General features: G+C 48.1%; 48 protein-coding genes and 1 pseudogene (2 of these 49 cut by a window edge). 40 read left to right on the forward strand and 9 right to left on the reverse strand.

All coding sequences use genetic code 11. The features are described from left to right. From purE to D3P07_RS11940, 17 genes are all read left to right on the forward strand, one after another. Positions 1-173, forward strand: partial view of a 5-(carboxyamino)imidazole ribonucleotide mutase gene (purE, locus tag D3P07_RS11860; protein ID WP_119800432.1) — the end only. The gene continues 313 nt to the left of window position 1, outside the view; 173 of the gene's 486 nt are visible here — the last part of the coding sequence; its start codon lies off the left edge, out of view; it ends in the stop codon at positions 171-173. Then, the gene (gene purK, locus D3P07_RS11865; RefSeq protein WP_119800433.1) at positions 170-1339 is read left to right on the forward strand and encodes a 5-(carboxyamino)imidazole ribonucleotide synthase; all 1170 of its coding nucleotides are present in this window, start codon (positions 170-172) and stop codon (positions 1337-1339) included. The genes purE and purK overlap by 4 nt, the downstream gene beginning before the upstream one ends. 6 nt (positions 1340-1345) lie before the next feature. Further along, the gene (purB, locus tag D3P07_RS11870) at positions 1346-2641 is read left to right on the forward strand and encodes an adenylosuccinate lyase (protein WP_119800434.1); all 1296 of its coding nucleotides are present in this window, start codon (positions 1346-1348) and stop codon (positions 2639-2641) included. 16 nt (positions 2642-2657) lie between these two features. Then, positions 2658-3557, forward strand: a complete 900-nt coding sequence (locus D3P07_RS11875; RefSeq protein ID WP_119800435.1) for a phosphoribosylaminoimidazolesuccinocarboxamide synthase — start codon at positions 2658-2660, stop codon at positions 3555-3557. Positions 3558-4314: 757 nt separating this feature from the next. Continuing rightward, a complete protein-coding gene (gene purS, locus D3P07_RS11880; protein ID WP_182914311.1) occupies positions 4315-4560 on the forward strand; it encodes a phosphoribosylformylglycinamidine synthase subunit PurS in 246 nt (81 codons plus the stop codon). 3 nt (positions 4561-4563) lie between these two features. Then, complete coding sequence (gene purQ, locus D3P07_RS11885; protein ID WP_119800437.1) at positions 4564-5259, forward strand: phosphoribosylformylglycinamidine synthase subunit PurQ; 696 nt, start codon at positions 4564-4566, stop codon at positions 5257-5259. Next, positions 5237-7480: a phosphoribosylformylglycinamidine synthase subunit PurL gene (gene purL / locus D3P07_RS11890; RefSeq protein WP_119800438.1), complete on the forward strand. Its 2244-nt coding sequence runs from the start codon at positions 5237-5239 to the stop codon at positions 7478-7480. Before purQ ends, purL begins: the two co-directional genes overlap by 23 nt. Beyond that, a complete protein-coding gene (gene purF / locus D3P07_RS11895; RefSeq protein ID WP_119800439.1) occupies positions 7465-8946 on the forward strand; it encodes an amidophosphoribosyltransferase in 1482 nt (493 codons plus the stop codon). The genes purL and purF overlap by 16 nt, the downstream gene beginning before the upstream one ends. A gap of 250 nt (positions 8947-9196) precedes the next feature. Then, on the forward strand, positions 9197-10240 hold the full coding sequence (gene purM, locus D3P07_RS11900; RefSeq protein WP_119800440.1) for a phosphoribosylformylglycinamidine cyclo-ligase: 1044 nt from the start codon (positions 9197-9199) through the stop codon (positions 10238-10240). Further along, positions 10240-10857 carry a phosphoribosylglycinamide formyltransferase gene (gene purN / locus D3P07_RS11905; RefSeq protein WP_119800441.1) on the forward strand — a complete coding sequence of 206 codons (618 nt, stop codon included), beginning with the start codon at positions 10240-10242 and terminating at the stop codon, positions 10855-10857. The genes purM and purN overlap by 1 nt, the downstream gene beginning before the upstream one ends. Before the next feature lie 153 nt (positions 10858-11010). Beyond that, complete coding sequence (gene purH / locus D3P07_RS11910; RefSeq protein ID WP_119800442.1) at positions 11011-12558, forward strand: bifunctional phosphoribosylaminoimidazolecarboxamide formyltransferase/IMP cyclohydrolase; 1548 nt, start codon at positions 11011-11013, stop codon at positions 12556-12558. A gap of 127 nt (positions 12559-12685) precedes the next feature. Beyond that, entirely contained in the window at positions 12686-13951 is a 1266-nt protein-coding gene (gene purD, locus D3P07_RS11915) for a phosphoribosylamine--glycine ligase (RefSeq protein ID WP_119800443.1), read from the forward strand. 210 nt (positions 13952-14161) lie between these two features. Beyond that, positions 14162-15247 (forward strand): polysaccharide deacetylase family protein, encoded by a 1086-nt coding sequence (locus D3P07_RS11920; RefSeq protein ID WP_119800444.1) that lies wholly within the window; start codon positions 14162-14164, stop codon positions 15245-15247. Between the two features lie 24 nt (positions 15248-15271). Further along, positions 15272-16741, forward strand: coding sequence for a hypothetical protein (locus D3P07_RS11925; RefSeq protein ID WP_119800445.1), 1470 nt, complete (start codon positions 15272-15274; stop codon positions 16739-16741). A gap of 4 nt (positions 16742-16745) precedes the next feature. Continuing rightward, positions 16746-17564, forward strand: a complete 819-nt coding sequence (locus D3P07_RS11930; RefSeq protein ID WP_119800805.1) for a response regulator transcription factor — start codon at positions 16746-16748, stop codon at positions 17562-17564. Further along, positions 17561-18961, forward strand: coding sequence for a sensor histidine kinase (locus D3P07_RS11935; protein ID WP_119800446.1), 1401 nt, complete (start codon positions 17561-17563; stop codon positions 18959-18961). The genes D3P07_RS11930 and D3P07_RS11935 overlap by 4 nt, the downstream gene beginning before the upstream one ends. Before the next feature lie 347 nt (positions 18962-19308). Beyond that, positions 19309-20142, forward strand: coding sequence for an alpha/beta hydrolase (locus tag D3P07_RS11940; RefSeq protein ID WP_119800447.1), 834 nt, complete (start codon positions 19309-19311; stop codon positions 20140-20142). An 8-nt stretch (positions 20143-20150) separates the two neighbouring features. On the opposite strand, the gene D3P07_RS11945 is transcribed toward D3P07_RS11940, so the two are convergent. From D3P07_RS11945 to D3P07_RS11955, 3 genes are read right to left on the reverse strand one after another with little or no spacing between them, the layout of a single operon-like run. Next, on the reverse strand, positions 20151-21365 hold the full coding sequence (locus tag D3P07_RS11945; RefSeq protein ID WP_119800448.1) for a Ger(x)C family spore germination protein: 1215 nt from the start codon (positions 21363-21365) through the stop codon (positions 20151-20153). Next, a complete protein-coding gene (locus tag D3P07_RS11950) occupies positions 21362-22864 on the reverse strand; it encodes a spore germination protein (RefSeq protein ID WP_119800449.1) in 1503 nt (500 codons plus the stop codon). The genes D3P07_RS11945 and D3P07_RS11950 overlap by 4 nt, the downstream gene beginning before the upstream one ends. Further along, the gene (locus D3P07_RS11955; protein WP_119800450.1) at positions 22839-23954 is read right to left on the reverse strand and encodes an endospore germination permease; all 1116 of its coding nucleotides are present in this window, start codon (positions 23952-23954) and stop codon (positions 22839-22841) included. Before D3P07_RS11955 ends, D3P07_RS11950 begins: the two co-directional genes overlap by 26 nt. A gap of 183 nt (positions 23955-24137) precedes the next feature. Here D3P07_RS11955 and D3P07_RS11960 point away from each other — a divergent pair, with 183 nt between their 5' ends. The 3 genes from D3P07_RS11960 to D3P07_RS11970 all read left to right on the forward strand — a co-directional run bounded on the left by D3P07_RS11960 (position 24138) and on the right by D3P07_RS11970 (position 27110). Next, positions 24138-25217: a DUF3048 domain-containing protein gene (locus tag D3P07_RS11960; RefSeq protein ID WP_259391459.1), complete on the forward strand. Its 1080-nt coding sequence runs from the start codon at positions 24138-24140 to the stop codon at positions 25215-25217. A gap of 261 nt (positions 25218-25478) precedes the next feature. After that, positions 25479-26090 (forward strand): DUF47 domain-containing protein, encoded by a 612-nt coding sequence (locus D3P07_RS11965; protein ID WP_119800451.1) that lies wholly within the window; start codon positions 25479-25481, stop codon positions 26088-26090. A gap of 24 nt (positions 26091-26114) precedes the next feature. Further along, positions 26115-27110, forward strand: a complete 996-nt coding sequence (locus tag D3P07_RS11970) for an inorganic phosphate transporter (RefSeq protein WP_119800452.1) — start codon at positions 26115-26117, stop codon at positions 27108-27110. Between the two features lie 80 nt (positions 27111-27190). Here the strand turns inward: D3P07_RS11970 and D3P07_RS11975 are convergent, their stop codons facing one another. Further along, positions 27191-27754, reverse strand: coding sequence for a tyrosine protein kinase (locus D3P07_RS11975; RefSeq protein WP_119800453.1), 564 nt, complete (start codon positions 27752-27754; stop codon positions 27191-27193). Between the two features lie 229 nt (positions 27755-27983). Here D3P07_RS11975 and D3P07_RS11980 point away from each other — a divergent pair, with 229 nt between their 5' ends. Genes D3P07_RS11980 through rlmD form a run of 4 tightly spaced genes read left to right on the forward strand, consistent with a single transcriptional unit; the run spans position 27984 to position 31499 of the window. Continuing rightward, positions 27984-28274 carry a YerC/YecD family TrpR-related protein gene (locus D3P07_RS11980; protein WP_116046509.1) on the forward strand — a complete coding sequence of 97 codons (291 nt, stop codon included), beginning with the start codon at positions 27984-27986 and terminating at the stop codon, positions 28272-28274. A gap of 15 nt (positions 28275-28289) precedes the next feature. Next, complete coding sequence (locus D3P07_RS11985; protein ID WP_119800454.1) at positions 28290-29063, forward strand: sirohydrochlorin chelatase; 774 nt, start codon at positions 28290-28292, stop codon at positions 29061-29063. 30 nt (positions 29064-29093) lie between these two features. After that, complete coding sequence (locus D3P07_RS11990; RefSeq protein WP_119800455.1) at positions 29094-30002, forward strand: diacylglycerol kinase; 909 nt, start codon at positions 29094-29096, stop codon at positions 30000-30002. A 39-nt stretch (positions 30003-30041) separates the two neighbouring features. Beyond that, positions 30042-31499: a 23S rRNA (uracil(1939)-C(5))-methyltransferase RlmD gene (rlmD, locus tag D3P07_RS11995; RefSeq protein WP_119800456.1), complete on the forward strand. Its 1458-nt coding sequence runs from the start codon at positions 30042-30044 to the stop codon at positions 31497-31499. On the opposite strand, the gene D3P07_RS12000 is transcribed toward rlmD, so the two are convergent. Further along, positions 31457-31867: a Mov34/MPN/PAD-1 family protein gene (locus D3P07_RS12000; RefSeq protein ID WP_119800457.1), complete on the reverse strand. Its 411-nt coding sequence runs from the start codon at positions 31865-31867 to the stop codon at positions 31457-31459. The two genes, rlmD and D3P07_RS12000, sit on opposite strands and share 43 nt — an antisense overlap. A 227-nt stretch (positions 31868-32094) precedes the next feature. Between D3P07_RS12000 and D3P07_RS12005 the strand changes: the two genes are divergently transcribed. From D3P07_RS12005 to D3P07_RS12020, 4 genes are read left to right on the forward strand one after another with little or no spacing between them, the layout of a single operon-like run. Next, the gene (locus D3P07_RS12005) at positions 32095-34488 is read left to right on the forward strand and encodes a sensor histidine kinase (protein ID WP_119800458.1); all 2394 of its coding nucleotides are present in this window, start codon (positions 32095-32097) and stop codon (positions 34486-34488) included. Further along, on the forward strand, positions 34481-35104 hold the full coding sequence (locus tag D3P07_RS12010) for a response regulator (protein ID WP_119800459.1): 624 nt from the start codon (positions 34481-34483) through the stop codon (positions 35102-35104). Before D3P07_RS12005 ends, D3P07_RS12010 begins: the two co-directional genes overlap by 8 nt. Continuing rightward, complete coding sequence (locus D3P07_RS12015) at positions 35097-35705, forward strand: HNH endonuclease (protein ID WP_182914281.1); 609 nt, start codon at positions 35097-35099, stop codon at positions 35703-35705. Before D3P07_RS12010 ends, D3P07_RS12015 begins: the two co-directional genes overlap by 8 nt. Next, on the forward strand, positions 35698-37302 hold the full coding sequence (locus D3P07_RS12020) for an Eco57I restriction-modification methylase domain-containing protein (protein WP_119800461.1): 1605 nt from the start codon (positions 35698-35700) through the stop codon (positions 37300-37302). The genes D3P07_RS12015 and D3P07_RS12020 overlap by 8 nt, the downstream gene beginning before the upstream one ends. 1172 nt (positions 37303-38474) lie before the next feature. Here the strand turns inward: D3P07_RS12020 and D3P07_RS12030 are convergent. Beyond that, a complete protein-coding gene (locus tag D3P07_RS12030; protein ID WP_119800463.1) occupies positions 38475-38723 on the reverse strand; it encodes a helix-turn-helix domain-containing protein in 249 nt (82 codons plus the stop codon). 164 nt (positions 38724-38887) lie between these two features. On the opposite strand from D3P07_RS12030, the gene D3P07_RS12035 reads away from it, so the two are divergent. From D3P07_RS12035 to D3P07_RS12070, 7 genes and pseudogenes are all read left to right on the forward strand, one after another. After that, positions 38888-39112 (forward strand): aspartyl-phosphate phosphatase Spo0E family protein, encoded by a 225-nt coding sequence (locus D3P07_RS12035; protein ID WP_119800464.1) that lies wholly within the window; start codon positions 38888-38890, stop codon positions 39110-39112. Continuing rightward, the gene (locus D3P07_RS12040) at positions 39090-39392 is read left to right on the forward strand and encodes a hypothetical protein (RefSeq protein WP_119800465.1); all 303 of its coding nucleotides are present in this window, start codon (positions 39090-39092) and stop codon (positions 39390-39392) included. Before D3P07_RS12035 ends, D3P07_RS12040 begins: the two co-directional genes overlap by 23 nt. A 335-nt stretch (positions 39393-39727) precedes the next feature. Continuing rightward, a pseudogene (locus D3P07_RS27555) lies at positions 39728-39868 on the forward strand (23S rRNA (uracil(1939)-C(5))-methyltransferase RlmD); the annotation flags it as partial. A gap of 202 nt (positions 39869-40070) precedes the next feature. Further along, entirely contained in the window at positions 40071-40832 is a 762-nt protein-coding gene (locus D3P07_RS12050) for a hypothetical protein (protein ID WP_147384509.1), read from the forward strand. A gap of 32 nt (positions 40833-40864) precedes the next feature. Beyond that, positions 40865-42022: a hypothetical protein gene (locus D3P07_RS12055; RefSeq protein ID WP_119800467.1), complete on the forward strand. Its 1158-nt coding sequence runs from the start codon at positions 40865-40867 to the stop codon at positions 42020-42022. Between the two features lie 347 nt (positions 42023-42369). Next, positions 42370-42885 (forward strand): M78 family metallopeptidase domain-containing protein, encoded by a 516-nt coding sequence (locus D3P07_RS12060; RefSeq protein WP_119800468.1) that lies wholly within the window; start codon positions 42370-42372, stop codon positions 42883-42885. A gap of 948 nt (positions 42886-43833) precedes the next feature. Further along, positions 43834-46134 (forward strand): glycoside hydrolase family 97 N-terminal domain-containing protein, encoded by a 2301-nt coding sequence (locus D3P07_RS12070; RefSeq protein WP_119800470.1) that lies wholly within the window; start codon positions 43834-43836, stop codon positions 46132-46134. Positions 46135-46305: 171 nt separating this feature from the next. On the opposite strand, the gene D3P07_RS12075 is transcribed toward D3P07_RS12070, so the two are convergent. The 3 genes from D3P07_RS12075 to D3P07_RS12085 form a co-directional block, all read right to left on the reverse strand. Next, positions 46306-46758, reverse strand: a complete 453-nt coding sequence (locus D3P07_RS12075) for a HEAT repeat domain-containing protein (protein WP_119800471.1) — start codon at positions 46756-46758, stop codon at positions 46306-46308. A 128-nt stretch (positions 46759-46886) separates the two neighbouring features. Then, the gene (locus tag D3P07_RS12080; RefSeq protein ID WP_119800472.1) at positions 46887-48629 is read right to left on the reverse strand and encodes a sensor histidine kinase; all 1743 of its coding nucleotides are present in this window, start codon (positions 48627-48629) and stop codon (positions 46887-46889) included. Then, entirely contained in the window at positions 48626-50209 is a 1584-nt protein-coding gene (locus D3P07_RS12085; protein WP_182914282.1) for a response regulator transcription factor, read from the reverse strand. The genes D3P07_RS12080 and D3P07_RS12085 overlap by 4 nt, the downstream gene beginning before the upstream one ends. A 283-nt stretch (positions 50210-50492) precedes the next feature. Here D3P07_RS12085 and D3P07_RS12090 point away from each other — a divergent pair, with 283 nt between their 5' ends. From D3P07_RS12090 to D3P07_RS12110, 5 genes are all read left to right on the forward strand, one after another. Continuing rightward, positions 50493-51461 (forward strand): ABC transporter permease, encoded by a 969-nt coding sequence (locus D3P07_RS12090; RefSeq protein WP_119800474.1) that lies wholly within the window; start codon positions 50493-50495, stop codon positions 51459-51461. A gap of 35 nt (positions 51462-51496) precedes the next feature. Then, the gene (locus D3P07_RS12095) at positions 51497-52429 is read left to right on the forward strand and encodes a carbohydrate ABC transporter permease (RefSeq protein ID WP_119800475.1); all 933 of its coding nucleotides are present in this window, start codon (positions 51497-51499) and stop codon (positions 52427-52429) included. A gap of 146 nt (positions 52430-52575) precedes the next feature. Then, on the forward strand, positions 52576-54189 hold the full coding sequence (locus D3P07_RS12100) for an extracellular solute-binding protein (RefSeq protein WP_119800476.1): 1614 nt from the start codon (positions 52576-52578) through the stop codon (positions 54187-54189). Positions 54190-54366: 177 nt separating this feature from the next. Further along, on the forward strand, positions 54367-56466 hold the full coding sequence (locus tag D3P07_RS12105; RefSeq protein WP_119800477.1) for an alpha-galactosidase: 2100 nt from the start codon (positions 54367-54369) through the stop codon (positions 56464-56466). 30 nt (positions 56467-56496) lie between these two features. After that, positions 56497-57671, forward strand: partial view of a glycoside hydrolase family 97 N-terminal domain-containing protein gene (locus tag D3P07_RS12110; protein WP_119800478.1) — the 5' end (the start) only. The gene runs 1378 nt beyond the window's last position; only the first 1175 of its 2553 coding nucleotides appear in the window; it begins with the start codon at positions 56497-56499; its stop codon lies off the right edge, out of view.

Genomic DNA, 57671 nt, shown 5'->3' on the forward strand with positions numbered 1-57671 from the left:
TGCCGGGCGGCATTCCGGTTGCGACGGTAGCGATCGGCAATGCGGGAGGCACGAACGCCGGCTTGCTGGCGGCTCAGATGCTGGGCGCATTCGACCCGGACATTCAAGCCCGCGTCCAGGCTCGCCGGGATCGGATCAAGGCGGAAGTACTGGAAAGCAGTGAGACGTTATGACTGAAGGTACGGATAAGGCAAAAGCAATTCTACCCGGTGCGACCGTCGGCATTCTTGGCGGCGGACAACTGGGACGCATGCTGGCGAATGCGGGCAGCGCGATGGGCTACCGGTTCGTAGCGCTCGATCCGACGCCAGACTCCCCCATGGGACAAGTTGCCGACCAGATCGTAGCCGCGTATGACGATCGCGATGCAGCTCGCGAACTGGCGGCTCGCTCAGACGTTATCACCTATGAGTTCGAGAATGTAGACGCAGATGTAGCGGCTATGCTGATGTCGGAGTCATATGTGCCGCAAGGCAGCGAGCTGCTGTATACAACGCAGCATCGTCTGCGCGAGAAGCGCGCCATCGAAGCGGCAGGCGTACGCGTAGCTCCGTACAGCGAGATTCGAAGCAGCCAGGAGCTTCGCGAAGCGGTTGAGCGCTTCGGAACGCCATGCGTGCTGAAGACGGCGACCGGCGGCTATGACGGGAAAGGCCAATGGGTCATTCGCGATCTGTCGGAGACGGATGAAGCGTTCGAGACGTTGTCGAGGGCGGGCACGCAGCTGGTACTAGAGCAATTCATCGATTTTGCGATGGAAATATCGGTTATCGCGGCGCGCAGCTCGAATGGCGAAATAAAAGCTTTCCCGCCTGCGGAAAATATTCATGTGGAAAATATTCTGCATCTGTCGATTGTACCGGCGCGACTGGCGGATAGCGTGCTTTGCGAAGCGGAGCGGCTTGCGGTCCGTCTGGCAGAAGGACTTGGCGTCGTGGGCCTGATCGCAGTGGAGATGTTCGTGACGCGTGACGGCGAGCTCTATGTGAACGAGCTTGCGCCGCGCCCGCATAACAGCGGCCATTATACGATGGAAGCTTGCCGCACGTCGCAGTTCGAGCAGCATATCCGCGCGGTATGCGGCCTCCCGCTTGGCGATACAGGGCTTCTGACTCCGGTTGTGATGGTGAACGTGCTGGGCCAGCATGTCGAGCCTCTGCTTGAGAGGCTGGCTGTGAAGGATGAAGCGGCAGAGCGGCTGGATGTCGCGCCGAAGATGCATTTGTATGGAAAAAAAGACGCTGTCTACAAACGGAAAATGGGGCATGTCAATGTGCTGGCCCCGACGACGGAAGCGGCGCTTGATTGGATAAACGAAACTAAGATTTGGAAGGTGTGAGGGTTCATGTTAGATCGTTACAGCAGACCGGAAATGAGAGCCATCTGGACCGAGGAGAACAAATTCAAGGCTTGGCTGGAAGTGGAGCTATGCGCGTGTGAAGCATGGTCGGAGCTGGGCATTATTCCGAAGGAAGATGTAGAAGCGCTGCGCAAATCCGCAAGCTTCGAGATTGACCGCATCTATGAGATCGAGCAGGAGACGCGCCACGATGTGATCGCGTTCACACGTGCCGTATCGGAGACAGTGGGTCCGGAGCGCAAATGGGTTCACTACGGTCTGACATCGACCGATGTCGTCGACACGGCCACGGGCTACTTGCTTCTCCAGGCTAACGAAATTTTGCTGAAGGACATTGAACGCTTCATCTCGATTCTTCGCGAGAAGGCTATTCAATATAAAGATACCCCAATGATGGGACGTACGCATGGCGTTCATGCCGAGCCGACGACTTTTGGTCTGAAGATGGCGCTATGGTATGAAGAAATGAAACGGAACCTGGAGCGCTTCAAGCATGCTGCGAATGGCGTACAGTTCGGCAAAATGTCCGGCGCTGTCGGCACTTATGCCAACATTGATCCGTTCGTAGAGCAATTCGTATGCCAGAAGCTGGGCATTACGGCTGCGCCGATTTCCACACAGACGCTGCAGCGCGATCGCCACGCAGAATACATGGCGACGATTGCTCTGATCGCAACATCGCTCGACAAGTTCGCTACTGAAATTCGCGCTTTGCAGAAGAGCGAATTCCGCGAGGTGGAAGAGCCGTTCGCGAAGGGTCAAAAAGGATCGTCGGCTATGCCGCACAAGCGCAACCCGATCGGCGCCGAGAATATGTCCGGTCTGTCCCGCGTTATCCGCGGCCATATGTTGACTGCATACGAGAACGTGCCGCTGTGGCATGAGCGCGACATCAGCCATTCGTCGGCGGAGCGCGTCATTCTGCCGGACTCCACGATGCTGCTGAACTACATGCTGAACCGTCTGGGCAACATTATTAATAATTTGACCGTATTCCCGGAAAATATGAAGCGCAACATGAGCGCGACGTATGGCGTTCCATTCTCCGGCCGCGTACTGACGAAGCTGATCGACAAAGGCTTCAGCCGCGAGCAGGCATACGACACAGTTCAGCCGCGTGCGATGCAGGCTTGGGAGGAGCAGCGCCAGTTCCGCTCCATTATAGAAGAAACGACTGAGATTACATCGGTGCTTAGCGCCGAAGAGATTGACGATTGCTTTAACCCGGCATGGCATCTGAAGCATGTCGATACGATATTCGCACGTTTGGGCTTGAACTAAGGGGGAGTTGGCGTTCATGGCTGTTCAATCGCAAGCTTTGTCCACCGCTGTGGATTATGTGAAAGCTCCGCTTGTCTACAAAGGCAAGGTACGCGAGCTGTACGATTTGGGAGAGCACTTCCTGATCGTGGTAACGGACCGCATCTCGGCATTCGATTATGTGCTGGAGCCGGCGGTGCCGGATAAGGGCAATGTGCTTAACCGCCTGTCCGCTTTCTGGTTCGACGTCACGAAGGAGATGCAGCCGAATCATGTCGTGCATACGGATGTAGCGCTGCTAGGAGACGTCATTACCGAGCCGGAGCTGCTGAAGAACCGGATTATGGTGACGCGTAAAGCTGAGCGCATTGATATCGAATGTGTCGTGCGCGGCTACATTACGGGGGGCGGCTGGAGACAGTATGAGGCGACATCCGCGATCAATGGCATCGAGCTGCCGGAAGGCCTGCGCAAAAACGAACGTTTCCCGGAGCCGATTTTCACTCCGGCTGCCAAAAACGACGTCGGCCATGACGAGGACATCTCGTTCGAGCGTATGAGCGAGCTTGTCGGAGCCGAGCTGGCTGCAGAGCTTCGCGACCGTAGCCTGGAGCTGTACCGCTTCGCGCATGAGTATTGCAAGGAACGCGGCATCATTCTCGCGGATTGCAAATTCGAATTCGGACTTATCGATGGCAAAGTAATTCTGATTGACGAGATCTTCACGCCGGACTCCTCGCGCTTCTGGTCCGAGGGGAACTACGCGTTCGACGTGGAGATCGACAGCATGGACAAGGAGCCGGTCCGCACGTACCTGCTCGGCTCCGATTGGGACCGCAACAGCATGCCTGACCCGCTGCCGGCTACGGTCGTTATTGCGACGGCAGCCCGCTACCGCGAAATCTACCGCCGCCTGACCGGCAGCGAGCTGAAGTAGCGACCGCAGCGGGAGGAGCTGTAAGCCGAGAAACACGGCTTGCAGGTTGCGTTTGCCGCGCGAGAGGCGCTCTAAGCCGAGAAACACGGCTTGCAGGTCTCGCTAGCCGCGCGGGGGGCGCTCTAAGCCGAGAAACACGGCTTACAGGCCTCGCTAGCCGCGCGGGAGGCGCTCTAAGCCGAGAAACACGGCTTGCAGGCCTCGCTAGCCGCGCGAGAGGCGCTCTAAGCCGAGAAACACGGCTTGCAGGCCTCGCTAGCCGCGCGGGAGGCACTCTAAGCCGAGAAACGCGGCTTGCAGGCCTCGCCAGCCGCGCGGGAGACGCTCTAAGCCGAGAAACACGGCTTGCAGGCCTCGCTAGCCGCGCGAGAGGCGCTCTAAGCCGAGAAACACGGCTTGCAGGTGGTAGTTCAGTTACTTTTGGTTCAATTAAGTCGGCCAAACCGACTTAAAGGCTCCAGATGCACCGCCAACGGTCAATTAGGTCGATATAACCGACTTAATGGACTCAGAACGAGCCCCGGCGGCTAAATAAGTCGGTCCAACCGACTTAATCCATACCGAACTAGCTCAATTGCTCCAATAAGCCGCTCCAACCGACTTAACCGGTCCACGAGCCGCACTATCTAGCTTTTAAGTCGGTCCAACCGACTAAAATACCACCGACGAGCAAAGCAACGCATCAAGCTGCGATCGTCCGCAATTGTTCGCAACCCATATGAATACTTACCCAAAATTCAACCATATTCAGGAGGCAATTATGAAGGCAACCGTCTACGTCACGATCAAGGAAAACGTTTTGGACCCGCAAGGAACAGCTGTACAAGGCGCGCTTCATTCCATGGGCTTTGCAGAAGTAGGCAAAGTACGCATCGGCAAGTATCTCGAGGTTGAGTTGGACACGAACGACCGTGCTGTAGCGGAGGCGCAATTGAAAGAAATGTGCGAGAAGCTGCTGGCGAACACGGTTGTAGAAGATTACCGCTTTGAACTGGAGGGATAAGACATGAAGTTTGCCGTACTCGTATTTCCAGGCTCCAACTGTGACATTGATTGCTACAAGGCGGTAGAGTCCACGGTCGGCCAACCGGTCGATTATGTGTGGCATACTGCAACTGACTTGTCTGCCTATGATGCGATTCTAGTGCCAGGCGGTTTCTCCTATGGCGACTACCTTCGTTGCGGCGCGATCGCGCGCTTTGCGAACGTCATGAACGAAGTGAAGAAAGCAGCCGAGCAAGGCAAGTTCATTCTTGGCATCTGCAACGGATTCCAAATTCTGACCGAAGCGGGCTTGCTGCCTGGCGCCCTGATCCGCAACACGGGCTTGAAATTCCGTTGCCATGGCACGTCTCTTGAAGTGGTGAACAACACCAATCCATTTACGAACCAATTCTCGCAAGGCGAGATTATCGATATTCCTATCGCTCACGGCGAAGGCAACTACTTCTGCGACGACGAGACACTCACTGAGCTGAAAGCGAACAACCAGATTATTTTCCGCTACGCAGGCGACACGAACCCGAATGGCTCCGTCGACAACATCGCAGGCATCAGCAACAAAGCAGGCAACGTAGTCGGCATGATGCCGCATCCAGAGCGTGCAGTGGACCAACTGCTCGGCTCGGAAGACGGCAAACGGATGTTTACATCGATTTTGAATGCATGGAGGGAACAACATGGCGCAGCAGTTAACGGCTAAGGAGCCGACAGCGGAACAAATCGCGGATCAACGCATTTACACGCAATTCGGCGTGACAGACCATGAATATGAACTGATTTGCGGATTTTTGGGCCGCAAGCCGAACTACACGGAGATTGGCGTATTCAGCGTCATGTGGTCGGAGCACTGCTCCTACAAGAACTCCAAGCCGATCCTGAAAAAATTCCCAATCACCGGACCTCGCGTCCTGATGGGGCCTGGCGAAGGCGCGGGTATCGTCGACATCGGCGACAACCAAGCGGTCGTATTCAAAATCGAGTCGCATAACCATCCATCTGCGGTTGAGCCATACCAAGGCGCTGCTACTGGCGTTGGTGGTATCATTCGCGATATCTTCTCCATGGGCGCACGTCCAGTCGCATTGTTGAACAGCTTGCGCTTTGGCAACCTGAACAATGACCGCGTGAAATACCTGTTCGAAAATGTAGTCAGCGGCATCGCAGGCTACGGCAACTGTATCGGCATCCCGACGGTTGCGGGTGAGGTGATGTTCGACGAGAGTTACGAGGGCAATCCGCTCGTTAACGCGATGTGCGTAGGCTTGATCGATCATGACAAAATCCAGCGCGGCGTGGCAAAAGGCGTAGGCAACCCTGTATTCTACGTCGGACCGGCTACGGGCCGTGACGGCATTCATGGCGCGACATTCGCATCGGTCGAGTTGTCTGAAGAGTCCGAAGAGAAGCGTACAGCCGTTCAAGTCGGCGATCCATTCATGGAGAAGCTGGTTATGGAAGCAACGCTTGAGCTGATCAATTCCGGCATCGTGCTTGGCATCCAGGACATGGGCGCGGCTGGCCTCACTTGCTCCAGTGCGGAGATGGCTTCGAAAGCGGGCAACGGCCTAGAGCTATATCTGGACGAAGTGCCGCAACGCGAGACTGGCATGACGCCTTACGAGATGATGCTATCCGAATCGCAAGAGAGAATGCTGTTCGTTGTCGAACCGCAGCATGAAGAGCAAGCGAAGGAAATCTTTGATCGTTGGGGCATCATCTGTGCCAAAGTAGGCAAAGTGACGGATGACGGACGTCTTCGTTTATTCCATCAAGGCGAAGAAGTGGCAGACATGCCGGTCAAAGCGCTTGTTGACGAGTGCCCGGTATATAACAAGCCATCTGCAGAGCCTGCTTACTTCCGCGAAAGCGCATCGGTCGATACGGCTGATTTTGCGGAAATTACAGATCTGAACGGCGCTCTTGAGAAAGTATTGGCTTCCCCGACGGTAGCGAGCAAAGAGTGGGTTTACAACCAATATGATTACATGGTTCGTACGGCAACGGCTGTTCAGCCAGGCTCCGACGCAGCTGTCGTAACGATTGACGGCACGCGCAAGGCGCTGGCAATGACAACGGACTGCAACGGACGTTACGTATATCTTGATCCGGAGATGGGCGGACGTATTGCCGTTGCGGAAGCGGCGCGCAATATCGTTTGCTCCGGCGCAGAGCCGCTCGCGGTTACAGACAACCTGAACTTCGGCAGCCCGGAGAAGCCGGAAGTATTCTGGCAGCTGGAGAAATCCGCTGACGGCATGTCCGAGGCTTGCGTGGTGCTGGATACGCCGGTTATCGGCGGCAATGTCAGCTTGTATAACGAAAATGCGAAAGGCGCAATCTACCCGACGCCGGTTATCGGCATGGTAGGCCTTGTGCATGATCATGACCATATTACGACGCAAAAATTCAAGGCCGAAGGCGATGTAATCATCCTGGTCGGCGAAACAAAGGCGGAGTTCGGCGGCAGCGAGCTGCAATACGTGCTCAATGGCGCAGCTTCCGGCAGACCGCCAGTGATTGATCTGGCTGTCGAGAAAAACGTACAAGGTGCAGTTCTTGGCGCTATCCAAAAGGGTCTGGTCGCTTCTGCACATGACTTGTCCGAGGGCGGCATCGCTGTCGCGCTGGCTGAGTCTTGTATCAGCGGCGGTATCGGAGCGAGTGTATCGCTGACAAGCGATTTGCGTCCTGACCATCTGCTATTCAGCGAATCGCAATCCCGCATTCTGCTGTCAGCTAAGCCGGATCAAGCGGACGCTTTGACAGCTTGGCTGTCGGAGCAAGGCGTGGCGCATGCGACAATCGGAACCGTATCAGGCAGCAGCTTGACCGTTAACGTCAATGGCAAAGCCGGCATCAACGCGCCGGTACAACAACTGGAGAAGGTCTGGAAGGATGCGATTCCATGTCTGATGAAGTAAAGTCTGCTCCATTGCTATGGACAGGCGATCATTATAACGAGGGCATCGGCCGTGACGACATATTTGATAAGCTGCGTGAGGAGTGCGGGGTGTTCGGCGTATTCGGACATCCTGACGCGGCAGGTTTGTCTTATTATGGACTTCACGCTCTGCAGCATCGGGGCGAGGAGAGCGCAGGCATCTGCACCGCAGATTCGAAGGACGGCGGCAAGTTCAATTATTTCCGCGACATGGGACTGGTGAAGGAAGTATTCACGAAGGACCGGCTGGACCTGCTGTCCGGCGACCGCTCCATTGGACATGTCCGCTATTCCACCTCGGGTGAGAGCCAGCTGGGCAATGCCCAGCCGCTTATCTTCCGCTATCGCGATGGCGACCTGGCTGTTGCGACGAACGGCAATATCGTCAATGCGCCGGAAATTCGCCGCGAGCTGGAGATGAGCGGTTCGATCTTCCAAACTTCCAGCGATACGGAAGTGATCGCGCATTTGATCGCCCGGTCATCCAAGGATTTTGTGACAGCGGCGAAGGAAGCGCTGCAGCGTATCGTCGGAGGATTCGCATTCCTCATCATGACGAATGACAAGCTGCTGGTTGCTTCTGACCCCCATGGCTTGCGTCCGCTTGCGATGGGACGTCTTGGAGAAAGCTATGTGTTCTCTTCTGAAACCTGCGCATTCGAGACGATCGGTGCGGAGTATGTGCGTGACGTTCAACCTGGCGAGCTGTTGATTTTGGATGACAGCGGTCTTCAAATTGAACGCTATGCAACGATTGAGCGCCGCGCGACTTGCGCGATGGAATATATTTATTTTGCCCGCCCGGACAGCGATATTAACGGCATCAATATCCACTCCGCCCGGAAACGGATGGGTCAGCAGCTTGCCATCGAGTCCTTCATGGACGCGGATATCGTAACCGGCGTGCCGGATTCCAGCATCTCTGCTGCGATCGGCTATGCCGAGCAGACTGGCATTCCCTATGAGCTTGGACTGATCAAAAACAAATATACGGGACGTACGTTCATTCAGCCGTCCCAGGAGCTGCGCGAGAAGGGCGTTAAGATGAAGCTGTCCGCTGTCCGCAAGGTCGTGGAAGGCAAACGCGTCGTCATGATCGACGATTCCATCGTGCGCGGCACGACGTCCCGCCGCATCGTAAACCTGCTCCGTGAAGCGGGCGCGACTGAAGTGCATGTGCGCATTACGTCGCCTCCGTTCAAAAACCCTTGCTATTATGGCATCGATACGCCAGACCGCAAGGAATTAATCGCTTCGTACCGCACGATTGAAGAGATACGTCAAGAGATTAATGCCGATTCGTTGGCATTCCTCAGCGATGAAGGATTCGTCGATTCCGTCGGCGGCAACGAAGGCGCGTACAATCGCGGCATGTGCCTCGCTTGCTTCGATAACGACTACCCTACGCCGGTGAACGAAGAATCGGATAAAAGCTGCAGCTGTTAATTGGCAGAGTGAGCGGCCTCTAAGCCGAGAAACTCGGCTTACAGCACTCATCCGCACGCACAAGTGAGCTCCAAGCCGAGAAACTCGGCTTACAGCGCTTACTCGTGCGCAAAAGCGGCCTCTAAGCCGAGAAACTCGGCTTACAGCACTCGCCCGCGCGCAAAAGCGGCTTCTAAGCCGAAAAACTCGGCTTAGAGCGCTCGACCATAAGATGGAACGGTTGGACTATATACTAAAGGAGTGGACCCATTTGTCAGAAGCGTACAAAAAGGCCGGTGTTGACATTGCGGCAGGCAACGAAGCCGTCGAACGGATGAAGAAGCATGTGAAGAGAACGTATCGCCCTGAAGTCATGGCAGAGCTGGGCGGCTTTGGCGGCCTGTTCGGCCTGGACAAGGACAAGTATGATGAGCCGGTGCTCGTATCGGGTACGGATGGCGTCGGCACAAAGCTGAAGCTGGCTTTTGCGATGGATAAGCATGATACGATCGGCATCGATGCGGTCGCGATGTGCGTCAACGATATTATCGTGCAAGGCGCAGAGCCGCTCTTCTTCCTCGACTATCTGGCATGCGGCAAAGTCGTGCCGGAGAAGATCGAAGCGATCGTCAAGGGCATCTCCGAAGGCTGCGTGCAATCCGGTTGCGCGCTAATCGGCGGAGAGACGGCGGAAATGCCGGGCATGTATTCCGAAGACGAATATGATATCGCTGGGTTCACCGTAGGGATCGTCGACAAGAAAAAAATGATCGACGGTTCGACGATCAAGCCGGGCGACGTTGTTCTGGGCTTCGCCTCCAGCGGCATTCACAGCAACGGCTTCTCGCTTGTTCGCCGTCTGCTGCTGGAAGAAGCGGGCTATTCGCTCCAGCAGCAGCTGGATGAGCTTGATGGAGCGAAGCTTGGCGACGTGCTGCTTGAGCCAACGCGCATCTACGTGAAGCAAGCTTTGGCGCTGATTGAGAAAGTCAACGTCAAAGGCATGGCTCACATTACAGGCGGAGGCTTCATTGAGAACATTCCGCGTGTTCTTCCTGAAGGCGTCAATGTAGAGATAAACTATGGTTCGTGGCCAATTCTGCCAATCTTCGGCTTAATGCAGGACAAAGGCAGCATTAGCAACCGCGATATGTTCACAACATTCAATATGGGCATTGGCCTGGTCATTGTCGTTCCGGAGGACCAAGCGGAGCAAGCGCTTAGCGCTGCTGCCGAGCTTGGCGAAAAAGCGTATCGCATCGGTACGGTAACGGAAGGCAGCCGGATCGTAACGTTCCAGGGAGCTGACGTCTAATGGCGGCGCTTCGCATCGCGATATTCGCGTCGGGACAGGGGACGAACTTCCAGACGATTGCCGATGCGGTGCGGGAGGGGAAGCTCGATGTCACAATCGAGCTTCTTGTTTGTGACAAGCCGTCTGCTCCCGTCATCGAGCGGGCGTCGCAAGCGGGAGTGGACGCCTTTGTATTCAAACCCAAGGATTACCCGTCGCGCGAGGCTTACGAGAGCGAGATCCTGGAGGAGCTGCGGGCCCGCCAGGTGGACCTGGTCGTCCTGGCCGGCTATATGCGCATCCTGACTCCTACGCTGGTCGAGCCCTTCATGGGACGCATGATTAATATTCACCCGTCGCTCTTGCCATCGTTCCCAGGCATTAATGCCATTGGACAAGCACTGGAGCATGGCGTGAAGGTAACGGGCGTCACCGTTCATTATGTCGATGGCGGTCTCGATAGCGGTCCGATCATTGCGCAGACGGCTGTTGAGGTTACGGAAGAGGATGACGAGGCTTCGCTAACCGTCCGCATTCAGCAGGCGGAGCGGGAACTATACCCTGAAGCCATCAAGCTGATCGCGCAAGGCGCCATAACGATCGAGGGTCGCAGGGTTGCCGTTGGCAAGAGCCAATAGCAAGCATGCGGGTCTAGCACGGCATGAATACTGGATGCAAGGCTTCAACGAGGAGCTAATCAATAGAACAAAGTGGCTATAAGAACCCAAAGTATCTTTGAAAGATAAGGACATCTCAATTTCCAATTGATCAAATAAGAGGAGGACATTGGCGTGGCTATTCGCAGAGCGTTAATTAGCGTTTCCGACAAAACGGGCATTGTAGAGTTTTCCAGAGAACTTGCGAACCAAGGCGTTCAAATTATTTCGACAGGGGGCACGTTCAACCTGTTGCAAAAGGAAGGCGTACCGGTCATCGGCATTTCTGATGTGACGGGCTTCCCGGAAATTCTCGACGGACGCGTCAAGACGCTTCATCCGGCTGTCCACAGCGGACTGCTGGCTGTGCGTGACGACGAGGAGCATCAGAAGGCGATGAAGGAGCTTGGTCTGGATTACATCGACCTTGTTATCGTTAATCTGTATCCGTTCAAAGAAACCATCGCTAAACCGGATGTGACCTATGAGGACGCCATTGAGAATATCGATATCGGCGGTCCGACAATGCTTCGCTCCGCTGCGAAAAACCACGCGTTCGTAACGGTTGTTGTGGATGCTTCCGACTATGCTTCCGTGCTGGAAGAAGTGAAGACGCAAGGCGATACGACGCTGGAGACGCGCAAGCGCCTCGCGGCAAAAGTATTCCGCCACACCGCTTCTTACGATGCGCTGATCTCCGACTACCTGTCGAAGCAGACGGGCGAGCCGCTGCCAGAGTCGTATACGGTCACGTACGAGAAGGTGCAGGAGCTTCGTTACGGGGAAAATCCGCATCAGAAAGCTGCCTTCTACCGCAAGCCGCTTGCCGCTACCGGCAACGTGACGACAGCGGAGCAGCTCCACGGCAAGGAATTGTCTTACAACAATATCAATGACGCCAACGCAGCGCTAGCGATTCTGAAGGAATTCGACGAGCCGGCTGTAGTAGCGGTTAAGCATATGAATCCTTGCGGCGTAGGCATCGGAGCCACAATCCATGAAGCCTACCAAAAGGCTTACGAAGCGGACCCGACGTCCATCTTCGGCGGTATTGTAGCTGCGAACCGCATGATCGGCGCAGATACGGCCGAGCTGCTGGGCAGCATCTTCCTGGAGATCATTATCGCGCCGGACTTCACGCCGGAAGCGCTGGAGATTTTGACGAAGAAGAAGAACATCCGCCTGATGAAGCTAGGCGAGCTGAAGGCAGCGGCTGAGCGCAAGCCGGAATGGCTCGTAACCTCGGTGGACGGCGGCATGCTCGTACAGGAGAGCGACGTGCATAGCCTGACAGAAGCCGATCTGAAAGTCGTTACGAACCGCAAGCCGACAGAAGAAGAAATGAAGCAGCTGCTATTCGGTTGGAAAGTCGTTAAGCATGTGAAGTCCAATGCGATCCTGCTGGCGAAGGACGATATGACGGTTGGCGTAGGCGCGGGCCAAATGAACCGTGTAGGCGCGGCGCGCATTGCAATCGAGCAGGCTGGCGAGAAAGCTGTTGGATCCGCACTGGCATCCGATGCGTTCTTCCCGATGGGAGATACGGTTGAGCTGGCGGCGAAAGCGGGCATTACGGCGATCATCCAGCCGGGCGGCTCCATTAAGGATGAGGAGTCCATCGCAGCGGCTAACGCGAATAACATCGCTATGGTGTTCACTAGCGTTAGGCACTTCAAACACTAATAAGCGGCAACGGCATCAAATAGAAGCAAGCAAAGGAACGATCGTGAAAGGAAAACGAGCGCTGTAGCTCCATGGACAGCGCTCGTTTTTCCAAATTTCCGTTTAAACTCTTGGGAGGTTTGCGAACATGCGTATTTTGGTTATTGGCGGCGGCGGACGCGAGCATGCGATCTGCTGGGCACTGAAGAAAAGCGAAAAGGTGAAGGAGCTATACTGCGCGCCTGGCAATGCCGGCATTGCACAAATTGCGGAATGCGTGCCGCTGGCTGTGTCACAATTCGATGAGCTGACCCAATTTGCAAAGGATGCGTCCATTAATCTCGTATTCGTAGGTCCGGATGATCCGCTGGCAGACGGCATCGTAGACGCTTTTGAAGCGGCTGGCATTCCGGCTTTTGGCCCGAACAAGGCGGCAGCTGAGATTGAAGGCAGCAAAATCTTTATGAAAAACCTGCTCAAAAAATACAATATCCCAACGGCCAAATACGAGACGTTCACGGATTATGAATCGGCTCTGGCTTATTTGAAAGAGCAATCGACGCCGATTGTAATCAAAGCGGACGGACTTGCGGCTGGCAAAGGGGTAACGGTCGCAGCGACGCTGGAGGAAGCGGAGAAGGCGCTTCGCGAGGCGATGGTGGACAAGGTGTTCGGCGATGCGGGCAACCAGATCGTCATCGAAGAATTCCTGGAAGGACAGGAGATGTCCATTCTGGCGTTCGTGGACGGTGAGACGGTGAAGCCGATGGTGCCGGCGCAAGACCATAAGCCGATCTTCGACGGCGACAAAGGCCCGAATACAGGCGGTATGGGTACATACACGCCGCTGCCTCATATCGAGCAGAGCATTATTGATGATGCAATCGTCAACATCATTCATCCGACGGCCAAAGCGATGGTGAGCGAGGGACGTCCGTTCCGCGGCGTATTGTTCGCTGGCTTGATGATTACGAAGGACGGTCCGAAGACGATTGAGTTCAATGCGCGCATGGGTGATCCGGAGACTCAGGTTGTATTGCCAAGGCTGAAGACCGATCTCGTTGACATCGTGCTCGCAGCGATGAACGGCCGATTGGCTGATCTGGACATCCAGTGGAGCGACGAGGCGGCGGTATGCGTCGTGGCTGCATCCGAAGGCTACCCGGCCTCTTATCCGAAGGGCCGCGTCATTACGGGCATTGCGGGAGCAGAAGCACAGGGAGCGCTTGTGTTCCATGCCGGCACGGCTATGAAGGACGGCAATCTCGTCACTAGCGGCGGTCGTGTGCTTGGCATCGTCGGACGCGGACGCGATATTGCGGAAGCCCGCACAAGAGCGTATGAGGCGGTTAGCGTCATCCAGTTCGAGGGCAAGCAGAACCGCACGGATATCGCAGCGAAGGCGCTTGTCTAGCATCAAGTGTAACCTGCATTTTTATCGTTAATGGAAGACAGATCCATCCATACAATAAGGCGCCCTCCGTTCGACAGAACCTGGGCGTCTTTTTATTGGGATTGCCTTCCTTTTTTGTCTACATGGCTCGAATGGTGTTACTAATTTGTAACTCTCTCATTCTTCTAATCTACTATGATAGAGATATCAGCGGAATAGAAGGTGAATAAGATGAAATCGAGAAAAAAACAACATCGCAGACTGGCAGCTTTCATCATTTTGGTCGCAATTGTCGCATGGGTAGGAGGATGTACGGCTGGAAGCTCATTTGGCTTATCGGCCATGATTCCGTCGAAGGAAAAGGGTTCGCAAATCATCGGAGAGCATGCTTCGGGAGGGGGTAATAACGTTGACAAAGGAGGCACGACCACCGGTTATGTGCCTGGAGACAACGAAGAACATGGGAACGGCAGCAATGGACAATCAGGAGAACAAGGCGGCAACACCGTAAAACCCGGGAATGACGGCAGCAGTGGTCATACGGGTGAGCAAGGAAATGGAAGCAAGGACAGTCAAGGCAACTCTGATCATGAAAATACGAACCCTGACGATAAGGGCGGAACTTCCGGCTCTGGATCGAAGGGGAATGAACATAACGGCAATACCGCTGGCAATGAAGCCGGGAAGGGCCAAGAGGGCGACAAGGATGTAGAGAAGCCGGTCGTCACACCGCCTGGAACGGACGAGAAACGCGTCGCGCTAACGTTCGACGACGGACCTGACTTAAAGTATACGACGGCTGTTCTGGATATTTTGAAGGAGAAGGGCGTCAAAGCGACATTCTTCGTCGTAGGCACACAAGTGGAGAAATATCCGGAAATTATGCAACGAATCGAAGAAGAAGGCCATGCGATCGGCAATCATACCCAATCTCATAAGGATTTAAGCAAGCTGGGCAGATCAGGCATCCTCTCCCAAATCGATCAGGCCGACAAAGCGCTTAACGACGCTTTGGACTGGACACCGACCCTATTCCGTGCGCCGTACGGCGCTGTATCGGATACGCTGAAAAAAGTGATGAAGGAGCAAAATCGCCGCATGGTGGGTTGGACGGTGGACACTCGGGACTGGGCCGGCACGTCAATCGCCGACATGAGAGACATGATTCGAAAACAAACGAAGCCTAATGGTATAATATTGATGCATTCATTCGGCGGGAAGCATATACGCAATACGGTAGACATGCTTCCGGACGTCATTGACGATCTTCGGAAGATGGGCTATACGATGGTCACCGTCGACGACATACCTGAATAACCTTTAGACCGAAAAGGAGACCCCATGGAGAAGCGCTTCCGGGATCAAAGAACATATTCACTTATCAGGAGCGGGAGCCGGGCATCCCTGCTCCTCTTCTCGTTACTGGCGCTTGCGGTTGTCGCTGCTGGCTGCAGATATACGGCAGCCCCGGCGGATTTGCTACAGAAGCCTGCAATAGCCAAGGATAAGGAAGAGCTGTCGGCTGCAATCGAGAAGGCGCTGCCGCGATTCAGCATGCTGATGATTCCGCATCGCGACGATTACAGGGAAGCGATCCGGCTTCTCGATCTGAATAACGACGGCATCGAAGAAGCGATCGTCACCTACTATAACGAATACAGCACGCCGGAGATCGTCGTGCTTCGCCAGACGGAATACGGCTGGCGCCAGTCCGTCCTCGTGGAGCAGCCGCTGGCGAGGGATATCGCCTGGCTCAAGCTGACGGATATGGACGGCGACGGCGAGTACGAGCTGCTCGTAGGCTGGATCGGCGCATTCGACAGTCCCAATGTGCTGGAGCTATATTCCTTCAATTCCAAGGCCGTGCGCAACGATAAGGGCAGACTGACACTGAAGCCGCTTCAATCGCTGCCGTACAGCCAGGCGGAGGTCGGCGACTTAATGGGCAACGGCAGGCAGGAGCTAGTCGTGATCGATTCACTCGGGACGAGCGGCGAGCTGGAGATGCCGTCGCATTACCTCAGCATCTATTCGTGGCAAAAAAACGCATTGAACCGCGTGCTGAACATGTCGCTTCCGCAAGGCACGAGCGCATTTGAACGGCTGCTTGTCGGCAAAGTATCGGAGAATCATAACGGCCTCTTGCTGGAAGGCGGCACAGGCGCTCACAGCATGCTTACTTACATGTATGCCTGGGAGAATCAAGGGCTGAGGCTGGTTTACCCGAATGAAGCGCTCGGCCTCGAAGGCTTTAGCGGGAGGCCTACCGTCAGCGGAGACATGAATGGGGATTCTATTATTGAGCTGCAATGGACAGAGGAGTCGCCCGGCTATCAGGACGTTTCCTATGCGGATAGCATCTGGATGAACGAATGGGTGCAGTGGGACGGGAAGGATGATTTTCGCTTGATAGCGGAGCAATTCCTTGATTATACGTACGGCGTGAAGCTGGATATTCCGGAGGAATGGACGGGAACGTATACGATGGGCAGACCTCCCGCCGCTTCCTATGGCATCGTAACCTTCGACTACTGGAACGAAGCCAAGGAGCTGAAGGCGGAGCTGGCGACGCTGTATGTGGTTCCGATCAAGCAATGGGGCAATGTCGAGGCGGCCTGGAAGGAAGAGCACCGGCCATACCGGCAGCTCGCGCAGGACAGCGGCAATGTGTATCTGGTGTCATTCGCAGCAGATGTGCCGGACACGCTTCCGGAAGAGGACAAAGAGATTTTCTTGAATATGAAAAAGGTTGAGGCGCAGTTCTCTTCCTACTTGAAGATTGTACATGATGACAGAGATGAGTGGCGGTGAATCGATGCGTATCTTGTTATTGGAGGACGAAGAGTCCATACGCGGATTTGTTCGAATCAACTTGAAACGAAATGAGATGGAAGTGACGGAAGCTGAGAACGGAGAGGATGCGCTAGCTCTTGCCGACTCGGAAGGGCCGTTCGATATCGCGCTGCTGGACGTTATGCTTCCGACGATTGACGGCTTCGAGGTATGCGAGCAGCTGCGTGCGAAATATCCCCGTATCGGAATTATTATGCTGACGGCCAAGTCGCAGGAAGAGGACAAGATCCGAGGTCTGGAGCTTGGCGCGGACGACTACGTGCAGAAGCCGTTCAGCCCTGGGGAGCTGATTGCCAGAATTAAGTCGCTTCATCGCCGAATGCACGCTGATGCACTTCCAGTTTCTCATGAGGCAGGAGAGCAAGCCAGCAAGGAAGAGCGGATCGACATGGAGTCAGCAGAGCAGCAAGGAGGCGCTTCCGGGGAGCTGGAGGGACATGCCGACGATATCAAAAAGCTGTATGTGGAGCGGGAGCTTGTCAGCGGGAGCTTCCGGCTGTCGGTGCCAGAGCGAAGATTATGGAAGAACGACGAAGAAATTATACTGACCCCTACGGAATGGACGCTGGTGCGGCTGCTCATGGAGCGGGAAGGGGAGAGCGTCAGCCGCGACCATATTCTGACTGAGGTATGGGGCCGGTATTATGTGGGCGACCTCAAGGTCGTAGATGTCAATATTCGCAGAATCCGGCAGAAAATCGAATGCAATCCTTCCGAGCCGTCCGTCATCGAGACGGTATGGGGCTACGGCTACCGGTGGAAACGGAGCGTGTCTGAATGAGAAGCGTTCAGACACGAATGGTATGGAGCTATCTGCTGCTCATTGTGCTCGTCGTGAGCGTGCTTGGCGCGGCCTTCGCCGCTTTGATGTGGAACTATTATTATGGCAGTGCGCAGAGCTCCGTGAAGCAGCGGGTGGAGTCGGCGATGGCGCTTCACAGCCGGTCGCTGTCTTCCTTGACGCTGCAGGATCAAGCGGATTATTTGCTTCAGTACATGTCAGAGGGGGGACCGACACGCATTCAGCTGCTGAATAGCGTAGGCGAGCTGCGCATTGACTCAGACGGGTTCTCTCCTAATATCCGGTATGCGACTGGCGATGTGAAGTCGGCGGCTACCGGGGAGACGGGGAGCTGGACAGGGGTCGATCCTTACTTCGGCGAGCGGGTGATCTCGGTGACTGCACCGCTCTGGAACGAAGCGAGAGTGGTCTCGATGATCCGGTATACGTCCTCGCTTCAGCAAGTGGATGATATGGTCGCAAAGCTGATACGAATGACATTCATCGTAGGCGTCGCGGTCGTGTTGCTGTTCCTTGGCCTGAGCTTGTTCCTGGCTCAGCGAATCGTCATGCCCATCCGGGAGCTGACCAGAGCTGCCCGGTATATGGCAGAGGGCGATTGGTCGAAGCGGGCCCTGAAGCGCAGCAATGACGAGATCGGGCAGCTGGCGGAAACGTTCAACGGCATGGTTAGCGAGTTGAATAGGAGGGAGAAGCTCAAAAACGACTTTATCTCCTCCATCTCCCATGAGCTCCGTACGCCTTTGACATCCATAAAGGGCTGGAGTGAAACGCTGAAGGAAAGTGAGCCGAAGGAGGATGATGAAGAGGTCAAAATGGGCCTATCGATCATCAGCAAGGAGACGGAGCGGCTTGCGGGACTGGTGGAGGATTTGCTCGACTTCTCGAAGCTGTCCGCGCGAACGATGGAGCTGCATACGGAGACGCTGGATTTGAACAGTCCGGTGAAGGAGACGGTGCGCCAGCTCGCGGTGCGAGAGGAAGGGACGAAGGTCAAGCTGATTACTTCCTATGTCAGTGGTCCTCTTGTGGTGAATGGGGATGCCAACCGGCTGAAGCAGGTTATTATCAATCTGATTGATAATGCGTTCAAGTTCACGCCGGCAGAAGGGACGATTCGCGTATCGACAACGGTCGAAGGAGAATCTGCGGTTATTACGGTCAGCGATACGGGAAGCGGGATTGCCCGGGAGGACCTCCCGCATGTGATGGAGAAGTTCTACAAGGCGAGCAATAGCCATGGCGGCTCCGGGCTCGGACTTGCCATATCGAAGGAGATCGTCGAGCTCCACGGCGGCAGGATGGCCATCGACAGCGAGCGTGGAGCCGGAACGATTGTAACGATTCATTTGCCGCTTCTTCTTCAGGAAGGTTGATGGGGGACCGGGTTATTCTTTATAGAACAGCAGCTTGCGGTTTGCGATGACGTAGATCACGGCAATCAGAGCTCCTGCGCCTAACATGACGGACAGCCAATTTTCTTTGAGCCAAGCAATCCAGGCAGGCATATGGCACCTCCATACAAGATGGGACCTCCAACCGGAGGTCTTGTTTATTTTCATAAAGCCGGAGAAATCTTCTTTAGGTTTCCCCTGTGTGCTGGCGGGATATGCAGCATCTTATCTAAGCATTGACAGCGAATGGGAACGGTGATAGTATGGATTTAATTAATTCATAGTATACGGGTAGGGATTATTGTATATAGATAAGCGGAGGTATGGTTATGGAGAAGCAGTTGATCTTACGACATGAAGGATTGGAGCTGACGGCAACGCTTCACTATCCAACTGAGGCCGAGAACCAGCATGCAGGCAAGGATTCAGGCAAGCGGCAAGCGATCATCATATGCCACGGCTTCATCGGGAGCCGCGTCGGCGTGGATCGACTATTCGTCAAGACGGCACGAGCGCTGGCTGCGCAAGGCTCATTCGTGCTTCGATTTGATTATGGCGGCTGCGGCGAGAGCAACGGAGATTACGGAACGCTGGGCTTCGACTCCATGGTCGATCAGACGCGAACGGCTATTGATTATATGGCGGGCATGGATTGCGTAGATCCCCGCCGCATCGTATTGCTCGGCCACAGTCTGGGCGGTGCGGTATCCATTATGACTGCCGTGAAGGACAAACGGGTCAAGCGGCTTGTGTTATGGTCTCCCGTCGCTTATCCGTTCAATGATATTGTGCGCATTGTGGGGCGCGACTGCTATGATGAGGCGGTTCAAGCAGGCAGTACCGATCACGCCGGGTATACGCTGCAGCCTGTGTTCTTCGACTCGTTGATGCAGCATCAGCCATTCCAGTCCGCGACACGCTTCGGCGGAGAGGTGCTGCTGGTCCATGGCACAAGTGACGAGCTGATTCCGGTTGATTACAGCTTCCTGTATCAGAAGGTGTTCTGGACCCGCAGCGAAGGGCAATGCGACAAAGAAATTATATTTCAAGCCAACCATACGTACTCCAGCCGGTCCCATCAGGAAGAGGCGATTCGCGTCACTTCAGAGTGGCTGGAGCGGCTTGACCGCCAGCAGCAAGAGTGGCATCATTGGTCCATCTAGCCGGAGGATCAGTCCGAGCTGTCCCCTGACGCGTTCTCCCTTTGGAGAGCGCGTTCTTGCTTGGGAAGAGGCGTTGAGATTCGCTTGTATTTGCCATTGTACGGAATGGACAATTTGACCTGGAGGTTGCGTATGGCATGTGCATGCACCACGATTTTAGCGCCATTCTGCGAAAGGCGCTTCCACTCCTTGACATCCTTCTTCCATAGGCTTTGGCCCAGATTGAATATATCGATTCCATGCTTGACACCCTCTTGAAAGACGCTCCGAATCTGCTTCTCGACCGTATCCTCTGCGATTTGAACCATCTCCGAGTAGTTAAGCGGCTCATTGTATTCATACATAGCTCCTATCAGCTTTAAGGAGATGTCGTAATATACCTCGTTGCCTTCAACGATCGGCTTAATCACGATTTCGGGTCTTCCGATGCTGAGATTGGCATATTCAATCCCATCCTTCTCTACAGTAAGCGGTGCCCGGTTCATGCCTTTCTGCATCCAATGGTGGCCATTAAGCTTGGCATAACGAATGAACGCCATATCGCCGTTGGTCCCGATGTAATAAATGCCAGTCATGCTAAGCATGTGCATAGGGTCTTGTTCTTCCTTCCACATCTCCTCATTCAATCCGATTATCGGAAGACTGGCGGTTAAGGCCGGTTCGTTATAGTCGGCGATGTATCTGAACATCTCGATCGGCTTGATAACCGAGTATTGTTTGTAATTGGGCAGCGGATTATGGAGAATTGTGTACAGAGAAGACATCTTGTACAAGGAGAAGGTGGTGAGCAGCTTCTCTACCGGGTCTTTGGTTGCGTAGATCCACAGATTGTAGCGCAGCTCCGGATACCGGTTGAGCATATCGATCATTTTAATGCCTTTGCTCTTCAAGGCTCTCTCCGTTAGGATAACGGCAGACACATGCCCCCATGTAATCGGTATTTGTGCGGTCCGGTACATATTATTGATGGCGTTGTTCAGCGTACTGCCCCGGCCGTGCCCGATGTAGGAGGTCGGATCGACAGTGCCTTTGCCGCCGGTGTCGCTTTTGGCAATGTTGGAGAAGTCCAGCATCTGGGTATAGACGACAAACTCGTTGTTCTCGTAATCGATGCCCAGCGCTTTCGCAAAGGACTTGCTCTCGACGTCGGAGGCACTCCAGCAGCCGGAAAGCGCCATGGCGCAAAGTGCCAGCGTCAAGGCAGCGGACAGCGATTTTCTCAAGGATGATTCCCTCTTTTCTCAGGAGATGAGGTGTTCAGATAATCGGGTCTTTTTTTCCTCCACAAAAAAGGCAGCCTGAAGAGGGCGCTGGCGAATTCTCTAATCTTCAACGGTGCAGCGGGAGCAAGATAAGGCACCCCGAAGGATTGGATGTTGGATAAGTAAAGGACGAACGCGATCACCGATAAAATAAAACCGTACATGCCAAGTATCGCTCCCATCAGGAATGAAAAGAAACGGAGCAGGATCGTTGTGCTTGTCAAAGACTGGTTGACGAGCGTCGAGCCCGATACGACCGTAATCGCCGTTATGACGATCATCATCGGAGAGACCAGACCGGCGCGAATCGCAGCGTCGCCAATAATCAAGCCGCCGACGACGGTAAGGGTCTGCCCAATGGAGCTGGGGAGCCTGACGCCGGCCTCGCGGAACAGCTCCATCAGAATCATGATGAAGAACATTTCCAGTCCTGTCTCCATCGGCAAGCCATGCCGTCCCATCGCGATGGTCGCCAGCAGGGGAAAGGGCACCTGATCCGAATGAAACGTCGTTAGCGCGATATAGAACCCGGGCAGGAAAATGGTCGTAAGCAGACCGAAAAACCTCAGCAGCCGGCCAATATTGGCCGATAGGAATGGGAAATAGGCATCCTCCGGCGATTTCATCAGCAGGAAAAGATTGATTGGCGCGATAATCGCAGTCGGGTTGCCGTCAACGAGAATAATGAATCTGCCGTTCAGCAGGCATTCCACCGTAAAGTCAGGGCGTCCCGTATAATGAGTAGGCGGAAAGAGGGTCACCTTGCTCGGAGAAAGCAGATCCTCCAGATTGCCGGTAGAGATGATCGATTCGACATCGATGCTGCTCAGCTTGCTGCGGATTTGATCAATGGTCTCGACATTCGCAATATCGCTGATGTATAGCAATGCCGTTTTGGTAAGCGTTCGCGTCCCCAGCACGTAATATTCGCAGGCGAGCGTGTTGGTTCTCAGACGCTTGCGAATAAGCGCAACATTGGAGGAGAGCTGTTCGGTGAACCCGTCCTTCGGTCCCCGGATCGAGACTTCGGTTGAGGATTGATCTGGAGGCCGGGAGGGCAAATTCGCAATATCGATCGTCCACATCGCTTGCACGTTAGGCAAGCAGAACAACAGATGGCCTTCGTAGACATAGGAAGCAAGCTTTATCCGATCGGGCTTGTCGCGTTCAAAGTCAATCGAGTCCCATTGCAAATCCGCCTCCCGATTAATCTCCTTGCAGCTATGAAAGCCTGTCTGTTCATATACGGCTTTTAGCTCAGGCAAGATGACTTCGTTGATCTGATAGGTTTCGACCATGCCGCTGCAATAAATGAACAGGCCGGTGACGGGTTCGGCAGAAGCTCCGAATAGATGCTTGAACAGAATGACATCGTTATTCAATTGAAACCAGCCGCGAAGCATCGCCTCGTCAAATGGGTTGTGCTGTGACTGATTATGATCTTGCAGCGTCGGAGCCATTCTTCTTCTTCTCCTTCCTTTTACTTATCAAAGCCGCGATGCCCAGCACGAAGGTTATGAACAATACATAGATGAGCAGGCTTGGGAAGTGGACGTATTGCAAGTAGGCCAGCGTCTGGTCGTCCCTCCATGGCCAGGCGGACAGGACGGTCATGAAGACCGTGACCAGAGACAGAGCGATGAGCCTTGATCGGGGCTTCTTCACTTCGAGCATATCGACGATCAGATACAGAGAGATGGCTAGTCGGGCGAATGCCCCGCACAGCCATTGATAGATGGACATAAAATCGGCATGCTGCAGCAGGGTGCCAAGACTTAGAAGCTTCCATTGCTCGAAGGCGGTATGGCGTTGCTTCGCTGCTTCCGCCGGACCAAATTCGGTAATGGCCCCGATGGTAGGGCCAAGCGTCATGCTAATCAGGAATATCCCCAGCAAAACCATATGCCACCAGCGAAGCTTCGTCGTCAGTTCGTGCTGGTACAGCAGCAAGATCCAGGCCTCCAATAGCGCGGCCATGACATAGATAAGCCCGTGGCTCATAGGCTCCAGGCCGTTCTCCAGCATCGGAAACAATCGGCCGTAGTCCTTGTATTTCATATTGGAACCCATAATAAAGTAACCGAGCAACAGAACGAGCGGCAATAGGACGCTTGATGTCATCGCGATCGACTTGATGCCCCCGTAAGCGGCCATCATTGCAATGACTATGGGGACGACCGTAATGACGGACAGAGGAGTCTGTTGCATATACGTGGCGACTGCCCACATCGCAGTGTCATGCAGTGTGTAGGCTCCCGATACGAACAGGACAACTGCAGCCGACAGCCTGAATATCCAGGCCGGTACGATGCCGAATTGCCGGCGGAGCCAGTCGGGAAGCCGCTGTCCCCGAGCCGTCTTCAAGATGCCGAATATAAGAAGAAGCCAAATCAGAAACAGCGGAGCGGACGCAATGACGGCAAGCCATGAATCGCGTCCCGCAACCCCAAGAATAACCGGAATAGCCATAACGTGCGAGACGAGGCCAGCACTGAGGATAAGAATGGAGAAAGAAAGCCAAATCGTGATCTTGCCAGTCCCCCTGCTCATTCATGCACCTCGTTTCGATGGGAGATGGAGATAATTTGCTCAATTATTGGGATTTTAATCAATTAATCCGTAATTTTGTCGAGACAAGCCGCACTCATCTGTGATTAAATAAAAATAAGTGTAAGCGGATTCGAAAGTCCTGCGGGATGTCCGACTATTAATCTAGTAAAGGCGGGTTATGGAATGAAATTCGGATTGCGAACTTCGGGCGCTGCCATGCTGGCGAGTGTCTTCTTACTATTGGCGGCATGCGGAGGGGGGAAAGCCGCTATTGCCGATCCCACTGAATCGCCTGCTCCGATCGTGACGGATACGCCGACCCCTGATCCAACGCCGAAGCCGTTCTCGGCTCCGCTAACAGGTGTCGAACGGGATGATGAAGCCATGGATCGTCCCATTGCAGTCATGATCAATAACTTCTCGGCAGCCCGTCCGCAGTCAGGCCTGACGAATGCGGATGTTGTGTGGGAGGTGCTGGCGGAGGGCGGTATAACGAGGCTCGTTGCAGTCTACCAAAGTACGGATGCGATGGAGGATACGATTGGTCCGATCCGGAGCAATCGGGCGTATCTGATTGATATTGCGGATACCTACGGAGCAATCATGGTTCATGCAGGCGGAAGTCCGGAAGCGTATGGCATCTTGCAAAAGCAAGGGAAGCCTTATCTGGACGAAATTACGAATGCCGGCCCATACTACTGGAGAAGCAAGGAGCGTAAAGCTCCGCATAATCTCTATTCCAACCTGGAGAAGATGCACCAAGGAGCGGAGAAGAAAGGCTACAAGAATGATATGCCGGTAGCCACTTATCCCTTCACAGCCGAAGGAACCATAACAGGGGCCGTAGAGGCAGGGGCTGAACCCGCAACACAAATCGACATTACGTTCTTAATGCAAAGCTATAAGGTCGGATACATATATGATGAGACGAGCAGGCTATACAAAAGAAGCATTAACGATGAGCCGCATATTGACTTGAACAACAGTGAGCAGCTCAGCGCGACGAATCTTGTCGTATTGGAGACGGGGCACAAGACCTTGGATAATGTCGGCAGGCTGGCTGTCGATCTGGAGTCTGGAGGAGCGGCGTATCTGTTCCAAAAGGGCAAGCGCATCGATATCGATTGGGTTCGCAGTCCGGATGGGATGATCCGGTTCAGCAAGGACGGCAGCGAGGTGTCGTTCTTGCCGGGCAAAACCTATATTCACATTGTTCCGAACAAGCCGGCGCTTGCGGACCATGTGGTGCTCAATCAGCAATAAAAAGGATGCAATGGGCAATACTACGAACGTAGCGGGCATGCCTCGCCAGCGTTCTGAAGATCAGCAAAAAGATGCGATCCCGAACGGGGCCGCATCTTTTTTCGTCATTTTGAGACAAATCTATATATTTTTATTGTTAAGGTTTAAGAAATATGATTAAATTTTTCATGGATGTTTACACTCCGTTAACAATTCGGTAGTAAACTGATTCAGGTATGTGTCACAGACAGCTTAACATTCTAAGTCGATAAGGGGATTGACATGTTCAAGAAGAAGGATATTTTCTTTAAAACGCTCGAAGAGATGGCAGACACACTAGTTGAGGCGACGGAATATTTTGCAAAAGGCGTCTCCGACTTAACAGACGTCACGGCTTTTGCCAAAAGAATGAAGGAATTCGAGAGCCAGTGCGACCAATACACGCATACGATACTGAAGGAATTGAACAAGACGTTCATTACGCCGATCGAACGTGAGGACATTATGGCACTCACAACTTCCCTTGACGACGTGTTGGATGGTATCGAGGCTTGTGCTTCCCGTTTCGAGATGTACCATATTCGCGAGAAGGATGAGTACATTACGCTGTTCGCAGACGTGATCGTACGTTCTACGCACCAGATCAAGAGCGCAATCTACCTGTTGACACAGAAAAAACTACTCGCGATCCGCGAGCATTGCATCGCTATCAATGAACTGGAGAACCAAGGCGATGACGTGCTTCGCGTATCGGTTACGACTTTGTTCGCTAATGTAAAGGATCCAATTGAGCTGATCAAGCGCAAGGAAATCTATGAAAGACTTGAGCAGACGACCGACTACTGCGAGGATGTAGCCAATACGCTGGAATCGATCATCATGCGCAATAGCTAACTTTAGGGAGTAGGGGTCGTCATTATGGAATTGTATGTGTTATGGATTGTTGTTTTTTTGGCGCTTTCGTTTGATTTTATTAACGGTTTTCACGACACGGCTAATGCGATTGCGACATCCGTATCTACTCGTGCGCTGAAGCCTAGAGTTGCGGTATTGATGGCCGCCGTCATGAACTTCCTCGGCGCGCTTACGTTTACAGGCGTAGCCAAAACGATCGGGGGCGGGGTTGCCAATCCCGCTGACCTGGAGTTTGGGGTCGAAATTGTCATTGCCGCGCTTCTTGCCGCAATAGCCTGGAATTTGATCACTTGGTGGTTCGGCATTCCGTCGTCCTCTTCTCACGCGCTGATTGGCTCCCTTGCCGGAGCGGTGATTGCGGGTGCAGGGATGGGCTCCATCAATGCATCGGGCTTTACCGATATCTTGAAAGCTCTGCTGATTTCGCCATTGATTGCTTTTACAGCCGGTTTTATCCTGATGTGGCTGCTTAAACGGATATTTGCGAATGCAAGTCCGCATAGTGTCAATAAAGGCTTCCGTTCCGGTCAGGTCATTACAGCCATGTTCCAATCGTTCTCCCATGGTACGAACGATGCGCAGAAAGCGATGGGGATTATCGTGTTTGCCTTGGTCGCGGCAGGCGTACAGGACAATATGGATGTCCCGCTATGGGTTAAGATCTCCGCAGCGACAGCGATGGCGCTCGGAACTTCCGTTGGTGGCTGGAAGATCATCAAGACGATGGGAACGAAGATATTCAAGATCGAGCCGATTAACGGCTTTGCTGCCGATATGGGCTCAGCGGCTGTCATTCTAACCGCAACGATGCTCCATCTGCCTGTTAGTACAACGCATGTGATTACCTCGTCGATTCTCGGTGTAGGCAGCGCGAAGCGGTTCTCCGCCGTTCGCTGGGGAGTAGCGGGCCGAATCTTGATCGCTTGGGTCATTACGATTCCGATTACCGTTTTCCTTGCTATGATCTTCTTCTGGATCATCAAAGCGCTATTCTTATAATAGCGGACTTCGTACGAAAACGAAGGACAGCTGCGCCCGGATAGGGCGTCAGCTGTCCTTCTTGCTTGCTCCAGATTAGTCTAGCGTCTTCGTTTGGTATGGCGCCGTCTGCCGGCAGTGCCGCTCTTGGATCTGCCGCTGCCGCTTCCGGTTCGGCGGCTCTTGCGTCTGGAGGGTCTGCGTTCGCTGCTTGAGCTTCCTCCGCTGCTTTCCTTTGCGCCCTTTTTGCCGAATGCGCCCATGAATACTTTCGCTAGCGGGGCCATCTGTGTGATGCTGCCGACGACCTTCTGAACTTTGGTGATTGTCGTTAATATGCCATCGAGGCCGCCCATCCGGTCGACAAAGCCTTTGATTTCATTCAGATTGGTAAGACTGGTCAGATTAGCGAGGGAGAAGCCCTTCTTCGGCTGCACCTCCGGCGGCTGGCTCGGCGGTACAACGGCCGGCAGCAGGCTTGGGCTTGCCTGCGTCTGCGAGATATGAACGTTCTGCGGCGGCTTGGCATCGCCAGTATAATGAATGGCGCCTTGTTGCCCATTATAAGGTCGGCTTAACGGATTCTGCCCTTGACGATGCGCATAATCCTGGTCGCGCCCAGCGCCTCCACGGTTGCCGACGCCGGGATATTGATGATGATTCAAGGAGATCACAACCCTTTTTTTATTAGTCTATGGAATAGGCTATGAGGTGGATTGGACGAATGCCCGGTTATGGAATAAAATTAGTGATATATGCCCTGTCGCAAGATGACAATGCCGCATCGGACGGGCTTTTTTCTTACATCCTGTAAAGCGTGAAAACGGTAACGTTTGAAAAAAAATCCTTAAACCTTTACAATGATAGCAATAGTACTCATGGGAGTGAATGCGAATGCAGCTGAAGAAGCTGAATGATAAAGCAATAGACCAACTATTTGAAGCCATCCTCACATTGAAATCGGTAGAGGAATGTTATGTTTTCTTCGATGATTTGTGTACGGTTAACGAGATACAATCTTTGTCTCAGCGTCTGGAAGTAGCCCGTATGCTTGGCAAAGGCAGCACCTATAATCAGATTGAAGCGGAGACAGGTGCCAGCACAGCGACGATCTCGAGGGTGAAGCGTTGTTTGAATTACGGCAACGATGGATATAAAATGACACTAGAGAGATTGGGCCGCTAGAAGGAAGGGCTCCACATGAATCCCGGCATTCTGGTCGTTAGTCACGGTTCCAGGGAAGAAAGTTGGGTCAACCTTATAGACGAAGCCGTACGCCAAGCATCGGGCAGCATCCATGTGCCCGTTGTTTCTGCGTTTTTGGAGATCGTCGGAGGGAGACTTATTCAGGATGGTATAGACGAGCTGGAGAGACAGGGAGTGACGGACATGTTCGTGCTCCCGTTATTCGTTTCTTCCGGCAGTACCCATGTCGATGAGATCGGTCAGGCGTTCGGACTTACGCCGCTGACTGATTTTGAAGGAGACTTGGGTTTGTTTCGTGTGGAGGCGAATGTGCATTACGGCTCCCCCATTGACGATGATGAGGACATCGCTGAGATGTTGTACGCGCATATTTCGAATTTGTCGACATGCCCGGACCGGGAGGCTGTGCTGTTGATCGGCCATGGCAACAAGGAGCCGGTATTCCACGAGCGATGGCAGGCCGGATTATCGGGTCTTGCAGAGCGCGTACGGAGGCGCGGCGGATTCGGCGGGGCTGACTATGCGATGCTGCTCCCCGATCAGGCAGCGGGCAAGCTGGAGGCCCTTCAGGGGCAGGATGATGTGGATGATGTCCTTGTTGTGCCTGTGTTCCTAAGCCAAGGCTATTTCACGAATAAAGTAATACCCGCAAGACTTGAAGGATTGGCCTACCGGTATAACGGCCGGGCCATGCTGCCTCATCCCGCTATCAAGAGATGGCTTCATGGGCAGATGGCCGGCTGGCTGTCCCGTTACGGTTATTGTTAGTGTTGTTCCATTAAGGAGGAGCGAGTTGCAATGAAACGCGCGAGGCTTATCTATAATCCGACGTCGGGAAGAGAAGAGATGAAACGACGGCTCCCGGATATTTTGCAGCGGCTGGATCAAGGCGGCATCGAGGCGACCTGTCATGCGACCATTGGCGAAGGCGATGCTACGCTTGCCGCTGCCGATGCGGCAGAGCGAGGCTATGATATGATCATTGCAGCGGGAGGTGACGGCACGCTCTACGAAGTCATCAACGGACTTGCGAATAAGCCCAATCGTCCGCCGCTGGGCATACTGCCAGTAGGCACGACGAATGACTTCGCGCGCGCGACGGGCATTCCGAAGCATTGGGAGTATGCCTGCGATCTGATCATCGGCCAATATACAAGACCTGTCGATGTGGGCGTGGCGAATGAGCGTTATTTCATTAATATAGCCGGCGGCGGTTCACTGACGGAGCTGACCTATGATGTGCCGAGCAAGCTGAAGACGATGATTGGGCAATTGGCTTATTATATGAAGGGTCTGGAGAAGATGACACGCCTTCGTCCGACGGAGTTGAAGTTTGTGGCAGAGGGCGTCGGAGAATTCCACGACGAGTTCATGCTATTCCTCATCTGCAACAGCAACTCTGTGGGAGGCTTCGAGCGGCTTGCGCCGGATTCCAAGCTGGACGACGGCTTGCTGGATGTACTTCTGATCCGCAAGATGAATCTGGCGGAATTTATCCGGCTCGTCACGCTGGCTCTTCGGGGCGAGCACTTGTCCGATCCGCATGTGATCCATCTGCGCACGAACAGCCTGAAGGTAACGACACCGGATTACGTGCAGATCAACCTGGACGGCGAGTATGGCGGCGTGCTGCCAGCGCACTTCTCAGTGCTTCCGTCGCATCTGCGCATCTTCGCGGATGAGACTGGCGTATCGACATATCGGTAAGGGGTCAGTCAACAGCAAGCTAGAGAGAACGGAGATTATATGACTAGAAAATCTGGAAGAAACGCGAGAGGCGGGGGACCGGCGAAGCCGAGCTACGACACTCCGTTTCAAAAAAACGAAGAAGTTACGGTCGACCTGGTCGGCCTGACTCATGACGGTGACGGGGTAGGCCGGGCAAACGGCTTTACCCTTTTTGTTCAAGGCGGGCTTCCCGGGGAGCAGGCGCGCGTGCGCGTGATGAAGCTGAAGAAGCAATACGGGTATGCCCGCTTGCAGGAGCTGGTGAAGGCCAGTCCTGACCGGATTAACCCGCCTTGCGATATCTATAAGGAATGCGGCGGCTGCCAGCTGCAGCACTTCGACTATGAAGCGCAGCTCGCTTGGAAGCGGCAGCATGTCGTCGACAACTTGACGCGTATTGGTAAGCTGAGCGTGGCTGGCGAGAGAGACGCTCAGGATGGCGTTATCGTGCATCCGACCATCGGCATGGACGATCCGTGGCGCTACCGTAATAAGGCGGCTGTGCCTGTCGGTGCAGCTGGGGAGAATGGCGAGCTGGTCGCTGGCTTCTACGCGCGCGGCACGCACCGCATTATCGATATGGATGATTGTTTGATTCAGCACGAGCACAACGACGAGGTCGTCCGCGTCGTGAAGAAGGTTGCGCGCGAGCTGCGCATCCAGCCTTACGATGAATCGACGGGCAAGGGCGTCCTGCGCCATATTATGGCTCGCACTGGCGTCGTAACCGGCGAGATCATGGTCGTGCTGGTGACCAACAGCAAGCGGCTGCCTCGCCAGCCGGAGTGGATAGAGCATCTGCGCGCTTCGCTGCCGAGACTGAAGAGCATCGTGCAGAACGTGAACGAAGAGCACACCAACGCGATCTTCGGCGATGAGACACGCGTCCTGTGGGGAAGCGAGTTCATCTACGATGAGCTGGACGGCATCCGCTTCGCGATCTCGGCCCGCTCGTTCTACCAGATCAATCCGGCTCAGACGGTGGCTCTGTACCGTAAGGCGGTCGAGTATGCGGCTCTGAGCGGCAAGGAGCGGGTCATAGACGCGTATTGCGGCATTGGCACGATCTCGCTGTTCCTGGCGAGACAAGCCGGCCATGTGTACGGCGTCGAGATTGTGCCGGAGGCGATCGAAGACGCGAAGCGCAACGCGGCGCTGAACGGCATCGACAACGCCAGCTTCGAAGCAGGCCCCGCCGAGGTCGTCATGCCTCGCTGGCGCAAGGAAGGCGTAGAAGCCGACGTCGTCGTCGTCGACCCGCCGCGCAAGGGCTGCGACCCGGCGCTGCTGGAGACGATCCTCGCGCTCCAGCCGAAGCGCGTCGTCTACGTGAGTTGTAACCCATCCACACTAGCGCGTGACCTGCGTATCCTGGAGGATGGCGGGTATAAGACCGTGGAAGTGACTCCGGTGGATATGTTTCCTTGGACGGTTCATGTGGAGTCCTGCGTGTCGTTAACAAGAACTATTGAATAGAAGCCACTTTTACCTGATAAAGTCCGAACATTCCATTGTTCGGACTTTATATTATTTAGGGGACCGATCTGATTGAGTAAACTGAAGTCCGGTTCAAGCAAGTCAAATGCGTCTTTAGGACTACGTATGGTTGTTTGTTCATAAGTTGGGACGGTCAGGGTTTTGGCTAGCTTTAACATGGCTGTCAATTGCCGAGCTTTGCCAATGCCGATTCCTTTTATGCACATAAGCTGCTGCTCCGACACGTCCATTAATTCAGTCGTTGTCGGAAATTGATCAAATAGCTGCTGAATAGGATAACTGTCGGGACGCTCCCGTAAACACTCTGAAATCAGCTTTTTAAGTTCTTCATAGCAATAGTTGTACATAAATTCTGCCTCCTGATATAAAATGGAAAATTAAAGAGACGGACACGTTTGATCGTGTCCGTCTCTATGCATGATGAGCCTCTCGCGAGGACTACCTATCTATATAGGTATCAGGGGTATAATATAGATTTAAAAAACATTTAAATTCGAATAGGACTAAAGAAGGAGAAATTATGAATCACGTCGAATATTGAAAGTTAATAATTTTCTTGGAGTGGAGTGATATAATGGCCCAAATACCATTTAAAGTTTCAGCTAGAACAGCTAGACTTATCGGTCGTGAAAACGTTAGTAATGCCGATGGTGCTATTATAGAATTGATAAAAAATTCGTATGATGCTGGAGCCTCAGCTTGTGTTGTTTATTTTGATTTTCATCCTGAGAATATCGTTGAAGAAAATTCTATTTACATAATTGATAATGGAATTGGTATGGATAGAACGATAATAGAAAATTATTGGATGACAATTGGAACTAATAATAAAGAAGTGAACTTCATTGGCGAGGATGGCCGTGTTAAATCAGGAGCAAAGGGGATTGGCAGATTTGCTCTTGATAGACTGGGTAGTAAAGCTGAGATGATAACAAAGCCGAAATCCAAGGGTGAGACATTTTTTTGGAGTGTTGATTGGAATGACTTTGATAACATTGGAGTGACTATAGAAGAGGTCTATGCCGATATAGATGTAGTTGATAATATGAACTTTCATGAAACAGTTTTTGATATATTGAAAGGTACTAGATACGAGGAATTACTGAAGGATCATAATTTTAATAATGGAACTATAATTAGAATTAAAGTAGCAAGGGACCCTTGGGAAGATTATTTTGTTGATAGGATTAGTACAAATTTAGAGTTCTTAGTACCAATTGACGATAATTCTCAATTTGAATTGATTTTATTAAGTTCAGAGTTCCCGGAGAAATATGGGCTTATTAATTCATTATTAAATTATGATTACGATTATAAATTACATGCAAAAGTCAACTCTGATAATTCAGTTAAGATTTCATACCATAGAAATGAATTTGATCCTAAGATTATTGATATGGACTTATTTCAACTGGAAGAAATGATGCATTACCCATATACGTTTGAAGTATTTGAAAATGGGAAATTCGAAAAACTAACTACCGTAAATAAGCTTATGCCTAATTATGAAAAAAAATATAATAAAGGCGTTTTGAATAGTTTGGGTAATTTTGAGTTTACGATGTATTTTCTTAAAAGAAACTTTAGTCAGGGTGATAGAAAGAAATTCTATTATAGATATTTTGATGTAGGTAAAAGAAATATCTGGATGGATACATTTGCGGGGATAAAGGTTTATAGAGATCATTTTAGAGTTAGACCGTATGGAGAAATGGGGGGGAGTTCCTTTGATTGGTTGATGCTTGGAGAACGAGCTGCAAAAAGTCCAGCAGCACCCAGCCATAAATCAGGATCGTGGAGAGTAAGGCCTAATCAAATATCCGGAAGTATTTCTATATCTAGGTTGGACAACATTAATCTTGAGGATAAATCAAGTCGTGAAGGTTTTCAGGAGAATGTTTCTTTCATGGCATTAAAGGATTTAGTCTTGAAAATTATTCAAGAATTTGAAACTGATAGACAATATGTGATGAGGGCTTTAGATAAACTATATACAAATAAAAACATTGATGAGCAAGAAAAGAAAAGGGCAAATCAAATTGCAAAGCAAATTGTTAGTAAAATAGATAATAATGTTTCAGAGGAAAAATTAAATCAGTTAATTAGTAAAGATTCTAAAAGTGCAGAAAACGTCGGAATACTTGCTAAGTCATATCTAGCACAGTTAAAAACAAATAAGGATCTAATAAGTGAGTTGCAATTACTAAGGGCTCTAGCAAGTACTGGTTTAACACTCACTTCGTTTGCACATGACTTGAACAACTTAAGTGCGAATATTGTGCAGAGAAATATTAATCTAAAAAAAATAATAAGTCGATTAATAAATGAAGAAGAGGTTAAAAATCTACAGCCATTTCTAAATCCTTTAATAGTAATAGATGATATGGCCATACAGGATGAAAGATTGAAAAAATGGTTGGAATTTTCACTAAATACGATAAAAGTAGATAAGCGAACAAGAAAGAAAATAGAGTTGTATAAATACTTCGAAGAATTTAGTAGAACATGGGAATCAGTGCTTAACTTTCAAAAAGTTAAGTTAACAGTTCCAACATCTACGGAGAAAAAATGTTTTTTACGAATATTTGAAATTGATTTTGATAGCATTTTCAACAATCTAATTTCGAATTCTTTGACTGCTTTTAGAAGACCTGATGCAGATGATGAAAGAACTATTACAATTGAACTAATTCAAGATAGTAATGAAATTATCATTGATTTCACAGATTCAGGCCCAGGTCTATCATCTGATATTGATGATCCAAATAAAATATTTGAAGCTTTTTATACTACAAAGCGAGATGAACTAGGTAAAGAGATAGGAACTGGATTAGGAATGTGGATTATCAAATCAACAGTTGAAGAATATAAAGGTAATATTAAAATTAAGCGACCTCGACCAGGTTTATCAATACAATTTGTTTTTCCTACAAGAAAAGATGAAGGAGTAACTGAGAACGATGAATAGAATTGCTTACATTGATGATGAAGAAGATGTTGTAAGGCAGTTTCAAATTATTATGATGGATGACTTTGAAGTCATCGAACTTAGATTAAAAGATAGTGTGGAAGAAATGGTTGAAGATATTATTGAATCAAAAGTTTCGGGAGTTGTAATTGATTATAATTTAAATAGTTCACAGTCAAAGGTGCACTATAATGGTGTAAATCTAATAAGAGAGTTATTAAATACGATCAAGGAGTTTCCATGCTATATTTTAACTTCCCACGAGTCTGAAGCGGAAGGCACTCTTTTAGATCCAGAGTTTATTAGAGCTAAAGAGTTTGTAGCTAAAGAAAAGGAGTTTTTCGTTCATAAATTAAAGACTAAAATAGAAAGTTATGAAAAAAGAATAGAACTATTTAAACTAGAACTTATGTCTTTGATGGATTTATATCCTAACCTAACATCAAAAGAAGAAGAGAGATTAATAGAGTTAGATAATATTCTTGAGTTAAATTCAAATAGTTATAAATCATTACCGAGTGACATAAAGAAAATATCAAGTGATGCTCGATTAGATAGACTAATTCAACTGTCGGAAGCTCTCGTAGACGAGATGAGGGATGAAACTGATGATTAAGCTTAGGGATAGGCTCCCTGTTCGCTCTTTTACAAGACAGTATAGCAGTTACAGAAGTTACAAGCCTTATTTAAGTGAAGATTTTAATAATAGATGTGGCTACTGTGATGATTTCGATGGATGGGTTGGAGGGGAGAGAACTTACCATATTGATCATTTTGCTCCAAAGTCTAAATTTTCATCTTTAGAGAATGAATATTCAAATTTGGTATATGCGTGTCCCTTTTGTAATAGATTTAAAAGCAATGATTGGCCTTCTGACGATCATACTGTGTCTTTTATTGATAACAAAGGATATATAGATCCATGTGATGAACGATATGAGGCTCATTTTTATAGAGATACCTATGGGAATATTAGGCCAAACAATGAGTTGGCTGAGTATATGAGAAAAAAACTTCAACTATTTTTATCAAGGCATCGTATTATTTGGAACTTAACAAGAATTAAGATTGAACTCGATAGAATTAAACCGCTATTAGATAAACACAAGCATGATGATGAAAAGTTTAATAGAATTAAAGATATATATTTTCAATTGAGCATGGAGTTTCAAGATTACTTGAATTACTTACTAGGGGAAAAATTGAAAAATGGATAACAAGAAGGAAAAGGGGGTTTATTATACACCTCCAGAATTAGCTAGCTTTATAGTGAATTATATTATGTCAGAGTATGATTTTAATCAGAAAATGAGTATTATGGAACCAAGTTGTGGTGATGGAATCTTTATAGATGGCCTTTCAGAGTTAAAAGAATTTAATAAAGCACATATAATAGATTTGTCATTAGTGGAAATTGATAATAATGAACTAATAAAATTAAAAAATAAAAAATATGAAGATAAAATCAAAGGGAAAATTGATTATTTTTCAGAGGATTACCTGTATTTCCAAGAAAATAATCAAAGAAAATTTGATGTAATACTCGGCAATCCCCCTTATATAAATAGGAAGCTGATGTCTTTAGATCAAATAACAATAAGTAATAAGATTTTGAATGATGCAAATATTAGTAACTCAAATATTAAAAACATATGGACTGCTTTTCTAGTGAGTTCAGCACAGGCACTAAATGAAGATGGTGTAGTTTGCTTTGTTCTTCCTTCTGAAATATTACAAGTAAAGCATGCAGAATCAATTAGAAAATACTTAATAACAGCATTTAATTGCATTGAGATATTTACATTTAATGAAATCATATTCAAAGACATTGAACAGGATACAATTGTACTTATAGCTTCAAAGCAAAAAAATAAACGAGGATTTCACTATCATAATTTCAATTCATTAGAAGATGTAGGAGCGAGTAACTTTACTACTATTACTAATAGTGAATTTACAGATAGTGAGGGGAAATGGACTTCATTGTTTCTTAGTAAACGTCATAATGAACTGTTAACTAGTTTGAAACAAGAAATTCCTTTAGTAAATGATTATTGTACATCGTGCGCTGGAATTGTTACTGCCGCTAACGATGAGTTCATTGTTGATAATAAAACAATCGAGAAATTCAAGTTGCACCAATATGCTCATAAAATAATAAAGAAAAGTTCTTATATTAAGAATCTCATTATTTTTAGGTTAGAAGATTTAACTCCTTTAATTGAAAAGGATACTCCTACTAATCTTTTGCTATTTGACGATAATGAAAAGGATTTTCATGCCGAAGCTAGAGGCTACCTTAAAATATTGACTGATAAGAAAATTCATGAGAGATATAAATGTAAAAAACGGGGAACGTGGTTCGTGATTCCTTCTGTTTGGAACTCAGAAGGTTTCTTCTTTAAGCGTTCATATCAGCATGCCAAGGTGATAATTAATCATGCAGATGTATCTGTTACAGATACAGCGTACAGAATTTCTATGAAGGAAGGATATGATATTAACTCGTTCACATTTTCTTTCTATAATTCGTTAACTTTAGTTTATACAGAATTATACGGCAGATATTATGGTGGAGGTGTTTTAGAACTAACTCCAAACGAATTTAAAAAGTTACCGTTGCCATATGTTAAAGTGAGTATGGAAAGAGCTTTAGAATTAGATCAAATGTTTAGAAATGAAATAAATTTTGAGGGAATATTAGAATTTACAAACAGAGTTGTTTTGATTGAGGGTTTTGGTTTTACTGAAGAAGATGTAGAGCTATTAAATACGACTCGATTGCTTTTGATGAGAAGAAGAATGAAAATGTGATTTTTATTAATTGTCAATGATAACTTCTAACAATTCAATTGCGTTTTTTATTTTTAAATTTGAAATCCAGTATGCTTCATAAAGTGTAGTGAAATTATGATCTGAGAAAAATTCCTGATTTTGTGATTCGAGAATCCGAGCGTTTAAATCATATGTAGTTTTTAAAATATTTATAATTTTTTCATGATAGTTCATATGTTTATGTCCTTCCCAATCCATCATATTTGTTTGAATTTATTATTCACCAAAAGTTTTAGCCATAGGACGTCTCGGCATTACCTTTATTTTAGTATATAAAGCAAATTCGTGTTCATGGCTCGAATACCTCATGTCAACCTATTTTTAATTCAGACCATAGCAAGCAAGGTTTAGGTGAATACAAGGTAACATGTTTCTGATGGGATGATCACTGTTGGACTTACAGGGATAAATTCTATATTTACTCAGCTAATCTTCAGATTCTATTTTTGCTATTTGAATAAAATGACTCTTGGGATATTATTGAATGATGTATTTATTTATTCCCCAAAGGTAAGATTTTAAGTACTTATATTTTGGTCACATTTTTGGTCACACTTTTTCTTTTTGCGAGCGCCGCGACGCACTCGAACGTGGAGACAAAAAACCTAAAAAAGCCTTGTCCCACTAGGCTTTCCTCCGACTTTCCCTAAAGTACAAACCACCATCTCTCCACTGGCAGCGATGAGGTCAGGGGACCGATCCCCCTTGGCTCCACCAAAATACAGATAAACGGCAGATATGCCGTTTTTTTGTTGATTACTCTTATACATATGGAGTGCTGTGTGTGGTTAGCTAGGAGCAGTAAATTCCCCTGCGTCTTTGTGGAAGTTGATGATACCACAATGACGGAACTTGTCCAAATGTCGAAGATTCATTGTAAGTTAGCGCTAGAGCATAGCGGCTCCCTAACGAAACATGAGCGCCGCAGGGCTATCAATGCTGAATTAAGACGCTTCGTGCTAGACATGATTTTTTAATCGCTAGCCTGCAGAATTCTCCTACAACTAGTTAAGAGAACTACTAAGAAAGAAGAAAACAAATGCAGTATTATATAGCGGATTGAGCTAAACCGTCATTTGAGGCGAGATTGCTGGAGCATATTCGTGATATCAATCAATTATCAGATGAAGGTGTAGAGTCTATTATCATTGCTACGTTTTCTCACCCAACAGCTCACCAACAGAAATTTCTAAAGCCTTGGCAATGATTAATATTTCATAATCTTGAACAAGTCGATGCTGGCCTTCCAAACGTGAAAGGCTGGTTGGACTGATATCTAACCCAAGTGTTTGCAATCTGGCCAAGAATTCCTTTTGTTTCATCCCTTTTGCCTTACGCATCTTAAGGACTCGTGATCCGATAATATTTTTGTCGCCAGGAGGCTCTTTTCGATGTTTCATGATGTGTCTCCTCTCATTTTACTCAAATTGTACGAAAAGACACTATTGTTTTAATGCGAATATCGCATTAAAATGAAATAAACCGAATATCGCATTAAACTAATAAATACAATTTCGGGTACAGGGTCCTGCATTGATCAGATGAGGAAAAAGAGGCTAAATAAATGCTTTACTTGCATGAAAGAATAGAGCAAGAAAGGCGCAAGATGAATACACTTGGCGAAGCATTGATTGAACAAGTTATTCCACTGTCTGAACATGAAGAGCTTCTAGCCATTAGTCGCAAAGTAGATAAGTTAATGCTGCGACTACATCTTAAGAAGCTACAAAACTCAGGACGACTCTACAGGCGAGGAGGAACAAGCCTTGAAGCTTCCGACATGGTTTAAAAGTGTCCTACAAAGCAGATTGGATGATGTTTTTGCTCGCGTGGCACTGGATCCTGAGATAAAGAGAATACGGGAAGAAAAGGACTTGGCTTTTCAAAGGCTATTTTCAGATCCAACTATTATAAATAAACCGGAATTCTCTGAATGGGAAGATATAAGTCATTATAAGCAAGAAATGGAGAATGAATACTTGTACTGGCAGGGGATGCAGGACGGAGCACAGCTTGCATATGTCATAATGACGTTGATTATGGATGTTGAAAAGGAGACAGGAGAATAAAGATATAAATGAAGGAACTGCCCACATCTGAGCAGCTTGTACATCAGTTGTTTTTGGGGAGCAAATAATTTTACAATGAAATCCAAGGTGTTGCTTGAAAAAATCTCATTATGAAAGAGATAATAGCTGCGATTGATGTCCTTGCTGATGAACACCGTCGTTTTCAGTCCATGCAAGCGATCAGCGGCGTGAAAATTGTAGGCTCAGAAGCAATTGAATAAAATCCTTTGATATTTGAGAGGTTGAACTCTTCTAACTTTAATTTAATGCTTTCACATAAGCGCTGCACCTCGACGCCATTGAAGACAATCTCGAGCTCCAGCCGAAGCGTCTAAGTCAGCTGCAACCCGTCCACAATCTCGCGTGACCAGCGCATCCTGGAGGATGGCGGGTATAAGACAATGGAGGTTACTACTATGGATATGTTTCCTTGGACGGCGCATGTGGAGTGCTGTGTGTCGCTTTTCAGGAAATAGCCTATTGGAGCCACATTTACCTATCTGTCGAAGCTCAGGCGCTGCTGCGCTTGGGCTTTTATTTGCTCAGAAGTGTGCATCACTAGCTATTTAATTGATTCTTGAAAGTGATGTACTTTCCCGATAAAGTATAAGGAAACAGTTGGAAACCTCGGTGTTAATTACGTAAAATTACTGTAATAGTTTTGTGATTTTATGCAAGATGAAATTTTACGAAGGGGAGATAATGATGCTCGTTAGAGGTAGGGTAGATAAGTACGATAGAGAGACATCTCAGCATATCGTTGCATACTTGGATATTTTGGGGATTGCAGCCAGGATGAAGCATGGGTACGAGGAACAAAAACTAGCAATGAATAAGCTTCATAACCTATATACTCATTCTATGGATAAGCGAACAGCTATGGATGGCTACAGTGAGATTCAGTTCAAGATATTTTCCGACAATATTATTATTGTCAAGAAGTTGTCAGAGCAGCCGGAGAAAAGACTGCTTGATATAAGAGCCCTATTATTTTGTGTTTCAAATTTCCAATGTTTAGCGGTTAAAGACAGTGTTGGATGGCTTGTTCGTGGAGGGATATCAATAGGAGAACTTTATATCGATGAAACTATGGTATGGGGTGAAGCACTCCTTAAAGCATATGACCTTGAGAGTAACGTAGCGATCTATCCCAGGATATTGCTGGATTCCGACCTGCTTTCACATATTGGGTCAGATGAAGAATTGTCCGAGTTCGTTCGACAAGACTTTGATAATTTGTGCTTTTTAAACTATCTACATATTCAGCATTTCGGAGGGCAGTTCTTAAAAAGTGGTTTTCAAATGATGCTTGATGAACTAAATGGGAGGTACACGGAACGCATATATCAAAAGCTATGTTGGCATATGAACTATGTTAATAGAGAGCTTGATAAGAAGAATGAGAGGAAGGACAGGGAATATCGATTGCATTTAGAGTAACAAGCTAAACATAACTAGGAAGGAAGAGGTCTGTGAGAGCTAGTATCTTTTATTCATGGCAATCTGATCTACCTAATAACACAAACCGTAGTTTTATTGAAAATGCAATTAAGAAGGCCATTAAAAAGCTGTCATTTGAAACTCAAGTATATGCTGAATATGATCGAGACACATTAGGTATAACAGGATCACCAGATATATCTGATGTAATTTTTGAGAAAATCGATAGAAGTAGTATTTTTTTGTGTGATATATCTATAGTAAATAGTGATTATTGCGGAAGAAAAACCCCAAATCCCAATGTTCTTGTTGAACTTGGTTATGCAGCGAAAACTTTAGGATGGGAGAAAGTCATATGCTTATTCAATGTAAAGTATGGCGACCTAAGAGATGTTCCGTTCGATTTAAACCATAAAAGAATACTATGCTATAATTCTGATAATTCAAATGAAAAGGAGAAGGTATCGGAGATAATTTATAAGAATGTTTCGGAGATGTTTTCTAAAGGTATTCTTTTTAATCCTTTAAAGGATCACATTAAAGGGAAGGTTGATTACTGTTTACTTGAAATATTAAAACATCTATGTGTGATCGTTTATGATATAAGCAGCATGTCGGAGTCTTTAGGAAAAGTTAATGAATTATTAATCTCTGATAAAATGACCATACTAGACCGACTTAAAAAAAAGAGAACTATTCTGGGATTTTTTGCATATAAGAATTTAAATGATGTACAAGACAAGCTGACTGAGTTGTTTAACATGATTAGTTCATCATCAAACTATCCGACTAATTGGGCAGTGACTATATTAAACCTACAGGATTGGATAAGAAGCTTTCAATGGCATACTTCATTTAGAAGAGAACATTCATTATATAATAAGAAATTAGACCCTGACAGAGCATATAAAGTTGTCCATGCAGGAAAAATGAGCAAGAATAATAGAGATGACTCTCATATCCTATTAAAAAAGATTGATGAAAAACAGGGGTATGTAATAAATGTTGGAACAATGATAAAGGTTGAAAAGGATTTCCTTATTTCACATTTTAATTTAAACCAAATTAGCTTTGAAACTTTTAGCGAATGCGTGTGTAAAATCATCCAAATTAGTAATGATTGGCTCGATAATACAGGTAGCGAGTTTATACTTGATCCCGAGTATTATCATATTGGTGGACCAATATAAATTGAGGTCGCTAAACCTGTAACTTCAACTTGTAAGAACCTCGCATCCAAGGTAACATGCAACAAATTTGTTCCATGGGAGGTTTTTACATGATCGCACTTGCTTACATCTGATACACATGATTCATACCGAGTTCGCTAGTCGGCATCAAACTGGACGATACTCAGACGAAATTGCTTCTTTCCATCGCTCGAAAGTATTGTAAGCTGGCACTTGAGCATAGTCAAGCAAGCACGACTTGGGAGAGGCGATAGGAATCATCGAAGAAACTCAGAGTTTACGTACGATCCGCGACGATTTGAGTGCAGAATGGAAAATACACCTTAATTGTTAAAGGGGAAGCTAAAATGCAAGATAAAACGCCAATTGGTCACATTCATGCCGTGCCTGTATACGGTAGATTGCCTCAGAGGTTTGTTGGGTTATTACCTAAAATTGAAGCAATAACGAGTCCTAACGAGTGGAGTGGCTTATCCTACATTGTTTGTTGTGATGAAGACATTGATACAACTGTTCACCAGAACATAGCAGGCGGTATGTACTTACGACATGCAGAACTAAACGTTAAGTACAGCGATGGGACAGAAGAGTATTTTTATATTGGAGAAGGACGTCCTGTAATTTATATTGAAGGCGGATTACACAGGAGCGATTATTGGTTCGCATTTGATTTTATTCACGAATTGGGACACCATAATGACCCGGATTTACCGATAGAAGCACCTACAGTTGAAGCAGAATTATTCGCTCATACTTTCGCACTGAACAGAGTAATAAAAGACGATTTTCAATTTGAAGACGAAACGCCACCAATGTACTACAAAGAAGCAAACGCAATTTGGGATAGAGAAAATAAACAGTGATAAGAAAAAAACGCCTTTCCCCTGCGGGATTGGCGTTTTTTATATTCTTTTCATATTTCATTATGTCGCCAGGTTGGACGTTTAAAGCACTTCATAGTTTTTCTATTACCTCGGTCATAGCCATTTTACAATTTGTAAACTTAGCAAGCGTTAGCGAAGAGATACCCGCTAATTCGATTAAATCAGTTTTCATTCCCCTTCGATTAATTAAATCAAAAAGTTTGTAATATCTTATTGGCATTAATTCAACCTCATTTCAGGGCGGCGGACTTCACAAATTAATCGCAATAGGGGAGGAGCTTAGAGCCGATCCTTTTTGGTAAAGAATAGAAAAACGGCTTATTCAGCCGCCTAAAATTTGAGCAAATGCCGATTCCTTATTAACTGTGTACTCCCTATAAACTCCCTACATGTGGAGAGTGTGGCGGTGTTGGTGAGGAAGGTCAACTAAATCGGAGATGCATTAGTAGAATTAGTAAAGAGGGGCTTTCGCCCTCTCTTTTTTTTGCCGATGAACTGGACCTCCGACAAGAAAGTGGACACCCACTAACGTTGAGCGACCGGCTCGTCATTCAGGAAGGCTTCTCGTTTGCATACGCACCTACGGTCATGACGTCAACATAAGCCCATGTAAGATTGTTCGTTTCCGATAGGATTCAGAGGAAATTATGATGGAATCTCTCTCTTCCTTCCACTGATAATAGAGTTAGGTGATCGGTCTTAGGTGTGAAAAGGAGGGGGTAAAATGAAAGCGCTTGCCCGACCAACCCTTGCAAAACAACCTAACAAAATTACTTTCCTACGGACCGATGCTTTGACTCTATAGGGCATTCGTAGATGATCAACCAAGCTTCCGAAAATGCTGGTCTTTCTTAGCAGCAAGCTTGCAGGGTTCGATTGAGTTTTGAACTTCTTTAGCTTTGAGCGATTATTAAAGGAGGAAAAAGAATGTCATTTAAGAAAGCAGTAAGTCTCATATTGGTATTGACTATGATTTTTACGTTTGTTCCTTCAGCTTTTGCCATTGATACCGGAACGCAGTACGCCACATCCTCGCCTGATGGCACACTTACGGCGACTATGTACTTGGAAGGCGGGCAATTGTACTACAGCGTTACAAAAAATGGGGCGACAATCGTTGATAAATCACGCTTGGGCTTAAAGACCACCGATACGGATTTCTACTCGGGAATGTCATTCGTATCCACCAGTACAACTTCGTGGAACAATACCTATTCTATACCGGGCGGCAAAAAAAGTGTAAACCAAGATAACGCGGTACAAAGGGAATATGCCGTCTCGAAGGGCTCGGCTCAGCTTATCATATACATGACGGTATATGATGACGGATTCGGCTTCAGATACGCTATTCCGGGGATGGGAGAGGCTTTCATCCAGAAGGAATATACGGAATACAATTTCCCTAACGGAACAGGCGGATGGGGTCACCCGCCAGTCAATACTTACGAGGGGACTTGGCAGTATTACAGTCCCACAACGTTAGATACCAGTACGATTTCCATGCCTTTCTTGGCGTCGATTAACAACAACTCTTATTGGGCTTTATTCACCGAAGCGAATGTATTTAACGCTGATGGAACTTATTGCCCATCAATTCTCACTGGGAGCGCAGGACAGAACATGAGATTTTCCTGCGGAGCCGACCAAGCTTTGTATGGTACACAGATTCAGGTTGCTCTGCCATTCCAGAGTCCTTACCGGGCAGTGATCGTCACTGATAATCTGAATGATCTAGTGAATTCAACTCTGGTGCAGAACCTGAATCCGGAGTCGAAAATCGCGGACACTAGCTGGATCAAACCGGGTATCTCAGCATGGTCTTGGTGGAGCGAGGACTATTACGGCGACCCTAATGTTCCTGAGGGCTATCGTGAAGTGCCTTATTCCTTCGAGCGCCAAAAGGAGTATGTGGATTTCGCAGCTTCCATGGGATGGGAATATGTCACCGTTGACGCCGGATGGGTGAAGTGGACCGACGGTACGATCGAGGATCTAGTCCAATACGCCGAGACAAAGGATGTGGGCATATTCATATGGGCAAGTCCGTATGTCCATACCCCATATGGCGCGAGCAGGATGAATCTGCGGAAATGGGCGAGCTGGGGCATTAAAGGAGTAAAGGTGGACATGACGGCCAATGAGTCGCAGGTCGGGATGAGCTTCCTGGAGTCGGTAGCCGATTATGCGGCCGAGCTTAAGCTTATGGTATACTATCACAACTCCACAAAACCGGGCGGGGAAGAACGTACTTGGCCTAATGTCATAAGCTCGGAAGGGGTGCTTGGCTCCGAACGCTATAAGCTGTATTGGCCGCCGGCTCCAACCGCTGTTCATAATACTACGCTTCCGTTCACAAGAAACGTGCTTGGCTCCATGGACTACACGCCTGTTGCTCTTAGCAACACGAACAAAAATACAACACAGGGCCACCAATTGGCGATGGCTGTTGTGTATGAATCCAAAATTCAAAACTATGCCGACTCCATAGACATATACGCCAACTGGAAAGGCACGGAGCTTCTGCGGGTTGTGCCTGCCTCATGGGATGAGACCAAGCTCCTTGACGGTTTCCCGGGGAGTCACGCTGTTATGGCAAGGAAAAGTGGTTCGGATTGGTATATCGGGGCGATGACCGTCGGCGCGAGGACCATCACGATTCCCCTTTCAAGCTTGAACCTTGAGCCCGGCGACTACACGGCTTATGTGTATAAGGACGGAGCGACAGGAGAATCCATAAGTAAAGAAATAAGCACAGTGACAGCCTCTTCAACGCTGACGATTCCTCTTCTAGCAACCGGAGGAGCCGCGGTACTGATTTCAAAAACTACCGTACCTAGTATGCCGGATGATCCTTATACTTACTATGAAGCGGAAAGCGCTGCTCTTGCCGGTTCTGCTTCTGTTGTAAGCTGCGTCAACTGCTCGAACGGCAATAAAGTGGGTAACCTGGGCAATAATTCAGGCACGGTGGAATTCAATGTGACCGTGCCAACAGCGGGTACTTACAAGTTCAAGCTGAACTATCTGGCAGCCGATGAGAGGTGGATCAACTACAGTCTGAATGGCGGTGCTAACACATTGCTCAAGTTAAGGCTGGATTCAGGAAGCTGGAATGTTGTTCGAAGCTATATTACATCCATGAATTTGAACGCGGGCACCAATACAATTAAGCTCTCCTATTCCAGTTATGCGCCTGATATCGACAACATTGGCATTCTGATCCCGTAGGCAACTGAACAAAGGGGTCCAATAGGCCCCGAAAATAAAAAAAGCTGGACGAGAAAACGTAAAGTTTTCCGTCCAGCCTTTTTGGGTGCCTGCTTTTGCAGGCATGCAGCGAGGCGAAGGCCCCCCCATTATTTTCCGCAGGCTTTGGGCTAATATCCCCCGACTTGGCGGTTATCTTCTAGCTGGCGTCTCCCAGATTTCACGAAGCCAGGAGTCGAACTGGGCACCTTTGTTGCCCTCGTAAGTATCATAAATATCTAGACGTGTCTTTTGCAGTTTTTCCTTAAATTGCTCGAAGGTGTGATCTTCAGGAAGGCTTTTCTTAATCCGCAGCAATATTTTGTTCAAGCCTTTAAACAGCTCGCCCTTATTTTTGGCAGGCATTTGCACATCTTCACCCAACTGCTTCAGGTTGCGATATGCGGCTTCGCGCACCTGGAACACTTGATCACCTGTCAAAACATACTGCAGCAGCTTAATGGTAGGGGCTGTATCCCAGTTCCCCAATTCGTTCACAGCATCCAGTCTTTCTCTCCAGCTTCCCGTCCGATTGGCCGCTCGTTTGAGCTCCTCGAAGTTCTCCGGCAGTTCGCTAACTGCTCCAACATCATGGTTGTTTGTCAAGTTCAATCTCCTTAATCATCGCCATCTCGGCAGAATGATGAATGTAATGGGTATGAACACCATTATAGCACGAACCAGACTATCCTACTCCTATGAAGCCGATTGACCAGCCTGCAAATCACATTTGCTTAATCATGTTGCTGCAAAGGCAGTATGATGGTGATTTTTGTGCCTAATCCAGCTTGACTTTGAATGGTTACACCGTAGTTTTGTCCGTAAGCAAGCTGCACACGTTCATGAACGTTTTTGATTCCATATCCTGCTTTCGATTCAGTGGATAACAATGTTTCTACTTGTTCAGAAGACATGCCGCAGCCGTCATCCTCTACCTCAAGGAAGAGCGCTGGAACACCAGCGTGCGTGGATTGGTAAATACGGATGAAGATCTCGAGACATTGTTGATCATCATAGATGGCATGATTAATGACATTTTCGACAAAAGGCTGTAATAGCAATTTTAACGTTTCATGCTTACACAAGCTCTCGTCAACTTCCCAGCGTTCAATAAAGCTATCCTCAAAGCGCATATGCTGAATGGCAAGATAGTGCTTGGTAAGGGCGATTTCTTTTTCCAGCGTAATATATTGATGCCCCATATTTAGTGATGTTTGATAGAATCTTGCGAGATGGTTTAACATTTTGCTTACTTCAATATCATCGTTTTGGATGGCCAGAGAGGAAATACCCGACAGCGTATTATACAGAAAGTGTGGATTGATCTGGCTTTGCAAGGCATAAAGCTCCGCATCGCGCTTGGCAATTTCCTTGACATACAGCTTATCAATCATATCTTTGAGACGTGTGCTCATCTTGTTGAAAGCCGCATTTAATTGCCCAATTTCATCCTTGCTGGAATCCGTAAGCATGACGGTGAAATTCCCTTTTTCTACTTGTGCCGCTTGACGGTTTAATTTTCGCAGGCGGAGCGAAAGGTATTTGGCAATGACAATGATCATTAAGATGGATAAGACAATACTAAAGAGCGCAATGACAACAATTTGCATAGCGGTCTGACGAGATGAACTCATGATTTCGTCTATCGGTGTGAGAGAGACAGTCTTCCAACCATGTGGCATGGTGTTATACACCAGCAAATGGGGATGTCCGTCTATAGTGACGACTTCTTGATTGATGGACAGCTCGGGGCCGATGGCCTCGCTGAATGACAGGTTTAGAAGCGATTTATCAGATGCTGAGATGATTTGATTTTTTTCATTGAGCAAATAGACACTTTTGTTCTGCTCTTCTTTTTCGATTAACTTGTAGAGTAATTCTTCATTAAGACCGATCGTCACCATTCCGTAAAAATGGCTTTGTGCGTTAAAGTTGAGAATACGCCCAAGATAGATCACGTTGTTCCCGGTTTTGTCTTGAATCACGTTGCTGAATATATTGTTGCCGTAGGTTTGTTGTAATTGAGTTAAGTACTCAAGGGGTAAATTTTCAAGCGTGATATGTTTGAGAAACAGACCATCCTCCGGAAGCGATTTGTTGTCTACATAAAGGTTGATGCTGGCAATGTTGTTGTTCGCAGTAAGCAAGCTGTATAAGAGTCCATCGATATACCGGTAGGCTTCGACAAAAGAATAGTCTCTTGTGTAATTTTGCGTAAGATAGGCTTGTAAATTTTCATCTGTATAGATTAGAGATGAAATCTGGCGAAGATTATTCAAGTGAGCGTTGACATTACTGTTGATTTGCTGGTTGCTGCTAGACATATTCTCATAAGTCAATTCGAGCAGCCGCTGCTCCGTACGATCATAGAAGAACACCGTAATAAAGATAAGAGGAATGATCGTGACGGTAAGAAATATGACCAGCAGCTTCTGCAGCAACGACGAATTGTTGAACAGCTTCTTCAATGTCTTCATGTTCGTGGTCTCTTTTTCGCGTGTGTACGGTATTGGTTAGGGGTAAGACCCGTGCGCTTGAAAAAGACAGAGCCGAAATACGAGGGGCTTTCATAGCCGACTTGCTTGGCAATCTCATGAATTCTAATATTTGTTTCCTGCAGCATGAGACAAGCTTGCTCCATCCGGATCTGAGTTACATATTCGAGTAATGTTTTTCCGGTAACATCCTTGAATATCGTTCGCAGATAGTTGGGTGACAGGAAGATGAGCTCAGCAAGCACATCAATCGAAATCACCTGACCATAATTTTTTTGTATGATATTGCATACTTCGTTGACAATCTCGATATGTCGATCGACGGGGGATGCTTCCAGCTCGTCCATCATAATGCTCAGTAATTGCCGCATGTGTGTCTTCATAGATTGCATGCTTTCCATCAGGGAAAGGCGCTCGAAGAATTTGGCATCCTTTTCGAATATTTCTTGTAATTGACGGTTATTAGCCGCAACCGCAGACAGCACCGCATTAAAGACGGAAACGCTTTCTACAAAAACTTGACTGATATTTCCGGGCGGCAGACCGCCATCGTAATAGTCATAGAGCCATTCTTCAACTTGGTCTCTGCGTTTTTGCTGCACGGCGGCAATCAAGTGCTCTGTTTTGGGAAATGGTTCCTTGCGCAATGCGGCATGCATGTTCTCCCAGTCGTCATGGATCAGTCCTGTGCCATGAACAGCAACCAGTTGATTGCGTGTTTGCAGCATCTTGGGCCATTGTTTGGTAAAGGAGAGCAGGGATTGCGGGTGGTCTGTCAGGAACAGGGATATCCAACGCTGCGCATTCGGGGACTGATTACGCCAATTTGTAAACACGGTGCGATCGGATTCCTTTGTGACGAAAATCCATTGGCCATCGCGCAATTTGGTCAGCACACCGGGAGCAAAGCTTGGCAATCCAGCGATGAAAAATTCTAATCTTTCTACAGTGGAGAAATCACCGGAAGGCGCGTCGAATACAAGCGGATTCTCAGCGAGCAGGCTGTATTCGTCAATACTGATAAATACATAATAAAAGGTCTTATTGTCCGCAGGCAGATGCAAATGGTGGTTGTATACGGTAGTAACCTCATCTGCTAAGCCAGAGAGCAGATTACCCCCGATTTGAAGCAGCTCACGCAGGTATTCTCCCGACGTTAATAAGGTGGAATTGAATCGATTCTTCTGCTCTTCACAACGTTGCCGAACCATCCTCATCGTGGCAGCCAGCTCTTCGTGGTCAACCGGCTTCAGCAAATAGCCGCAGGCACCATGCTGCAGTGCGGCACAAGCATAATCAAATTCATTGTATCCGCTTAGAAAAACAATTTGAATGTTAGGGAAGCGAGTATGAACTTGTTTGCAGAGCTCAATGCCGTCCATGACAGGCATTTTCACGTCGGTAATGAGAATATCCGGTTGCAGGGCTTCTATTTTGTTCAATGCATCTCGTCCGTTGCTGGCAGTGGCAACGACACGGCAGGACATTTGTTCCCAATCTATATAATTTGCAAGAGTGTCTAAAGTGAGCCGTTCGTCATCGACTAAAATAATAGTGTACATAGATCCTCCTTGCATATCGTTAGATGTTAGAACAGAGTATAAGTTTGAATGTAGGTAATGTCAATTGATCGGGAATCAATGAATACGTTGCAAGTCGGACCCCTGATTTTGTCTGTTTTGTTTTTATAATGCTTACATTAACACATGCTTTCGACCAAAACACATGATATGGTGAAAGGTCGTTTTTTTGTGATAGAAATCGGAAAATCGTGATATAGCGATACCATATAAGTTTCTATATGATGAATTCATAAACTTAAATTGGAGATAAGGAGGCGGGAGAATGGTAGTTGAGATGGATAGAAGCAACAAGAAAATTCCGTTTCTTAAACATCCTACTATTAAAAAAATGGTTCGACAGCGATACTTTTATTTGCTTCTAATTCCGGGAGTTGTATGGGCAGCATTGTTCGCTTACGCTCCTATGGTTGGTTTGTACATGGCATTTGTAGATTATCAGCCGACTTTAGGGGATTTCTGGGGCTCGCTTTTTAAAGCGGACTTTGTGGGATTGCAGTGGTTCCAATACTTCTTCTCAGGGCAAGATTTTTGGATCGTGATGCGCAATACTCTGGTATCAAGTGTGTTAACACTGTCGATAGGGTTTATTCTTCCTATCATAATCGCAATCATGCTGAATGAAGCAAGAATAACCTGGTTCAAACGGACGGTCCAAACAGCCTCCTATTTGCCATTTTTTATTTCATGGGTTGTTGCTGCAAGTATTGTGATTACATTGTTGTCTGCTGAGGGACCTGTCAATCAGCTGCTGATGAAAATCGGATTTATAGAACAAGGTATTTTGTTTATGCAGGAAGGCAAGATGTTCTGGATCATTATAGCCCTCTCGAATGCTTGGAAGGATATGGGCTACAATTCCATCATGTATATGGCTGCCATCGCTGCCATTCCAACGGAGTTGTTCGAAGCTGCGAAAGTGGACGGTGCCAATCGCTTGAAGCAAATCTGGCACATATTACTGCCGATGCTGCGGCCTACCATTATTATTCTGTTGATTTTGAACATCGGCAACTTGATGAATACCGGGTTTGATCAATATTTCTTACTAGGTAATTCACTGAACAGATCCTATTCGGATGTCATTGACACCTATGCGTTCCGTTATGGCATACAGAATGGCATGTTCTCCTATGCAGCTGCTGTAAGCATGTTCAAATCAGTCATAGCGTTTATTCTGGTGATCACGGTCAACCAAATATCTAAAAAAATGGGCCAAACGCATCTGTTCTAACCATTTGTGCATACGGCTGGGAGAGGAATGAAAAAATGAATAATGAAGTTGCACCCACAGTCGCTAGAAGCAAGTGGTCACAGCGCTATACGCTGGCAACCATTACGGGGAATATGATCATTTATGGATTTTTATTGTTATTGTTCATCGTTACATTCTTTCCGTTCTGGCATATTTTCATATTGTCCCTGAATGATGCTTCTGACCCGACTTATGGACAATTTATGCTATGGCCAACCGAATTCAGCCTGGACAGTTACAAAACGGTTTTGAAGGATGCAGAAATTTTGAATTCCATCGGAGTGACGGTCGCTCGAACGGTAATTGGAGTGCCTCTTACGCTGGCTTGCATTTCCATGCTGGCTTACTCGCTAAGTAAAAGAGAACTGGTAGGCTGGCGTGGCATTAATTTGTTTTTTGTATTTACGATGTATTTCAGCGGCGGATTGATTCCGACTTACATGGTCATTCGCAGCTTGAATCTGATCGACAGCTTCTGGGTTTTTATTTTCCCCGGGATTATGAGTATATTTTGGATGATATTAGTTCGCACCTACATGGAGGGCTTGCCCAAAGAAATGGAGGAAGCGGCACAACTAGAAGGTGCCAATGACATTCAGATTTTTCTTAAAGTCATTATACCGGTGTGTACTCCGGTACTGGCTACGATCACCTTGTTCTCAGCCATTGTTCATTGGAATGCGTGGTATGATTCTTACATTTATACCTATAATCCTGATTTGAAAACGTTATCAGCTGTGTTGGTGAAAATTCTGAATCAATTCCAGACCAATGACATGTTAAGTGCGGCACAGCAGCTTGCCAATGAACAGCGTAAGATGCCGGTATCCAGCGAGAGTATCCGTATGACAGTGACGATGGTAGCGACATTGCCCATCATTCTTATGTATCCATTGCTGCAAAAGTACCTCCTAAAAGGAATGCTTATTGGGGCAGTAAAAGGCTAAGCGTTACCAATTAAAGATTGTGCTTTCGCCCATATTCCGAATCTGACATCCGGTTCAGGTTATGGTTGAAATATAAATCCCCTGCATAAGCAGAGGGAAGCAAGTTGGAAGCCAAGAAGCTATTTCATTCATAGGAGGGTATCAGAATGAGAAAAAGAATCGTTATGGCCGCGCTGCTTGCATGCACTATGCTTATGAGCGCATGCAGTACCGGAGGCAAAAATGAGAACGTTCCCAAAGGGGGAGAAGAAAACGGTACAACGAAGAAGCCTATTACATTAACGTTGTTTGACAAAAATGTGGGTGATCCGTTTACTAACCCTGTTGCAAAAGAAATTACAGAACGCACAGGTGTATTTATTGAAATTCAGCAACCTACCGGTAATCCGGATGAGAAGCTGAACTTGATGTTAGTCAGCGGAGATTTGCCTGATATTGCTGTCATTGACAGACGTGAAGCAACCATGAACAAATACATTGCCGGTAAAGCATTGATTCCGCTGAATGATTTGATTGATGAGCACGCTCCGAATATCAAGGCGCGTTATGGTGATGTGCTTTCCAAAAGTGTCTATGAGGATGGCAAAAATTATTATTTGAACAACTGGTACGGCTTGGATCCAGATCCAAACTGGGCAATCAATATGCGTATGGATATCCTTGAAGAGTTCGGATATGGCGAGCGCGCATTGGCCGGAGATTCCTTTACACAGGATGAATTTTTGGACTTGCTGAGAAAATTTAAAGCTAAATATCCAACTGTAGACGGAAACCCTTCTATACCGATGACAGTGAACGCAGATCACATGCCTACTATCATTGGTTCATTCAAGGCGATGTATGGGATGAAAACTTATTATGAGAAAGATGGCCGTCTTGAGTTTATAGTAAGAGATCCGCGTTACCTAGAAATGATAAAGTTCATCAACACTCTTTATTCAGAAGGCTTGCTAGACCGTGAATGGGGCATCAATAAAGCTCAAAACTATGAGCAGAAGACGGTCAGCGGACGTGTATTTGCAACGGCAGGCGGTATCGTGAATGATGCCAACACGGCATTCCGCGCTCAACACGGCGAGGATACCAATCAACTGTTTTACGGGTTTAAAGTAACGGCACCAGGTGTTGATCCAGCAGAAACAACTTTTGGCCCTCGCAGCTCCTTGGGTTGGGACGGCATTGGTATTACAGTAGCGAATGAGCATCCGGTAGAAACGATCAAGTTTCTAGACTTCCTCGCAAGCGAAGAAGGTCAGTATTTGCTGATGTGGGGTAAGGAAGGCATGAACTGGAATATGGAGAACGGCGTTCATGTACCGACGCAAGAAGCGCTGGATTCCATTAGAGCTGATTGGCAAGAATTCTCAAAAACAACAGGCGCTCGCAAATGGACATGGATGGTTCGGAATGGATTGGGCGAAGACGGCACTCCTTATGACTTAATGTTCCGTTACAACAGAGATCATGTGAATGAACATGCACTGAAATCAATGGAAGGCTCCACTTGGGATACCGCGCTTTATGATGATCTAGGTCCAAAGGGAGGCTCGCCCGACGCATTGAGTGAGCAAAAAATCAAGGATATTATCGACAATAGCTTCTCCTCTATGGTCTATGCAAACTCACAGGGTGAAATTGACGGCATGTATGCAAAAATGATTGCTGAGCTAGAAGCCAATAATGCAGTAAAGATTGAAGATATTTATACAGCTAACTACAAGGTTCGTATGGATTTGTACAACGCTGCCGAAAAGAAGTAAGCATCTAGCAATCCAAGAAAGCATTGCTATTATTACGGGGCAGAGTGCGACAAGTTGTACCCTGCCCCGTGTGTTATATGGCATGAGTATCACCGTGAAGCTTCAGCTTTTGCCACTAGAGGACGGCAGCAACGCTTACGCTTGAGCATATAAATTCGTTTTCTAAGGAGACATAAGATGGCTATCATCATAGGAAAAAACAATGTTTTTTTGTTAAACACAAGAAACTGCTCGTATAGCTTTAGTGTAGATCAGGAAGGGCTCTTGCGTCATCTATATTGGGGTGCACGCATAGATGCGATTGAGGATTTCAAGAATGAGCCCTATGTATGGGAGCAAGGCTTTCATCCCCTCAATGATGTTAAGCGAGAAGAATGCTCCTCTTTTGGAACCATGCGGTTCAAAGAAACTTCTTTCAAAGTAACGTTTGCCGATGGTGTGAGAGATTTTCGTTATCGTTATGTGGGGCATACGATTGACAATGACGAACTCACCGTGACCCTGGAGGACACGGTGTATCCGCTTCAAATGTCCCTGCACTACAAGGTATATGAAGATGTAGATATCATTGAAAAGCGTCGCACAGTACAAAACAGTGGCAGCGAAGTCGTTACCGTGGAGCGTCTGCATTCGGGAGAATGTTCGTTGCCTGGGGCAGGCTGGAATCTGAAAAACTTTAACGGCATGTGGAATTCTGACTTTGATGCTTACGAGCAAAAAATAACGGGCGGAAAAACGGTGTTGGAAAGTCTGCGCGGCGCTACGGGTCATGTAGCGAATCCGAGCTTTGTTCTGCATCAAAATGCGGGAGAAACATACGGTGAGGTCTATTATGGCGCACTGGCATGGTCAGGAAATTTCAAAATCGTATTGGAGCAAACACCCTACGAATATTTAAATATTTTGGCGGGGATGAACGATACCGACTTTGAATGGCAATTGACAGGCGGGGAAGCTCTGGAAACACCGGCTCTCTATCTGGGGTATTCACCGGATGGATTTGACAGAATGTCGAATGCAATGGGCGAATTCTCCAGACGATATGTCATGCCAAAGCCTCTGGCAGATAAACCTCTTTCCGTTTTATATAACTCCTGGGAGGCCACCTACTTTGATGTGAACGAGCAGGGGCAGCTTCAGCTTATAGATAAGGCCGCACAGATAGGTGTGGAGCTGTTTGTTATGGATGATGGATGGTTCGGACAGCGCAGCGATGATCATGCGGGTTTGGGAGATTGGCGGATAAACACAACAAAGTTTCCAAACGGACTGGCACCGCTGACCCAAAAGCTGAAGAGCTGCGGCATGCAATTTGGTTTGTGGATTGAGCCCGAAATGGTAAACCCCGACAGTGAATTATATCGCGCTCATCCGGACTGGGTGTATCATTACGCAAGCCGTCCGGTGATGGAAGGGCGTTACCAGTATATGCTGGATCTGACAAGGCAAGATGTACAGGATTATATCATTGCAGAGATTGATCGGTTGCTTACGGAGAATGATATCTCCTATATCAAATGGGATATGAACAGAGGGATGAGCGAGGTTGCTTCTGCTGTACTGGATCGCAGTGAATTTAAAACGATTTGGTACCGGCATACGAAGGGGTTTTACCATATTATCCAATCATTAAGGGCGCTGCATCCCGAGGTAGAGTGGGAGGCTTGTGCAAGCGGCGGCGGCCGCGTGGATTATGGCGCTATGCCATACTTTGACGAATTCTGGCCAAGCGATAACACGGACCCTCTGGACCGATTGTCTATTCAGGAAGGGTATAGCTATCTATATCCAATCAAATATATGCGTGCCTGGGTGACGGATTCGGGGAAAAATGGCAAACGTGCCATGCCGCTGTTGTTCCGATTGCATATCTCCATGTGCGGTGCGCTTGGCATTGGACTTAATTTGAATGAGAGTACGGAAGAGGAAATGGAGCTTCTGAAAAAATATGTGGCGCTCTACAAAGAAGTCCGTTCCATTATACAGTTTGGGCAATTACACCGGTTGGCTTCGTTACAAAAGGACGGCTTGCAGGCCGTGCAATACGAGAATGGAGAAGAAAGCGTATTGTTTGCATTCCTGGATCATCCCTCTCGCTGGCGCACAGTATTTACGATTCGTCCAAGAGGGCTGGATGCGACAACAAGCTATCTGGTAGAGATAGAAGGGCAGCAACAGCAGCAGAGCTATTCAGGTGCGTTTTTGATGAACAACGGACTCACGATTACACTTAACCATGATTATGCAAGCTGTATGGTGCGTTTGTTGCCGGAATAAAAAAATACGAATGGACAGGGGATTGCATCTATGTGGAAACTGTATTCGCCTAATCATGCTGTTAGTTTCACAGTGTTTGAGAATGCCGAGAAGGAATTATGGTACGCGGTTGAGCGCAATGGCAAAGCGGCCATCGAGCAAAGCAAGCTTGGCTTTGAAAGTGATTTGGAGGATTTCACAAAAGGCTTTCGTTTTGTAAAGGAAGCTCATGCTGTTGTGGACGAGAACTATTCCATACCAGCGGGTAAAAAAGCAGTTTACGAGAATCATGCGAATGAGATGACGCTAGAGTTCCAGTGTGGCGCTTATACGTTCGTGCTGTGCGCGCGTGCTTATGATGATGGGGCTGCTTTCCGCTATCAAGTACTTTCTAATGAAGACAAACCGATGAAAGTATTACGTGAAGCAACAAACTTTAATTTGGCAGAGGCCTACAATGAATTGTGGTTGCAGCATTGGGTGAACAGCTATGAGGGCACCTATGACCGTACCGGCTGGGAAGACAAAGAAGGCAGAGATTACGGAATGCCAAGCTTGTTCCACGCTGACAATGGCGGCTGGGTCATGATTACAGAAGCAGAGGTATACAACACGGATGGCAGCTATTGCTCTTGTCATTTGCGCGGAGCCGGACAGCGAAGCATGTCCTTGGAATTCGCTCCGGAAGAAATGGGGCGACCGCTCTCCTGTAAACTGCCATTCGCCTCTCCTTGGCGCGTCATTGTGGTGACAGACGATTTGAACGAATTGGTGAATACAACCATCAACTATAACTTGAATCCGCCTTCTGTGATGGAAGATACAAGCTGGATCAAGCCGGGGCGTTGTTTATGGGGCTGGTGGGAATATATGAATAGCGCACAGCTATATACAGAGCAGAAGCGCTTTGTAGATTATGCGGCAGCGGTCGGATTTGAAGGACTCACCGTGGATGCGGACTGGGATATTACGTGGCTGAAAGAGCTGTGCGATTATGCCCATTCGAAAGGGATTGTCGTATGGCTGTGGAGCGCCATGCAGTATATCGACACCCCTGAGAAGGCACAAGAGAAAATTCCGTTGTGGGCAAGCTGCGGGGTAGACGGGCTTAAGGTCGATTTCTTCCAGAACGATTCTCAGCACACGATGTGGCAATATGAGATGATTGCAAACTTAATGACGGAACATCGGTTGATGATTAATTTCCATGGGGCAACCAAATGTAT

The sequence above is a fragment of the Paenibacillus sp. 1011MAR3C5 genome (assembly GCF_003591485.1).
GTDB lineage: Bacteria > Bacillota > Bacilli > Paenibacillales > Paenibacillaceae > Pristimantibacillus.

Coding starts and splice junctions, on each gene's coding strand:
- purK (WP_119800433.1), top strand. CDS start 170: ATGACTGAAGGTACGGATAAGGCAAAAGCAATTCTACCCGGTGCGACC.
- purB (WP_119800434.1), top strand. CDS start 1,346: ATGTTAGATCGTTACAGCAGACCGGAAATGAGAGCCATCTGGACCGAG.
- D3P07_RS11875 (WP_119800435.1), top strand. CDS start 2,658: ATGGCTGTTCAATCGCAAGCTTTGTCCACCGCTGTGGATTATGTGAAA.
- purQ (WP_119800437.1), top strand. CDS start 4,564: ATGAAGTTTGCCGTACTCGTATTTCCAGGCTCCAACTGTGACATTGAT.
- purL (WP_119800438.1), top strand. CDS start 5,237: ATGGCGCAGCAGTTAACGGCTAAGGAGCCGACAGCGGAACAAATCGCG.
- purF (WP_119800439.1), top strand. CDS start 7,465: ATGTCTGATGAAGTAAAGTCTGCTCCATTGCTATGGACAGGCGATCAT.
- purN (WP_119800441.1), top strand. CDS start 10,240: ATGGCGGCGCTTCGCATCGCGATATTCGCGTCGGGACAGGGGACGAAC.
- purD (WP_119800443.1), top strand. CDS start 12,686: ATGCGTATTTTGGTTATTGGCGGCGGCGGACGCGAGCATGCGATCTGC.
- D3P07_RS11920 (WP_119800444.1), top strand. CDS start 14,162: ATGAAATCGAGAAAAAAACAACATCGCAGACTGGCAGCTTTCATCATT.
- D3P07_RS11925 (WP_119800445.1), top strand. CDS start 15,272: ATGGAGAAGCGCTTCCGGGATCAAAGAACATATTCACTTATCAGGAGC.
- D3P07_RS11930 (WP_119800805.1), top strand. CDS start 16,746: ATGCGTATCTTGTTATTGGAGGACGAAGAGTCCATACGCGGATTTGTT.
- D3P07_RS11935 (WP_119800446.1), top strand. CDS start 17,561: ATGAGAAGCGTTCAGACACGAATGGTATGGAGCTATCTGCTGCTCATT.
- D3P07_RS11940 (WP_119800447.1), top strand. CDS start 19,309: ATGGAGAAGCAGTTGATCTTACGACATGAAGGATTGGAGCTGACGGCA.
- D3P07_RS11950 (WP_119800449.1), bottom strand. CDS start 22,864: ATGGCTCCGACGCTGCAAGATCATAATCAGTCACAGCACAACCCATTT.
- D3P07_RS11955 (WP_119800450.1), bottom strand. CDS start 23,954: ATGAGCAGGGGGACTGGCAAGATCACGATTTGGCTTTCTTTCTCCATT.
- D3P07_RS11960 (WP_259391459.1), top strand. CDS start 24,138: ATGAAATTCGGATTGCGAACTTCGGGCGCTGCCATGCTGGCGAGTGTC.
- D3P07_RS11965 (WP_119800451.1), top strand. CDS start 25,479: ATGTTCAAGAAGAAGGATATTTTCTTTAAAACGCTCGAAGAGATGGCA.
- D3P07_RS11970 (WP_119800452.1), top strand. CDS start 26,115: ATGGAATTGTATGTGTTATGGATTGTTGTTTTTTTGGCGCTTTCGTTT.
- D3P07_RS11980 (WP_116046509.1), top strand. CDS start 27,984: ATGCAGCTGAAGAAGCTGAATGATAAAGCAATAGACCAACTATTTGAA.
- D3P07_RS11985 (WP_119800454.1), top strand. CDS start 28,290: ATGAATCCCGGCATTCTGGTCGTTAGTCACGGTTCCAGGGAAGAAAGT.
- D3P07_RS11990 (WP_119800455.1), top strand. CDS start 29,094: ATGAAACGCGCGAGGCTTATCTATAATCCGACGTCGGGAAGAGAAGAG.
- rlmD (WP_119800456.1), top strand. CDS start 30,042: ATGACTAGAAAATCTGGAAGAAACGCGAGAGGCGGGGGACCGGCGAAG.
- D3P07_RS12000 (WP_119800457.1), bottom strand. CDS start 31,867: ATGTACAACTATTGCTATGAAGAACTTAAAAAGCTGATTTCAGAGTGT.
- D3P07_RS12005 (WP_119800458.1), top strand. CDS start 32,095: ATGGCCCAAATACCATTTAAAGTTTCAGCTAGAACAGCTAGACTTATC.
- D3P07_RS12010 (WP_119800459.1), top strand. CDS start 34,481: ATGAATAGAATTGCTTACATTGATGATGAAGAAGATGTTGTAAGGCAG.
- D3P07_RS12015 (WP_182914281.1), top strand. CDS start 35,097: ATGATTAAGCTTAGGGATAGGCTCCCTGTTCGCTCTTTTACAAGACAG.
- D3P07_RS12020 (WP_119800461.1), top strand. CDS start 35,698: ATGGATAACAAGAAGGAAAAGGGGGTTTATTATACACCTCCAGAATTA.
- D3P07_RS12030 (WP_119800463.1), bottom strand. CDS start 38,723: ATGAAACATCGAAAAGAGCCTCCTGGCGACAAAAATATTATCGGATCA.
- D3P07_RS12035 (WP_119800464.1), top strand. CDS start 38,888: ATGCTTTACTTGCATGAAAGAATAGAGCAAGAAAGGCGCAAGATGAAT.
- D3P07_RS12050 (WP_147384509.1), top strand. CDS start 40,071: ATGAAATTTTACGAAGGGGAGATAATGATGCTCGTTAGAGGTAGGGTA.
- D3P07_RS12060 (WP_119800468.1), top strand. CDS start 42,370: ATGCAAGATAAAACGCCAATTGGTCACATTCATGCCGTGCCTGTATAC.
- D3P07_RS12070 (WP_119800470.1), top strand. CDS start 43,834: ATGTCATTTAAGAAAGCAGTAAGTCTCATATTGGTATTGACTATGATT.
- D3P07_RS12080 (WP_119800472.1), bottom strand. CDS start 48,629: ATGAAGACATTGAAGAAGCTGTTCAACAATTCGTCGTTGCTGCAGAAG.
- D3P07_RS12085 (WP_182914282.1), bottom strand. CDS start 50,209: ATGTACACTATTATTTTAGTCGATGACGAACGGCTCACTTTAGACACT.
- D3P07_RS12090 (WP_119800474.1), top strand. CDS start 50,493: ATGGTAGTTGAGATGGATAGAAGCAACAAGAAAATTCCGTTTCTTAAA.
- D3P07_RS12095 (WP_119800475.1), top strand. CDS start 51,497: ATGAATAATGAAGTTGCACCCACAGTCGCTAGAAGCAAGTGGTCACAG.
- D3P07_RS12100 (WP_119800476.1), top strand. CDS start 52,576: ATGAGAAAAAGAATCGTTATGGCCGCGCTGCTTGCATGCACTATGCTT.
- D3P07_RS12105 (WP_119800477.1), top strand. CDS start 54,367: ATGGCTATCATCATAGGAAAAAACAATGTTTTTTTGTTAAACACAAGA.